We start from the raw sequence: 55,304 nt of genomic DNA, 5'->3' as shown, positions 1-55,304 counted from the left end.
CCGTCGACATCGCCGCCACGATGCAGGCCAAGTGGAACCTGCAACTGCGCGGCGGCGTGGTGGTGGCCAATCCGATTCCGGAGCAATACGCGATGCCGCGCGACAAGATCGACGCCGCCATCGAGCAGGCGCTGGGCGAGGCCGAGGCACAAGGCGTGGCCGGCAAGGAATCCACGCCCTTCCTGCTGGCTCGCGTCTGCGAGCTGACCGGCGGCAACAGCCTGGCCGCCAACATCCAGCTGGTGCTGAACAACGCCCGCCTGGCCTCGGCGATCGCGGCGCGCTACTGCGAGCTGAACGCAGGCTGAGAACTGTTAAATCGCCGGCTTGACGGCGACGCGGATTGGGGCTGTAATCCCCTGCCCCAATCCTTGCCGCCGCCATGAACTCCATTCTCTCCGACACGACGCTAGACGACTGGCGCGTCCGCCTGATCGGCCTGCTGCAACAACAGCCGGGCGACGACGACGGCGCCCACGATCTCAACCATTTCCATCGCGTCTGGGCCTGCGCCCGGCAGTTGCTGGACGCCCATCCCGACGCCGACGCATTGACCGTGCTGGCCGCCTGTTATCTGCACGACCTGGTCAACCTGCCGAAAAACCATCCGGAACGCCATCTGGCCTCGCGCCAGGCCGCCGCCCGCGCCCGCGCGCTGCTTGCCGCCGGCGATTTTCCGGCGGAACGGCTAGACGGCGTGGCCCACGCCATCGAGGCGCACAGTTTCAGCGCGGCCATCCCGCCACAGAGCCTGGAAGCCCGCATCGTGCAGGACGCCGACCGCATGGACGCGCTGGGCGCCGTCGGCCTGGCGCGGCTGTTCTACACCGCCGGGCGCATGGACTCGGCGCTGGCTCATCCGCAAGATCCGTTGGGCGAGGCCCGCGAGCTGGACGACCGCCGCTGGGCGCTGGACCACATCGAGGTCAAGCTCGCCAAATTGCCGGCCATGATGCAAACCGAGGCCGGCCGAAAGATGGCGGAGCAACGGCTGCAGTGGCTGCGGGACTTCCGCCGGCAATTCTGCCAGGAATGGCGAACCGCCTAGCCCCGGATGACATCGAACTCGGTAAGCCTTTGATAGTCAAATCAAAACAATTCTAATTGTGAAACTATCAACACAATGACAAAACCATTGGCATGGCGCAAAATAGCCGCACCCCACCCCCGAGTTCGAGCATGATTCTGAAGCTGCAACGCAATACCCAAGGCCGCGATTGGGCGGTCGGCGACATTCACGGCTGCTTCCGCCAATTGTCGCGTTTGCTGAAAATGGCCGCCTTCAATCCCGAGTGCGACCGACTGTTGTCGGTCGGCGACATGATAGACCGCGGCGCCGACAGCGCGGCGGTGCTGGAGTGGCTGGCGCAACCGTGGTTCTACGCGGTGCGCGGCAATCACGAACAATTGGCGATCGATTCGATACTGGGCGACAAGCAAGCCGAAATCCGCCACGTCAACAACGGCGGCTCCTGGTTGCTGACCCTGCCCGCGCCTCAGCGACAAGCCTGCCTGGCCGCTTTTCAGCGCCTGCCCTACGCGATAGAAGTCAGCGACGCGGACGGCGGCAAGATCGGCGTGGTGCACGCGGATTGCCCCGGCAACGACTGGGACGCGCTGGCCGCCGGCCTCGCCAACGGCACGCTGCCGGAAAGCGGCCGCAACGTTGCGCTGTGGTCGCGGGAACGCGCGCGCCACGGACGCGGCGGCGTTGTGCGCGGCGTGGACCTGCTGCTGGTGGGCCATACCCCGCAAACCAGCGCCACCCGCTTCGACAATGTGTTGAACCTGGACACCGGCGCCGTCTACGGCGGCAAACTGACCCTGTTCTGCCTGAACGACTTCGTCGAACTGTCGCTGCCCAGCGAAGACGACGCCCTGCTCGGTTTCCACCTGCACGATTAGCGCGACGGTGGCGCGCCGCGGCCGGGATGGCTAGAATGCGGCGCTCTGACTTTTTCCCAGGAGCCCAAGATGGCGAGCAAGAAAGCCGCGACCAAGCCCCAGGCGCAGCAACGCCAGCAACAGGATAAGCGCTGGAACGCCGCGGAGCAGGCCTGCCGCGAAATCATGAGCTTGCTGGAGGCTTTGCAGCCCAGCCTGGCCGCTCAGCAAACCTCGGAGCAGTACGCGCAGATGGCGGCCGTGTACTACAAGAAAATCCGCAACGGCCGGGTGCTGTCGCCCGGCGATTTCAATCTGGCCGCCGACGTGGCCGCCAGCGCCCGCCGCGCCTTACAGGCGCTGTCCCCCGCGCTGGACTTCGCCGGCCACCCTCAAAGCGCGGACTGCCAGCGCATGCTGACGCTGGCCGACGCCGTGCTGGCGGCGATGAGCGAACTCAAGGCCGCCGGCCGACGCCAGCCCTGAGCCGGTTCAAGACCGCGGCGCTCCAGCGCGGCAGACTTGGAACAGGTTCTCAGACGTCGTCGGCCACCGGCTGCTCCGTCTGCTGCAAACGCCACATCTCGGCGTAGCGGCCGCCGCGCTCCAACAGCTCGCGGTGGCTGCCCTGCTCCAGCACGCGCCCGGCCTCCATCACCAGGATCTGGTCGGCGTCGACGATGGTGGACAGCCGGTGGGCGATGATCAGCGTGGTGCGGTTGGCTGAGATCTCCGCCAGTTCGCGCTGGATCGCCTTCTCGGTGCGCGAATCCAGCGCGCTGGTGGCCTCGTCGAAGATCAGGATGGGCGGATTCTTCAGAATGGTGCGCGCAATCGCCACCCGCTGTTTTTCCCCGCCGGACAGCTTGAGGCCGCGCTCGCCCACCATCGTGTCGTAACCGTCCGGCAGACTGCTGACGAAATCATGGATGTGCGCGGACTTGGCCGCTTCCATCACTTCCTCGCGGCTGGCGCCGGGCCGGCCGTAGGCGATGTTGTAATACACCGTGTCGTTGAACAGCACCGTGTCCTGCGGCACGATGCCGATATGGGCGCGCAGGCTGTCCTGGCTCAGCTCGCGGATATCGCGGCCGTTGACCAGGATGCGGCCCTCGCCGACGTCGTAATAGCGAAACAGCAGCCGCGACAGTGTGGATTTGCCCGCGCCGCTGGCGCCGACCACCGCCAGCGTCTTGCCTGCCGGGATGTCGAAGCTGACCTCGTTCAGAATCCGCCGCTTGCTCTCGTAAGCGAAGCCCACCTGTTCAAAGCGCACCGCGGCCGCCGGCGCGGCCAGCACCGCCGCTCCCGACGCGTCCGCCACCTCCTCGTTGGCACCCAGCAGCGCGAACATGCGCTCGATGTCGGCCAGCGAATGCTTGATCTCGCGGTAGACGAAGCCGAGGAAGTTCAAGGGCGCGTACAACTGGGTGATGAAAGTAGCCACCAGCACCACGTCGCCCACCGTCATCCGCCCGGCCACCACCTCGCGCGCGGACAAGACCATGATCAGGGTGACGCCGCTGGCGATGATCAGGCCCTGGCCGGCGTTGAGCATGGACAGCGACACCTGGTTCTTGATCGCCGACGCTTCCCAGGCCGCCAGATTCTTGTCGTAGCGCGCCGCCTCGTAGCCTTCGTTGTTGAAATATTTGACCGTCTCGTAATTGAGCAGCGCGTCTATCGCCTTGGCGTTGGCCTTGGAGTCCAGATCGTTCATGCTGCGGCGGTAGACGGTGCGCCACTCGGTCACCACCAGGGTGAAGGCGATGTAGACGGCGATGGTGCCGAAGGTCACCAGCGCGAACGGCCAGGCGTAGCGGTGCAGCAGAATGGCGGTGACCATGCCGATTTCCAGCAAGGTGGGCAGGATGTTGAACACGGTGAAGTTCAGCAAAAAGCCTATGCCCTTGGTGCCGCGCTCGATGTCGCGGCTCATGCCCCCGGTCTGACGCTCCAGGTGAAAGCGCAGCGACAGCCGCAGCAGATGCTGGAACACGCCGCCGGCCACGCTGCGCACCGCGCCCTGTATCACCCGCGCGAACACCGCGTCGCGCAGCTCGCCCAGCACGCTGGACAGCAGGCGGGCGCAGCCGTAGCCGGCCAGCGCCAGCACCGGCAAGGCCAACAGGGTGGCCGGCACCGAGAGTTGATCGACGATGTCTTTCAGGTACAAGGGCGTGCTGACCGCGGCCACCTTGGCCAAAATCATACAGGACAGCGCCAGCAGCACCCGCCACTTGAACACCCATAAATAGGGCACAAGCGTCTTGAGGGTGGCGATATCGTTGCGGCGGTCCGGAGCCGGGCCGGAATGGGTAAAACGCATATTTGGGATTGCCTGTTGCGTCAAGCTGTTCCAAAGTGAGAGTTGAGTTGTCTTGCGAACATCATCAACGCTCGCCAGGGGGCGCGGACATGTGGATATTATTGCTGGAAGCGGCGATTGCCGGCGGATTGGCCACCTTCATCGTGTGGTGGACCTGGCCCAGGGAAAAATAGCGCCGCCGGCTTTGCGAAGTCTCAGAGCCTGTTCAAAGTCCAGCGAGCGGGGGCGAGACAAGGCGTTGCGGCCGAAAATGCGCAATGGCCAAGCGGCGCATGGGCATTCCTAAGCCGGTTTCAACGCCGTATCGCCAGGGCTCGGCGGACTTTGAACGGGTTCTCAATGCAGCACGCGCGGCGCCACCAGATTCATCTCGGGGATTTCCGCCTCGAAACGCTTGCCGTCGTCGGCCAGAAACTGATAGCTGCCCTTCATTGAGCCGTAAGGCGTTTTCAGATGGGTGGCGCTGGAATAGTCGAAAGACTGGCCCGGCTCGATGCGCGGCTGCTCGCCCACCACCCCCATGCCGCGCACTTCCTGAACCTGCTCGTTGGCGTCGGCGATGATCCAGTGGCGGCTGACCAGCTGCGCCGGCTCGCTGCCGGTATTGGTGATGCGGATGCGATAGCCGAACACATAAATATCGTTGGCCATATTGGATTGTTCTTCGATGTAATGCGGTTCGGCTTCCACTTCGACACGGTAGGTTTTTTCCGCCATGTTCAGCGCTCCTTTTGTTGTTTGTGCTTCATTTTATCCCGCCGGAACGCTTTTGGCGCGGTAGAATGTGGCCATCCCGTGTTCATCCTTGCCCAAAGCAACGCCCTATGCGCACTTTCCGTATTGCTCCCAGCATTCTTTCCGCCGATTTTTCCTGTCTTGGCCAAGAGGTTCGCGACGTGATCTCCGCCGGCGCCGACATCATCCATTTCGACGTGATGGACAATCACTACGTGCCCAACCTGACCATAGGGCCTATGGTGTGCGAAGCCATCCGCCCGCACTGCGAGGGCACGCCCATCGACGTGCATCTGATGGTGAAACCGGTGGACAGCCTGGCCGCCGCCTTCGCCAAGGCCGGCGCGAACATCATCACCTTCCATCCGGAAGCCTCCGAGCACGTCGACCGCACGCTGGGCCTGATCAAGGACGCCGGCTGCAAGGCCGGCCTGGTGTTCAACCCGGCCACCTCTTTGTCCTATCTGGACCATGTGATGGACAAGATAGACATGGTGCTGATCATGTCGGTGAACCCGGGCTTCGGCGGCCAGAAGTTCATCCCGCACGCGCTGGACAAGGTGCGCGAGGCGCGCCGCCGCATCGATGAATACACCGCCAGGCACGGCGGCGAAATCTGGCTGGAAGTGGACGGCGGCATCAAGACCGACAATATCCGCGCGGTGGCCAAAGCCGGCGCCGACACCTTCGTCGCCGGTTCCGCCATCTACGGCCAGGCCGATTACAAGACCGTGATCGACGAGATGCGCGCCGAGCTGGCCCAACTCCGCTGAAACCGGCCCTCACCCCAGGAGCACAGAATATGCACGCCTTCATCGTGACCGGCGCCTCCCGCGGCCTTGGCCTGGCGCTGACCGAAGCCCTGCTCGCCGACGGCTACCGCGTCGCCGGCCTGGCGCGCGGCGCCGTGAACGCGCTGGCCGCGCTGACGCGCCGTTACCCGGAACGCCTGAGCGCCATAGACGCCGACCTCTCCGACGCCGCCGCGGTGGCGCCGGCCATCGCCGCCGCGCTGGAACAGCTGAAGCCGGCCGACTGCGCCAGCCTCAACCTGATCAACAACGCCGGCGTGGTGACGCCCATCGCCCAGGCCGGCCATTACCCGGCCGAAGACCTGGTCCGCGCGCTGGCGATCAATCTGGCGGCGCCGATGCTGGCCACGGACGCGCTGCTGCGCGCCAGCGCCGGCCTCAAAGCCCGCCGCCGCATCCTGAACATTTCCTCAGGCGCCGCCGCCAAACCCTACCCGGGCTGGAGCGTGTACTGCACCACCAAGGCCGGGCTGGACCACTTCAGCCGCAGCGTGGCCGCGGAACAGGCCGGCCAGGACAACGCCGCGCACATCGTCGCGCTCTACCCCGGCGTGGTGGACACCGACATGCAGGCCAGCATCCGCGGCAGCGACGCCGAGCAGTTCCCGCAGAAAGCCCGTTTCGACGCGCTGAAGGCGGACGGCGAACTGAGCACCCCGGCCGCCGCCGCGCGCCGCATCGTCGACCATCTGCTGTCGCCGGCTTTTGGCCTGCAAACCGTGGTGGACATCCGCAACCTGGGCTGAGAACCTGTTTACGATCTGCTGCGCGTCGGCGGGATGGATAGAAATGGGCGTTGAAACCGAGCTCAAAATGCTCATGTACCACCTGTACATTCCGCTTTTTCGCTCGTTTTCGCCTTGTTTCGCCTTAGCTCGCGAGATCGTAAACACGTTCTGAGAAGCGGTTCAAAACCTGCCGCGCGTAGCGAGGCGCGACACGTCAAGCCCGCCTTAAACTAAACCAAACCGGCGGCGGCCAAGGCCGCCGCGCTGAAACGCTTATGAACCTGAAACACATCAAAGCCGTCGCCTTCGATCTGGACGGCACCCTGGTCGACTCCATCCCGGATCTGGCCGCCGCCGCCAACGCCATGCGCGAACATCTGGACCTGCCGCCGCTGCCGGCGCTGCGCATTCAAGAACACGTCGGCGACGGCATCGCCAGCCTGGTGCACCGCGCGCTGACTAATGAGCGCGACGGCCAGGCCGATCCGGCGCTGTGGGAGCGCGGCTACGTCTTCTTCATCCAGCACTACCGCGAACACCTGAGCGACAACACCACCATCTATCCGGGCGTGACCGACGGCCTGGGCCTGCTGCGCGCGCTGCAGCTGCCGCTGGCGGTGATCACCAATAAATCCGAACGGCTGGCGCTGCCGCTGCTGGAACAACTGGGGCTGCGCGATTGCTTCAGCCTGGTCATCGGCGGCGACACCCTGGCGGAAAAGAAACCGTCGGCGCTGCCCTTGCAGCACGTTTGCCAGGTTTTGGGCATACAACCTGAACAGATGGCCATGGTCGGCGACTCCGCCAACGACGTGCTGGCCGCCCGCAATGCCGGCTGCGCCGCCGTGGCCGTCAGCTACGGCTATGCCGACGCCGCCGCGCTGAGCGCCGATCTCACGGTGTCCAATATTGCCGAACTATACGATTTGATGAAGAATAGCTGATCAGCTGATAACTTCTTTTACGGATGACGACTTCATGACGAAGCAAGGATACCGGCTTGGATGCCGATGGCGCCGCTCAATGCCTGTTTGACAAGCTGCATTCGACCTCACCACGACCACAAGAGCGCAGGACCCGCCATGACCCATGAAGAATTCAACCGCCTGGCCGCCGCCGGCTACAACCGCATTCCGGTCAGCCTGGAATTGTTCGCCGATCTCGACACTCCGATGTCGGTCTACCTGAAGCTGGCCAACCAGCCCTATTCCTATCTTTTGGAGTCCGTCGTCGGCGGCGAGCGCTTTGGCCGCTACTCCTTCATCGGCCTGCCGTCCACCACCCGCTTGCGGGTCAACGGCCAGCAGGTGCAGGTGGAATACGGCGACAAGGTGATCGAGCGTCACAGCGGCGATCCGCTGGCCTTCATCGAAGCCTTCCAACAGCGCTTCCGCACCCCGCCGCAACCCGGCCTGCCGCGCTTCGCCGGCGGCCTGGTCGGCTATTTCGGCTACGACACCATACGCCACATCGAAAAGCGGCTGTCCGAAACCAGCAAGCCCGACACCATAGGCACGCCGGACATGCTGCTGATGGTGTCCGAGGAATTGGCCGTGGTGGACAATCTGTCCGGCAAGCTTTATCTGATCGTCTACGCCGATCCGGAAGTGCCCAACGCGCTGCTCAAAGCCGAGGCGCGGCTGGCGCAACTGCGCGCCCGCCTGCGCGAGCCGCTGGAAGCGCCCTTGTCCTTGCCGGCCCAAGGCACGCAATCGGCGTCGGAATACGGCGAACAGGCGTTCAAGGACGCGGTGTCCGCCTGCAAGCGCTACATCCACGACGGCGACATCATGCAGGTGGTGCTGTCGCAGCGCATGCAGATGCCGTTCGCGGAGTCCCCGCTCAGCCTCTACCGCGCGCTGCGCAGCCTGAACCCGTCGCCCTATATGTTCCTCTATCACTTCGACGACTTCCACGTGGTGGGCGCCTCGCCGGAAATCCTGGTGCGCCGCGAACAGGACACCGTCACCGTGCGCCCCATCGCCGGCACCCGCCCGCGCGGCCAGACCCGCGAGCAGGACGAGGCGCTGGCGGCCGAATTGCTGGCCGACCCCAAGGAAATCGCCGAACACGTGATGCTGATGGACCTGGGCCGCAACGACGTGGGCCGCGTCGCCGCCACCGGCAGCGTTCGCGTCACCGACAATATGGCGATCGAGCGCTATTCCCATGTGATGCACATCGTGTCCAGCGTGGAAGGCAAGGTCGGCCCCGAGGTGTCGAACATCGACGTGCTCAAGGCCACTTTTCCGGCCGGCACCCTGTCCGGCGCGCCCAAGGTGCGGGCGATGGAGATCATCGACCAGTTCGAACCCAGCAAGCGCGGCATCTACGGCGGCGCGGTCGGCTATCTGGGCTTCAACGGCGATATGGACCTGTGCATCGCCATCCGCACCGCGGTGTTGAAGAACCGCATGCTCTATGTGCAGGCCGGCGCCGGCATCGTCGCCGACTCCTCGCCGGACATGGAATGGCAGGAAACCCAGAACAAGGCGCGCGCCGTTCTGCGCGCCGCGGCGCTGGCCCAGCAAGGACTGGATGCCTGATCCGAACAAACGGCCCGCCTTGGCGGGCCGTTCTCTATGGTGCAAAACACCGCGTCTCCAAACTCGACTTCAGGAGAAAAACGCTGAGCCAACCCATCGCCTTGCGCCCGGCCGTCCGCGGCGACCTCGCCTTCCTACTGGCGCTGCGCCGCGCCAGCATGGGCCCCCATCTGCAAACGGCGGGCCGCCCCTGTGATGAAGATGCACTCCTGAGCCGAGTCCACGATGGTTTCGAACACGCCTCCATCATCCTCGAAGGCGAACGGGACATCGGTCTGCTCAAAGTCGCGCGCCGGCTCCCCGCTTGGCGGTTGATCCAGTTGCAACTGCTGCCGGACTGCCATGGCCGCGGCCTGGGCGGCAAGCTGATCCGCAGTCTGCAACGCGAGGCCGAACACGCCGGGGCCGCCTTGGAACTCAGCGTGCTGGAGCGTAATCCGGCGCGACGGCTCTACCTGCGCCTAGGCTTTGTCGATATCCAATACGCCGACGGCGAATTCCTGATGCGCTGGACCGCCTGACAGACCTCAGGCCGCCGGCCACAGCACCGGAAACCAATCCTCGCGCAGGCGCTGGCCCGGCCTCATGCCGTGCTCCGGATACGGCGGCGAGGTGCGTCCCGGACGCTCGGCGTAACGCGCGTCGTCGCCCAGCCAGCGCAAGGACAGCGCCCGCCGCCGTCCGCCGCCGGGATTGCCGCGCGCGCCGTGCACGGTGCGGAAATCGAACAGCACCGCGTCGCCCGGCTCCAAGGCCCACTCCAGCACCCGCATGCCCGGCTCGCTGTCCGGATCCGGCGCGTCGCGGTAGCGGCGCGCGTCGCCCTCGTAGAAGCCGGAATCGTCTTTCCAGCGCACCGGCCGCACCCATTCCTCCCAGCGATGCGAACCGGCGACCAGCCGCAAAGTGGCTTCGCGCACCGGGTCCACCGGAATCCAGAAACTGGCGGTCTGTTCGCCGTCGACGAAGTAATACGGGATGTCCTGATGCCAGGGCGTGGGCTTGTGAGTGCCGGGCTCCTTGACCAGCACATGCTCGTGGAAGAATTGCGCGCGGGTCGAGCGCATCAGGGTAGCCGCAGCCGCCGCGGCCGGCGACTCCGTCACCACCGCCTCGAACTCGGGAATACGCCGCCAGTTGCAATAATCCTCGAAGAAGGAGCCCGGCTCGCCGGCGGCGACCACATTGCCAGCATAGGGGCCGGGCGCATGCAGATTACGCTCGATGCCGGCGGCGATGACATCCACCCAATCGCGGAACAGGCCGCGCAGGCAGACGGCGCCGTCGCGCTGAAAGGCGGCGATGTCGGCAATGGACATTTCGGGACAGGCTGACATGGGCTTCTCCTCCTCTTGTATAAATACGCACCGCCACTGCGGGCGACTGCCCTCACTATCAGCGCAAGTCCATGCCAAAATAAAATAATATGTTTTGATCATTCTCCTCGGAAAAAGCGATGAAGCTGACCTTGCGTCAATTGCGCTACGCGCTGGCCGTGGCCCGTCATGGCGGCATCAGCGCCGCGGCCGAACGGCTGAACGTCTCCCAGCCGGCGGTATCCGCCGCCGTCGGAGAGCTGGAAGGCATCCTGGGACAGGCCTTGTTCGTGCGCACCCGCGGCTCCGGCATGGCGACGACGCCGTTTGGCCGGCAAGCGCTGGCGCAGGCGCGACGGACCGTGGAAGCCGCGATGGCGCTGGAGGGGCTCGCCGACGGCGCGGACGCCTTGGCCGGGGAATTGGCCTTGGCTTGCTTCGAGGATCTGGCGCCCTACTGTCTGCCGCCCTTGCTGCGCGCGCTGCGCGAGCGGCATCCGTCCTTGCGCGTGGAACCGCGGGAGTGCGGCTTCGACCTGATCGGCCCGCAATTGCTGCAAGGCGGGCTGGACGTCGCCATCAGCTACGATCTGGCGCTGCCGCCCGCGCTGGCGCTGACCGAACTGCGCACGCTGGCGCCCCACGCGCTGCTGGCGGCCGATCATCCGCTGGCGCGAAGCGAGCAAGTGTACTTGAGGGAATTATGCGAATGGCCGCTTTTGCTGACCGAGCAGGCGCACAGCGGCCCGCATTTTCTGGACTTGCTGCGCATGCACGGCCTGCGGCCGGCCCGGCTGGAGTCGGTCCGCAGCCTTGAGCTGCAACGCGGCATGGTGGCTCACGGCCTGGGCGTGGCCATCGCCTACACCCGGCCCAGCGGCGACCACAGCTATGACGGCCGGCCGCTGGCGCTGCGGCCCATCGCCGATCCGCTGCCGGCGCAACGCATCGTGCTGGCCTGCCTGCGGGAGCGCGCGGAGACGCCGGCCGTCGCCGCCTTGCGCGAACGGGCGCTGGCCTGGTTCGCGGCCAGACCGGAGTTTGGCGTCGGCGCGCCAGACGAAGGCGGCTGAGATTTGCGCCGCCTCATCACGACGCGGACCGCGGTTCAGCCGGCCTGGGCTTGCAGATACTGCCCTATCTTGGCCGCGCTGATCTTCTGCATGCCGCACAGCTGGCCGTGCTCACATAGATGCGCGCCATAGCGGCTGCTCAGTTCGCCCTGCAAATGCGATAGCAAATGCGCGGCCATTTCCGCGTCGGCCAGCGCGCGGTGGGCGCGGCCGGTGTCCGGCAGGCTCAGCCAGCGCGCCAAAGTGCCCAGCTTGTGGTCCGGCGCCTGCGGCAGCACCCGGCGCGACAGCAGCAGGGTGCAGGCGAAGTCCTGACTGCGCGACAGGCCCAGCTGGGCCAGCTCGTAATCCCAGAACTTGCGGTCGAAGCTGGCGTTGTGAGCGGCCAGCGGCGTGTCGCCGACGAAGCGCGCCGCTTCGGCCATCGCCACCGCCGGCGGCGGCGCGTCGCGCAGCATCGCGTTGCTGATGCCGGTCAGCCGCTCAATCATCGGCGGAATCCACACCCCGGCGTTGATCAGGCTTTGGTAACGGCCGACGATGCGGCCGTCCTCCAGCAGCGCCACGCCGATTTCGGTGGCGCGACAGTCGCGTCCCGGGGACGCGCCGTTGGTTTCGAAATCGATGACGGCGATGCGTCGACTCATTTCAGCGCCGCCCGCGCCGCCTCTTCCGGGCTCAGGCCGTCGTAGTACTGGTCGGTGTACCACTCCGCCTGTTCCTCGATATGCTCCTGCGCCTCCGCCACCGTGGCGCCGGCCGCCACCAGATGGGTTTCCACCTCGGCGCACCATTCCAGCAACGCGCGGGTTTCCTCGTCCAACTCGTCTTGTTTTTGTTTCTTGGCCATGGCCGAATCCTCACATCGCTTTCGCGTGTCGAAAAACCGTGCATTCTACCCGCGCCGGCCGTGACGGCCAAACCGGATCAGACCCGCATATGGCGGATGGACTCGCTCAGTTCGCCAAAATGGCCGCGCAGCTGCAGCAATTCGTCCTGCACCTGCTCCACCGAACGGCTGGTGGTCCCGGCATGCTGGGTCACCGCGTCGACGTTGACCAGGATTTGCGCGCCGGCCTCTTTTTGATTGTCCAGCAGCCGGGAAATATTGCGGATGCGCTCCTCCGCCACCCCGGCCTGGCGGCCGATCTGGTCCACCATGCCGCCCAGCTGCTTCACCAGCTCCACGCCCTGCTCCACCTGGCCTACGCCGTTTTCCATGCCGCTGACCACTTGCTCCGAGGTGGCTTGCAGCTGGGAAATGACGTTGACGATGTCCGCCGTCGCCTGCGAAGTGCGCTCCGCCAGCGCGCGCACCTCGTCGGCCACCACGGCGAAACCGCGGCCGGATTCGCCGGCGCGCGCGGCTTCGATGGCGGCGTTCAAGGCCAGGAGATTGGTTTGCTCGGCAATGCCGCGGATCGAATCCACCATGCCGCCTATCTTGCGGATGTCGCCCTCCAGCAATTGCACGCTGTTGGCGCTGTGATGAATGGTCTGGGCCAGGTTGCCGATATTGCCCACGGTCTGCTGCACCGCCTTGCTGCCCTCGCTCGAGCATTGACCCACTTCGCCGGCGATCCGCAAAGTGCTGTCGGCGTGCTCGGCCACGCTGGCCAGGTGGTCGGCCAATTGCTGGATGGCGCCGGCCATGGACTGCGCCGAATCGGTTTGCAGCCGGCTGGCCTGCTCCACGCTCTGGGTGAGCTGGGAAATCTCGTCGACGGAGTCTCCCAGCGCGCCGGAAGTCTGGCCCACCTTGCCGACAATGCCTTGCAAGGTGTCCATCAAGGTGTTGAATTCGCCGATGGCGGCGCCCAGCTCGTCGCGCCGCCCCGCCTGCGCGCGGATGGACAGATCGCCGCTGCGCTCTATGCGTTGCGCCGCGTCCTTGAAACGCTCGATCGGCGGCAGCACCGAACGCGCCACCCACCAGCACAGCAAGGCCATCAGCAAGGCCGCGGCCAGCGCCGCGACGATGATGAGCACGGCGGCCACGCCCACCTGCGCCACCGTGCTGTCGTTCTGCCGCCGCGAACCGTTGTCGATGGCGTCGGCCAGTTTTTCCATCTTGTCTTCCAGCAGCGCGAAGTCCTGCTGGAAATCCTTCAGCTTGGCCGTCGCCTGTTCCGGCTGGTCGAAGCCGACCGCGACGATGGCGGCGGCGGCGGCGGTGTAGCGCTCCACCACCGGCAGGATCTGCTGCAGCAAGGCGCGGGCGTCGGGATCGTTGATCTTGTCCTGGTTTTCCTTCATTGCCCCGAGAAAGCGCTTGCGGTGCTCGTCCACGTCCTTGCGGATTTCCGTCAGCGCGGCGCGATCTCCGTTCTTCTGCGCCAGCATCAGCGCCAGAACGTCGCCGTGCACCGCGTCGTGCATCATGTCGGCGTCCATCTGCCGGCGCACCGCGCCCTGGCTGTCCAACAATTCATTGATGCTGCGCGCCAGGTGCGCCGTGCTTTGGTAGCCGACCGCGCCGATCAGCAGGCAGGACACCACTATGCCGAAAGCCAGCAGCTGCAGCTGCGCCCTAATCGTCAAGCCTTTCATCGCGGCCCCTTTGCCTCAATATTAATGCCCACAGCATTAACACTAATACATTCCCGCGATTCCGCCGAAGCAATTAGGCCGGCTATAGATCCACTTTGCCGCGCAGGGACTTGACCTCGCCGCGCCGCGTCTTGCCGGCCAGCCGCCGCTGCTTGGAGCCGTAAGTGGGTTTGGTGGCGCGGCGCGCCTTGGGGATGTGGCTGGCGGCGTCGACCCAGGCCTGCAGGCGCTGCAGCGCGTCGGCGCGGTTCAATTCCTGAGTGCGGTGCTGCTGCGCCTTGATCACCAGCACCCCGTCCTTGTTCAAGCGTTGGTCCGGCTGGGCCAGCAGCCGCTCGCGCAGCCATTCCGGCAAGGAGGAGGCGCGCACGTCGAAGCGCAGGTGCACCGCCGACGACACTTTGTTGACGTTTTGCCCGCCCGCGCCTTGCGCGCGCATCGCGCTGAATTCCACTTCGCGCTCGCTGATCGGATACCGCGGCTTGTCCATGATGCAGACCAACAATCAAAAGAGATAATTGTAGCGCACCCGCCGCATCCCATGGCATGGGGCGGCGTTTTATTTCAGAGTGAAATTGTATGAATATCAATAGACTGCTATTGTCGTGCGCTTGCCTGGCCGATACCCTGCCAGACGCTCCTTGCCCATAGAACACGATGTCATTTTTCCTCGACCCACGGACAACGCTGGCTTGCACCGCCGGCTACAGCCTGGTCATCTCCCTGGTCACCTTCCTGTTCTGGCGACGCAGCCAGCGCCAGCCCGCCGTATTGGCGCTCGCCATCGGCGGCCTGCTGGACGCGGCGGCCGGCCTGCTCTACCTGGCGCCGCTGGATCTGGACCCCGCCTTGATCTCCATCGGCGCCAAGCTGTTGATCCAGCTGGCCGCCTTGCAGGTGCTGATCAGTATCGAGCGTTTTTACAATCATTCCAGCCAATACAGCCTGCCCTTGGGACTGGCCTTGATCTTCATTCCGCTGCTGCTGTTCTCCCACGACGGACTGGCGCATTCGGCGCTGGCCCGCCACGCCATCTTCTCGCTGGGCGGCTGCCTGCTGTGGGGGCTGATTGCCTGGCGGCTGTGGCAGGCGGAACAAGACAGCCCGCGCGCCGGCAAATCCCTGGCCTCGGCGCTGGCGGTGCTGACCCTGCTGCTGGAGCTGACGCAGTTGGCGCTGGCCCTGTCTTCCGGACTGCCGGAAATGGAAGTGGCCAGCCAAAGACAGAACCTCTTGCTGCTGATGACGCAGTGGTCCGGCTACGGCGTGGTGGTGTGCCAGCTCTACCTGGTGTACGAACGGGCGATGGATCAGTTGTTGCAGCAATCGCGCAGCGACAGCCTGACCCGCTTGCTGAACCGGCGCAGCTTCGACGAGGAGGCGGTAACGGCCTTCCGCCTGGCTCAGCGCGAGCGGCGCGCCTTGTCGCTGATCGTGCTGGATCTGGACCACTTCAAAAGCATCAACGACCGCCACGGCCACCTGGCCGGCGACCAGGCGCTGACCGCGCTGGCGGACTGTCTGCGCCGGCAGGCGCGGCAGACCGATCTGATCGGCCGCCACGGCGGCGAGGAGTTTTGCATTCTGCTGCCGGACACCGGCCGCGAGCAGGCGGCGCAGGTGGCGGAGCGCTTGCGCGCCGCCATCGCCCGCATCGAACTGCCGCTGCCGGACGCCGGCGCGCGGCTGCGTTTCACCGCCAGCCTGGGCGTGGCCTGTCTGAACAGCAGCCACGCCTCGCTGGAAAGCCTGTTCTGCGAGGCCGACGCCATGCTCTACCAGGCCAAGCATCACGGTCGCGACAAGGTGATGCTGTCGGCGCTGCCCGCCGCCGGTTGACTCAAGAGCGAGCGGACTGCGCCAGGCCCTCGCACACCGGCTTTTGCGGATCGCCGGCCGGCAACTTGGCGCACACCTCATCCAGCTGCCCGGCCAGCCGCGCCAGCGCCGCCGCCTGCTGTTGCTGCCGGCCCCAGGCTTTAAGCCGGTTCACCGCTTTTTCCAGCGAGCGCCGGTTGCGCTCGTAGAAGGCGCTGGGCGTGCCGCCCGCCTCCTTGAAAATGGCGCTGGCGGTGCTCTCTATCCGTTTCTCGTCTCCCGGCGCCAGTTCAATCGCCCCGCTCAGATAGCTGACGCCCCATTGCAGCCGCGTGGCCGGGCCGTTGGCCGCTTCGTAAGCCTGCCGGTACCAGTCCAGCGCCGCGGCCTTGTCGCCGCGCTGCTTGGCGTTGGAGGCCAGGATCAGCATGTGGTAGTACGGCGCGTGGGAGCGGCTCAGTTCCGCCTTCAGCAGCGCGTCGGATTCGTCCAGCCAGCCGGCTTGCGTCAGCAGGTCGGCGCCGGCGGTGATCACCGCCTGGCGTTCGTAAGGATTGCCGGTGGCCTTGTCCGCGGCCGCCACCCGCTGTTTGACTTCCTCGCGCAAGGATCGCGGCAGCTCGCCCTTGGGCTGGTTCAGGCGCGCCAGCGCCAGCCGCGACGACAAGGCCCCCAGGCGGTCCGCGGTGGACAAGCCTGCGTCCGCGGCCAGTTTTTCCAGCGCGACGTTCCACTGCGCCGCCAAGACCTGACGCTCCGCCCCGTCCGCGCTCAGCGCCTTGACGATGTCGGCGGCGCTATTGATCAGGATGTCGGCGTTGGCGCGCGGCTGCGCCAAGGCGGCGCGCGCGACGGCTAGCCCCGCTGCGCGGTCCGGCGCCGGAGCATCCTCGCCGGCAGCCGCGGCCAGCGCTTTCAGCTTCAGCCGCAGCGCGGTGGCCGCCGGCTGCGCCGGCGCCTTGTCCGCCAAACCCGCCAGCGTCGCCGCCACCTGTTTCTCCGGCACGATCTGCGCCTGATCGGTGTCCCAGGAATAATCCGCCAGCAATTGCCAATCGCCGTCCGCCAGCTTGTCCCCGGCCAAGGCCGCCTGCAGCAGCGCTTTCACCGGCCGCGCCGCCACCAGCCCCAGCTCCAGCGTGCGCAGATAGCGCTCCGGGTCCACCTCGCCCGGCAGGCGGGTGATCTCGGCGCCGTCCGGCCGGAACAGAATCATGGTCGGGTAGCCGCGCACTTTGAACTCGCTGCCCAGTTTTTGCGCGTCCGGGCTGTCCCCGTCCAGGTAGACCGGCACGAACTGGCGGGTGCGGGCGATGAAGTCCTGGCGGTTGAAAATGGTGGCCTTGACCTGATTGCACGGCGGGCACCATACCGCGCCCCAGTACAGGAACAGCGGCTTGTTTTCCGACTTGGCCTTGGCGAAGGCCGCCGGCACATCGCCCTGCAGCCAGGCGATGCCGGGCGGCAAGGCGTGGCCGTCAACCGGCGCGGAGGCCGCCTGCGCCGGCAAGGCCAGGCTGGCGGCGACAAAAGCCAGCGAGATCAAGGTAAGCTTCATCGCAGAATTCTCTTAGAGTTGGTTTGTCGAACCATGCTAACGCAATTATTCGAACGTAATAAAGTGCAATCCCTTCTGTGCTTAGCGATAAAAAATCCATTGTCGCGCGCGCGCCGCGCGACACCGCCACCGCAAGGACACCGCGCATGACCGCCCTACCCGCCTACTGGCTTGGCCCCTTATTGCTGGAAGACGGCTTCGAACGCGACGCCGCCGGCCAGATCGTCGCCACCGCCACCCGCCGCGCCCATTTGCTGATCGCCGACGGCCGCATCGCCGAACTGCGCTTCGACGCCGTCCCGGAAGACGGGCGGCCGCGCCGGGACGCGCGCGGCTGGCTGGCGCTGCCGGCCTTCGCCGACATGCACATCCACCTGGACAAAGGCCATTACGGCGGGCCTTGGCGCGCCGCCACCCCCTTCGTCAGCGTGGCGGAGCGCATCCGCGAGGAACAAGGTTTCCTGCTGGATTTCCTGCCGGACACCCGGCGCCGCGCCGAAGCGCTGCTGGATCTGATCGCCGCCGACGGCGTCGCCTTCGCCCGCGTGCATTGCAATGTGGACCCGGTGGCCGGTCTCGCCACCATGGAGCAAGTGCGTCTGGCGCTGGACAGCCGCAAGCATTGGCTGGATTACGAGCTGGTCGCCTTCCCTCAGCACGGCCTGCTCTCCGGCGGCACCCTCAAGCTGATGGACCAGGCGCTGGCCTCCGGTTTCAATGTGGTGGGCGGGCTGGACCCGGCCAGCGTGGACGGCGACATCGAACGCTCGCTCCACGCCACGCTGGAGCTGGCGGTCAAGCACGGCGCGCCGGTGGACCTGCATCTGCACGAGCGCGGCGAGCTGGGCGCCTATACGCTGGAACGACTGGCGCGGCTGAGCGAATCAGCCGGCCTGGCCGGCCTGGTCAGCGTCAGCCACGCTTACTGTCTGGGGGAACTGGAACCGGCCCGGCTGGACCAGGTGTGCGCGGCGCTGGCCGCCAGCGGCATCGCCATCGTGTCGGCGGCGCCCATCGACGTGCCGATGCCGCCGCCGCGCGTCCTGGCCGCGCACGGCATTCCGCTCAGCCTGGGCAACGACAATATCAACGACCACTGGACGCCCTACAACAGCGGCAGCATCGTCGAGCGCGCCAGCCGTCTGGGCGAGCGCCACGGCTGGAACGATGAATACTCGCTGAGCCGCGCCTTGCGCCACATCAGCCGCGGCCTGACGCCGCTGGACGACGCCGGCCGCCGCGTGTGGCCGCAAGTCGGCGACGCCGCCGATCTGACCCTGGTGGACGCCTGTTGCTCCGCCGAGCTGATCGCCCGCCGCAAGCCGGTGCGCGGCGTGCTGCGCGGCGGCCGGCCGGGCTGGTGGGCCGAGGGCTAGGCCCAATCAAGCTTCGCCGCCTGAAAAACTCTTACAGCAACTCCAGCGCCATCGCCGTCGCCTCGCCGCCGCCTATGCACAGGCTGGCCACGCCGCGCTTGCCGCCGCGCTGACGCAGCGCCGACAGCAAGGTGATGATGATGCGCGCGCCGGAGGCGCCGATGGGGTGGCCCAGCGCGCAAGCGCCGCCGTGGACGTTGACCTTGTCGTGCGGCAGGCCCAAGTCCTGCATCGCCGCCATGGTCACCACGGCGAAAGCTTCGTTGATCTCGTAGAGATCGACGTCGCCGGCGCTCCAGCCCGCCTGGGCCAGCAGCTTGCGGATCGCCTCCACCGGCGCGGTGGTGAACCAGCCCGGCTCCTGGGCATGGGTGGCGTGGCCGACGATGCGGGCCAGCGGGCGCAGGCCGCGGCGCGCCGCCTCCTCCGCCGTCATCAACACCAGCGCGGCGGCGCCGTCGGAAATGGAGCTGGCGTTGGCCGGCGTCACCGTGCCGTCCTTCTTGAACGCCGGTTTCAGCGTCGGAATCTTGTCGACATTGGCCTTCAAGGGCTGCTCGTCGGTGTCCACCACCTGCTCGCCGCCGCGGCCGCTGACCGTCACCGGCGCGATCTCGTCGCGGAACAGGCCGTCGCGGATGGCTGCCTGGGCGCGGTTCAGCGAGGCGATGGCGAAGGCGTCCTGGGCCTCGCGGCTGAAGCCGTACTTCTCCGCGCACCATTCGGCGAACACCCCCATCAGCTTGCCCTTGTCGTAAGCGTCCTCCAGGCCGTCCAGGAACATATGGTCCTTGATTTCGCCATGGCCCAGGCGCAGGCCGGCCCGCGCCTTGGTCATCAGATAGGGCGCGTTGCTCATGCTCTCCATGCCGCCGGCCACCATCACCCGCGCGCTGCCGGCGCGCAAGAGATCATGGGCCAGCATCGCCGCCTTCATGCCGGAGCCGCACATCTTGTTGACCGTGGTGCAGTTCACCGCCAGCGGCAGGCCCGCGCCCAGCGCCGCCTGACGCGCCGGCGCCTGGCCCTGGCCGGCCGGCAGCACGCAGCCGATGATGGCTTCGTCGATGTCCGCCGCCGGCACGCCGGCGCGCTCCACCGCGGCCTGGATCGCCGTCGCGCCCAGCTCCGCCGCCGTCTTGGCCGCCAAAGCGCCCTGGAAGCCGCCCATGGCGGTGCGCGCCATGCCCACGATCACGATGTCTTGCTGTTGCATTGCTCACTCCTCAAGTCGATTGCCGGGCATCCGCGCCGCGCTTGTCCAGCGTTTTCTCGCACTGATGCCGCAATTGGGAAATTTCGCTCAATACCACCTTGATGTCTTCCATCTGCTCCAGCAGCTGCTGTTCCTTGCGTTGCAGGATGCGGATGAATTCATGCAGCTGCGGCGCGTCGTCGCTGGCCGCGTCGTAGAGCGCGAACAGCTCGCGGATTTCCTGCAGGGACAGGCCGATGCGCTTGCCGCGCAGAATCAGCATCAGCCGCACCCGGTCGCGCCGGCTGTAGATGCGGCGCTGCCCCGCCCGCAGCGGCTCCAGCAATTGCTGGTCTTCGTAAAAGCGGATGGTGCGCGTGGTCACGTCGAACTCCTGCGCCAATTCGGTAATGCTGTAGGTCTGCTCCGCCATCTTCCTCTCCCGCCTCCCCGGCGCCGCCGGACCATTCGCGCAACATTCGCCGTTGCGCTTGTCATTGTTTATTGACGTTAACGTAAACGTCAAGCTATCTTGAATACAGCATAGAGCAAATAGTCGAGGAAACAACATGCAAGCCAAAATCGCAGTAGTGGGCGCCGGCACCATGGGCAACGGCATCGCCCAGGTCTTCGCCAGCCACGGTTACGACGTGCGCCTGGCCGACGTCAGCCAGGCCGCGCTGGACAAGGGCCTGGCCGCCGTCGCCTCCAGCCTGGCGCGCCTGGTGAAAAAGGACCAGCTAGCCGAGGCCGACGTCCCCGCCATTCTCGCCCGCATCCAGACCACCATCCACCTGGCTGATCTGGCCGACCGCGACCTGGTAGTGGAAGCCGCCACCGAGAACGCCGCGGTCAAGGAAAGCATCTTCCGCGAACTGGCCGCCGTGGTGCGCCCGGACGCGGTGCTGGCGTCCAACACCTCGTCGATTTCACTGACCCGCATCGCCAGCTGGGTCAGCCAGCCGGAGCGCGTGGTGGGCATGCATTTCATGAACCCGGTGCCGGTGATGCAGCTGGTGGAAATCATCCGCGCGCTGCAAACCGGCGACGCCGCCTACCGGCTGGTCTACGAATTGAGCCAGGCGCTGGGCAAGACCCCGGTCACGGTCAAGGACGCCGCCGGCTTCGTTTCCAACCGGGTGCTGATGCCGATGATCAACGAGGCCGCCTTCACGCTGCACGAAAACCTGGCCAGCGCCGAGGACATCGACACCGTGATGAAGCTGGGCATGAACCACCCCATCGGCCCGCTGGCCTTGGCGGACCTGATCGGCCTGGACACCTGCCTGTCCATCATGGACATCCTCTACACCGAATTCCGCGACAGCAAATACCGCGCCTGCCCGCTGCTGGCCCAACTGGTGCAGGCCGGCCACCTGGGCCGCAAGAGCGGCAAGGGCTTTTACAGCTACGCCTGAGCCGGCGCCGCCGGCAACGGGCTTTATTCAAGATCAGACGGAGGCAGCACCATGACCCAGGCAGTCCCCACCATCAAATTGCTGATCGGCGGCGAATTCGTCGAATCCCGCAGCGCCGAATGGCGTGACATCGTCAACCCGGCCACTCAGGAAGTGCTGGCGCGGGTGCCGATGGCCACCCAGGACGAAGTCGACGCCGCCGTCAGCGCCGCCAAGACCGCCTTCGCCGGCTGGAAGAAAACCGCCATCGGCGCGCGCGCTCGCATCTTCCTGAAATACCAGCAGCTGATCCGCGAGCACATGAAGGAGCTGGCGGCGCTGCTGACCGCCGAGCAAGGCAAGACCCTGGCCGACGCAGAGGGCGACATCTTCCGCGGCCTGGAAGTGGTGGAGCACGCGTCCGCCATCGGCAATCTGCAACTGGGCGAATACGCGGAGAACGTCGCCGGCGGCGTCGACACCTATACCGTGCTGCAGCCGCTGGGCGTCTGCGCCGGCATCACCCCGTTCAACTTCCCGGCGATGATTCCGCTGTGGATGTTCCCGATGGCCATCGCCACCGGCAACACCTTTGTGCTCAAACCGTCGGAACAAGACCCGATGGTGACCATGCGCCTGGTGGAGCTGGCGCTGGAAGCCGGCATCCCGCCCGGCGTGCTCAATGTGGTGCACGGCGGCGAACAGGTGGTCAACGCGCTGTGCGACCACCGCGACATCAAGGCGGTGTCCTTCGTCGGCTCCACTAAGGTAGGCACCCATGTGCACCAGCGCGCCAGCCTCAACGGCAAGCGCACCCAGTGCATGATGGGCGCCAAGAACCACGCCATCGTGCTGCCGGACGCCAATAAGGAACAGGCGCTGAACCAGTTGACCGGAGCCGCTTTCGGCGCCGCCGGCCAGCGCTGCATGGCGCTGTCGGTGGCGGTGCTGGTGGGCGAGGCCCAGCAGTGGATTCCGGAGCTGGTGGCCAAGGCGCGCGGCCTGAGCGTGGGCGCCGGCAAGGACAACCCGGACCTGGGCCCACTGATCTCCTGCGCCGCCCGCGAACGCGTGGCCGGCCTGATCGCCCGCGGCGTGGAAGAAGGCGCGCGCCTGGAGCTGGACGGCCGCGACATCCAGGTGGCCGGCTACGAGCGCGGCAACTTCGTCGGCCCCACCATCTTCTCCGGCGTCAAACCGGAAATGAGCGTCTACCACCAGGAAGTCTTCGGCCCGGTGCTGTGTCTGATGGCGGCGGATTCGCTGGACGACGCCATCGCCATCGTCAACGCCAACCCCAACGGCAACGGCACCGCGGTGTTCACCCAGAGCGGCGCGGCGGCGCGCAAATTCCAGGAAGAGATCGACGTCGGCCAGGTGGGCATCAACGTGCCCATCCCGGTGCCGGTGCCGCTGTTCAGCTTCACCGGCTCGCGCGGCTCCAAGCTGGGCGACCTCGGTCCTTACGGCAAACAGGTCGTGCTGTTCTACACCCAGACCAAGACCGTCACCAGCCGCTGGTTCGACGACGCCGCCAGCGGCGGCAAGGTCAACACCACCATTTCGCTGCGCTGACCGGGAGCCCGCCATGGATTTCGCACTGACCGAAGAACAAATCGCCTTTCAGGACAGCGCCCGCGACTTCGCCGCCAGCGAGCTCGCGCCGCGCGCCGCGGAATGGGACGAAGAGGAAACCTTCCCGCTGGAGGTGATCCGCCGCAGCGGCGAGATGGGCTTTCTCGGCCTGTACACGCCGGAAGCCTACGGCGGCCTGGGCCTGTCGCGGCAGGACTCCGCCATCGTCTTTGAAGAACTGGCCGCCGGCTGCACCTCCACCGCCGCCTATCTGACCATCCACAATATGGTCAGCTGGATGATAGCCAGCTTCGGCAGCCCGGAACTGGCCGAGCGCTGGGTGCCGCGCATGGTCAGCGGCGAGCTGCTGGGCAGCTACTGCCTGACCGAGCCCGGCGCCGGCTCCGACGCCGCCTCGCTGAAGACCCGCGCCGAGCGCAAGGGCGAGCACTACGTGCTCAACGGTTCCAAGATGTTCATCTCCGGCGCCGGCAGCACCCAGGTGCTGGTGGTGATGGCGCGCACCGGCGGCCCCGGCCCCAAGGGCGTGTCCGCCTTCGTGGTGCCGGCGGACGCGCCCGGCGTGCAATACGGCAAGAAAGAGAAAAAAATGGGCTGGAACAGCCAGCCCACCCGCGCCATCACCTTCGACAATGTGGAAATCCCGGCCGCCAACCGGCTGGGCGAGGAAGGCCAGGGCTTCACCTTCGCGATGAAGGGCCTGGACGGCGGCCGCATCAATATCGCCACCTGCGCGGTGGGCACCGCCCAGGCCGCGCTGGCCGCCGCCCAGCGCTATGTGCAGGAACGCCAGCAATTCGGCCAGCCGCTGGCCGAGCTGCAAAGCGTGCAGTTCCGGCTGGCGGACATGCTGACCGAGCTGGTGGCCGCGCGGCAGATGGTGCGGCTGGCGGCGTGGAAACTGGACCAGGCCAGCCCGGACGCAGGCGCTTATTGCGCCATGGCAAAGCGGCTGGCCACCGATTTGAGTTTCAATGTGGCCAACAACGCGCTGCAACTGTTCGGCGGCTACGGCTATCTGAAGGACTTCCCGCTGGAACGCCATGTGCGCGACCTGCGCGTGCACCAGATTCTGGAAGGCACCAATGAAGTGATGCGGATGATCGTGGCGCGCAAGCTGTTGCAGGACGGCGCGCTGGAAACCCTGCGCTGAGCGAAGCCGGGAATATCCCTGATGCTGCGTTGCGCCGGCTCGCCGCGGGGTTTTCCTGCCTCTCTCATCCACACCGAATCCATAAAGGCATACGCTATGAACCACTACGCCCACCTGAACGTGGAAAAACGCGGCCACACCGCCGTGATCACCATAGACAATCCGCCGGCCAACACCTGGAACCGCGACAGCCTGAGCGCACTGAAGCGGCTGGTGGCGGACCTGAACGCCGACCGCGACATCTACGCGCTGGTGATCACCGGCCAGGGCGAGAAGTTCTTCTCCGCCGGCGCCGACCTCAAGCTGTTCGCCGACGGCGACAAAAAGGTGGCCACCGAGATGACCATGCTGTTCGGCGAGGCCTTCGAGGCCTTGTCCGCCTTCCGCGGCGTCAGCATCGCCGCCGTCAACGGCTATGCGATGGGCGGCGGCCTGGAGTGCGCGCTGGCCTGCGACATCCGCATCGCCGAAGAACAGGCGCAAATGGCGCTGCCGGAAGCCGGCGTCGGCCTGCTGCCCTGCGCCGGCGGCACCCAGAACCTGCCCTGGCTGGTGGGCGAAGGCTGGGCCAAACGCATGATTCTGTGCGGCGAGCGCATCGACGCGCGCACCGCCGAGCGCATCGGCCTGGTGGAAGAAGTGGTGGCCAAGGGCCAGGCGCTGGACGCCGCGCTCAAGCTGGCGGAACAAGCCGCGCACCAGTCGCCGTCCTCGGTGGCGGTGTGCAAGCAACTGGTGCAGCGCGCGCGGCTGCAGCCGCCGGCGCACAATCTGATCCACGAGCGCGAAGGCTTCATCAAGCTGTTCGACACCCAGGACCAGGGCGAAGGCACCCGCGCCTTCCTGGAAAAGCGCGCGCCGCAATGGAAGAACGCCTGACCCTCACCCAAGGACGAATCCGCCATGTCCAACCTGGTACTGTTTGAAGAACTGCCGGTCCGCGGCGGCCAGCGCATCGCCATCGCCACGCTGAACGCGGAAAAATCGCTGAACGCGCTGACGCTGGACATGATACGGCTGCTGGACGCGCGCTTGAGCGCCTGGGAGAACGACGACGCCGTGGTGGCCGTGCTGCTGCGCGGCTCCGGCGACAAGGCCTTCTGCGCCGGCGGCGACGTGCGCTCGCTGCGCGCCGCGCTGCTGGAAGACGGCGAGGCCTATCCCAACCCGCACGCCGTCGCCTTCTTCAGCGAGGAATACCGGCTCGACTACCGCATCCACCGCTACCGCAAGCCGCTGATCGTATGGGGCGGCGGCATCGTCATGGGCGGCGGCCTGGGCCTGATGGCCGGCGCCAGCCACCGCGTGGCCACCCCGGCCACCCGCATCGCGATGCCGGAAATCACCATAGGCCTGTACCCGGACGTGGCCGGCAGCTGGTTCCTGCAACGGATGCCGGCCAAGCTCGGCCTGTTCCTGGGCCTGACCGGCGCGCCGCTCAACGCCGGCGACGCCTTGCTGTGCAATCTGGCCGACCATGTGCTGCCGGCCGACGGCCAGACCCCGCTGCTGACCGCGCTGCGCGATCTGGCCTGGGAGCAGCCGGCGGAACGCCACCACGGCCTGGTCAGCGCCCTGCTCAACGAGATGGAGCGCGACGTGGCGCTGCCGGAGGCCAACGCCGGCCGCAATCTGCTGGCGGTGCATCAGTTGATGAACCGCGGCAGCCTGGAAGCGGTGGCCGCCGCGCTGCGCGACACCGCCTTTGAAGACCCGTGGCTGGCCGGCGCCGCCAAGAGCTTCGCTCACGGCTGCCCGACGTCCGCCGCCGTCTGCTGGGAAATCTTCCAGCGCGCCAAACACCTGTCCCTGGCCGAGGTCCTGCGCATGGAGCTGGCGCTGTCGGTCAACTTCTGCGCCAAGCCGGACTTCCGCGAAGGCGTGCGCGCGCTGCTGGTGGACAAGGACCGCGCGCCGCAATGGCATTGCCGCGAGCTGGGCGATATTCCGCCGGGCTGGGTGGACAGTCATTTCGATTCGCCGTGGACGGAGGCCGACCACCCGCTGGCCGCGCTCCAATAACAATCGAGGAGAGAGAAGATGCAAACCATCGCCTTCATCGGCTTGGGCAATATGGGCGGCCCCATGGCCGCCAACCTGCTGAAGCAGGGTTATAAGTTGAACGTGTTCGACCTGTCCGCCGACGCGCTGGCCAAGCTGGTCGCCGCCGGCGCGCGCGCGGCCGCCAGCGCCGCCGACGCCGTCCGCGGCGCCGACGCGGTGATTTCCATGCTGCCGGCCGGCCGCCACGTGGAAGGCTTGTACCTGGGCGAGTCCGGCCTGTTCGCGCAACTGCCGGCCGGCGCCCTGGTCATCGATTGCAGCACCATAGACGCCGCCACCGCGCGCAAGGTGGCCGCCGCGGCCGACGCCGCCGGCCTCAAGATGCTGGACGCGCCGGTGTCCGGCGGCACCGCCGGCGCCGCCGCCGGCACCTTGACCTTCATCGTCGGCGGCGCCGCCGCCGAGCTGGAACGGGCGCGGCCTCTGCTGCAAGCCATGGGCAAGAACATTTTCCACGCCGGCGCCGCCGGCGCCGGCCAGACCGCCAAGATCTGCAACAATATGCTGCTGGGCATCCTGATGGCCGGCACCGCGGAGGCGCTGGCGCTGGGCGTGAAGAACGGGCTGGACCCCAAGGTGCTGTCCGACATCATCAGCCAGAGCTCCGGCCGCAACTGGGCCACCGAGCTGTACAACCCCTGGCCCGGCGTGATGGAGAACGCGCCGGCCAGCCGCGGCTACAGCGGCGGCTTCATGACCGAACTGATGCTGAAAGACCTGGGCCTGGCCGAGGAAACCGCGCTGCACAGCCACGCGGCCAATCCGCTGGGATCGCTGGCCCGCAATCTGTATGAGGAACACGCGCAGGCCGGCTTCGGCAAACTGGACTTCTCCAGCATCCTCAAGCACTTCCACCCGCTGGATTGAGTCAGAACGTGTTTACGATCTCGCGAGCTAAGGTGAGACAAGGCGTTGCGGCTGAGAAAGCGGAATGGTCAAGCGGTACATGAGCATTTCGAAGCGGTACTCACCGTGTGACGTCCCACGACGCGCAGCAGATCGTAAACAGGTTTTGAGGAAAACCTGGCCCAAGCCCGTAATGGATCAGTGCTTGGCCAGGCCGAAGAAACGCCGGATCTTGTCCACCAATTCCGCCCGCTGCGGCGAGCCGTGGCCCTCCTGCCAATCCTGCGGCAGCTTGCGGGTGCGCTCGGCCAGGCGTTCCGCCAGAATCGACGAGATCGCCTCGGCCAACTCCTTGCGCGAACTCAGAATGGACTGGAAGGACTCCTTGTCCAGCCGCAGGCACTCCACATTGGAACGCGCGATCACGGTGCCGCTGCGCGCCTCGCCGGTCATCAAGCCCATTTCGCCGAAGAAGTTGCCGCCCTCCAGCACGTCCACCAGTTTGCGGCTGCCGTCCGGCAGGTTCACCCACACCTCCACCTCGCCGCTGAGCATGATGTAGAGCCAATGCGCGACCGCGCCCTGATGCATGATGATGTCGCCGGTGACGAAGGGCGTGAACTTGAGCTGATCGGCCAACACCACCATTTCCTCGTCGTTGAGGCTGGTCAGCAGCTCCACCTTGCGCAGCGCCTGCACCCTCTCCTCCAGGTGCTTCTTCATCCGCGCTTCCATATACTTTTCATTGTCCTTGATGGTCAGCACATTGTAGTGCGGCGAGGACATTTTCAGATTATGGCGGCGCAAGGCGGCGTCGATATGGGTGCGCACCACGGAATCGGTCAGATCGTCGGCGGCGAGATCCGTCAGCCAGTAACGCACCGCGTACTTGCTGTAGCCGTTCTCGAAGCCCATCAAAATACAGTTGGGCTCCGGCGACAAGGCCACGCCGGGCAGTTGCGCCTCGCGCAAGGAGCGCTCCACCACGGTGATGATCTGATTGGGCAGCGTGTCCCAGTTGATGTTGAACCACACCCAGCGCCGCCATTGCAGCGGGCCGCCCTGGTGCTTGCCCAGGATGGCGAACTGCCCCTTCATCAGCTGGCTGTTGGGAATCACCACGGTTTCCCAGTTGCGGGTTTCCACCAGGGTGGCGCGCCAATTGATTTCCACCACCCGGCCGGACAGCTCGCCGGACTTGATCCAGTCCCCCACCTCCACCGAATTATCCAGTTGCAGCGACAGACCGGCCAGGATATTGCCCAGCGTGTCCTGCATGGAAAACGCCAGCACGCCGGTGATCACCGCCGAGGTGGTGACGATGTGGCTCAGGTCCAGGCCGGCCAGGCGCAAGAGCACCAAGCCCCAGCCCACGCAGCCCAGCACCAGCAGGATGTCTTCCAGAATGCGCGGCGGATGCAGGCGCAGCAAGGGCAGGAACAAGCGCATCAACATCATCGCCCACAGCCGGATCAGCGCCAGGCCCAGCACGATGATGGCCACCTGTTTGATCCACTCCGCCACCGCCTGATCGCCCTGCGGGCCCAGATTGATCACCACCAGCGCAACGGCGGCGGCCAGCAGCGAACGCAGCGTCGACTTGCGGGCTTCCGGCCGCAGCAGATAGAGCAAGGCGGCGCAGGCGGCCGTCAGCGCCACGAACAGCGTCAGACTGTCGTGCCACGCCTGAGGGATCAGCTTTTCCAGCCAGCTAACCGTCGGGGCCGTATCCATGCCGCCTCCGCGATGAAATCTTTGATGGGAAACCGCCGATGGCGGCGCCACTACGGCAGGGAAGAGGGGGAAACAACAGGCCGGCCGCTTTTCATTGATAGTCCATCGCGGCGGATAAAAAAAATCCCTCCCGTGTAGGGAGGGCTGCAAGGTATCGGGGAAGTGTAATCGCCGGAGCTGGGGAGCCGCCGGAATCACAGCGCCCTGCTATACCAGTGCAGCGCGCAATTGAATGCTACACATTCCCATAGCATTTAGATATGAGTACATTTACTTAGCAAGCATGTCTCGCAGTACAGGTTCCACATCGTCCGGCGTGGTCAGCCTACGGATGCGCTCGAACAAGACGCCGGCCTCGGGCCAGGTGCGCTTGAGCTGCCCCAGCCATTGCTTGGTGCGCGCCACCGGGTAGCGTCCGTCCTCGGACTGGACGCGGCACTGCAGAAACAGGTCCAGCACCCAGGGCTGCATCTCGCTCCAGGGCATGGCTTCGGCGCCGTCCCCGCGCTTGATGCGCAGCGCCAGGTCCGGGCAGGCCACCAGGCCGCGGCCTATCATCACCGTGTCGCAGCCGCTTTGCTCGCGGATGGCGCGGTAATCGTCCAGCGTCCACACCTCGCCGTTGGCCACCACCGGCACCGCCACACTCTCGCGGATGCGGGCGATCCAGTCCCAATGCGCCGGCGGCCGGTAGCCCTCCACCTTGGTGCGGCCGTGCACCGCCAGTTCCTGCGCGCCGCCGGCTTCCAGCGCCCGCGCGCATTCCAAGGCCCGGCTTTTGTCTTCATAGCCCAGCCGCATTTTGGCGGTGACCGGTATTTCGGCCGGCACCGCCGCGCGCACCGCCTGGACGATCTGGAACAGCAGCTCGGGATCGTTGAGCAGGACGGCGCCGCCGCGATGGCGGTTGACAGTGGGCGCCGGACAGCCGAAATTCAGGTCTATGCCCGGTGCGCCCAGGCTGGCGGCCTTGGCGGCGTTCTCGGCCAGACAGGCCGGGTCCGAACCCAGCAACTGCACCCGCACCGTGACGCCGGCGCGGGTCTTGCCGCCGCGCGCCAGCTCCGGGGCCAGCCGCATGAAAGTGCGGGTGGGCAGGAGCGCCGAGGTGACGCGGACGAACTCGGTCACGCACAGATCAATGCCGCCCACCCGGGTCAGCACATCGCGCATCGCCTCGTCCACCAGGCCCTCCATCGGGGCAAGAACCAATTTCATTGCAAACATCGCCGGAAAAAAGGCGAATATTGTACCGCAAAGCGGGGAAAGGCATTCAATGCAAATCGCCATCCGCCAGGCCGGCGCGGAATCCGTCCGCTGCTGGCTGCCCTTGTTTCTGGCCTACCTCGATTTCTATCAGGTCGCGCAGCCGGCGGAAGCCTGCGCCGCCTTCCTGGAACAGCGGCTGAGCACGGGCGAAGCGGTGGTCTTCCTGGCGGAAGACGCCGCCGGCGTCCAAGGCTTCGCCCTGCTCTATCCCGGCTTCTCCTCGCTCGCCCTGCGCCCGCACTGGCTACTGCACGACTTGTTCGTATCGCCGGCCTGCCGCGGCGGCGGCGTCGGCCGCGTATTGCTGGAGCGTTGCCAGGCCCATGTCGCCGCGCTGGGCGGCGGCCTCACGCTGCAAACCGCGCACGGCAATCTGAACGCGCAGCGGCTGTACGAACAATCAGGATTTAAACTGGATAGCGAATTCCGGGTCTATGAATGGAGCCCCGGATAAGCCGGGCGCGCCGGAGCTCGCCTTGACGCGCCGCCAAGCGCTGCGGCATCCTTCGCCCCCTTGATGACATTGCCCAATGGAGCCGACATGAAACAGCATCGCGTCATCTTCGACACGGACCCTGGCCTCGACGACGCGGTCGCCATCCTGTTCCTGCTGGGCGCAAGCGCCGACATCGAGCTGCTCGGCCTGACCACGGTGGCCGGCAACGTGGGCGTGGAACTGACCACCCGCAACGCCCGCATCGTCTGCGAATGGGCCGGCCGCGGCGACGTGCCGGTCTACGCCGGCGCCGACCGACCGCTGGTCCAGCCCTACCAGGGCGCCGAACACGTGCACGGCGCCAGCGGCCTGGACGGCGCGCCGCTGCACGAGCCCGCCATGCCGGTGCGCGCCGAACACGCGGTGGACTTCATCGTGGATACCCTGCGCCGCGAACCGGCCGGCAGCGTCACCCTGTGCCCGGTGGGCCCGCTGAGCAATATCGCGCTGGCCTTGCGCCGCGCGCCGGACATCGCCGCGCGCATCGGCCGCATCGTGCTGATGGGCGGCGGCTATTTCGCCGGCGGCAATATGACTCCGGCGGCGGAGTTCAACATCCACACCGACCCGCACGCGGCCGACATCGTGCTGCGCTGCGGCGCGCCCATCGTGATCTTGCCGCTGGACGTCACCCACCAGGCCACGACCACGCCGGCGCGCGTGGAATGGCTGCGCGGCCTGCCCAACCGCTGCGGCCCACTGGCGGCCGCGCTGCTGACTTCGCTGGAGCGCTACGATGTGCAAAAGCTGGGCCAGGACGGCGCGCCGGTGCACGACCCCTGCGTGATCGCCTATCTGCTGCGCCCCGAGCTGTTCCGCGGCCGCGAAGTCAACGTGGTGGTGGAACTGGCCGGCCACTACACCACCGGCGCCACCGTGGTGGACTGGCACGGCGAATCTGGCCGCGCGCCCAACGCGCTCTACCTGACCGAGGTGGACGCCGACGGCCTGTTCCAGCTGATGGCCGACGCCCTCTCCCATCTGCCGTAAACCCAAGGAGGCCCCATGAAAATCGCTCCCGGCATTTATCGCCATTACAAAGGCCCGCTCTATGAAGTGCTGGGCACCGCCACCCACTCCGAAACCGGCGAACTGCTGGTGATGTACCGCGCGCTCTACGGCGAGTTCGGCCTGTGGGCGCGCCCGGCCGGCATGTTCGAGGAAAGCGTCGCGCACGAGGGCCAGACCCTGCCGCGCTTCGCCCTGGTCAAGGCCTTCTGAGCGCCGCGATGCGCATTTTCCGCACCGATCAGTTCCCGCTGCCGCTGCCGCCCGGACACCGTTTCCCGGCGCAGAAGTACGCCTTGCTGGCGCAGGCGGTGGCCGGCTTCGCCGCCGAGGCAATGGACGCCGCGCCGGCGGCCAGCCGCTACGAGCTGGCGCTGGCCCACGACGACGCCTACCTGGACAAGGTGTTCAACGGCGCGCTCAGCGCCGCCGAGCAGCGCGAGATCGGCCTGCCCTGGAGCCCGCAGCTGCTGGAACGCAGCCGCCGCTCGGTGGGCGCCACCATCGCCGCCGCCCGCTGGGCGCTGACGCGCGGCTGCGGCGTCAACCTGGCCGGCGGCACCCACCACGCCGGCCGCGCGATGGGCAGCGGGTTTTGCGTGTTCAACGATATCGCCGTGGCCGCGCGGCTGATGCTGGACGAAGGCCTGGCCCGCCGCGCGCTGGTGCTGGACCTGGACGTGCACCAGGGCGACGGCACCGCCGCCATCACCCGCGGCGACGCGCGCATCTTCACCTTCTCCATGCACGGCGCCGGCAATTTCCCCTTCCGCCGCGAAGCTGGCGATCTGGACATCGAACTGCCGGACGGAACCGGCGACCAGACCTATCTCGCCGCCCTGGCCGAACACCTGCCGCGCCTGTTCGCCGCCGATCCGGACCTGGTCTTCTACCTGGCCGGCGCCGATCCCTACGCCGGCGACCGCCTGGGCAAGCTGGCGCTGAGCCGGGACGGCCTGGCCGCGCGCGACCGCATGGTGCTGAAAGCCTGTCGCCAGTCCAAGGCCGCCGTCGCCGTGGTCATGGGCGGCGGCTACGCGGTGCCCATAGAAGACACCGTGGCGATCCAGACCGAAACCGTGCGCCTGGCCTGGCAAATCTTCGGCGCCGAGGGACAGATCGCCCGCCCCGGCGCGACTCATACACACCCACCCCGTCAATGGAGTCCGACATGAAAACCGCAACCTTCGCCGGCGGCTGCTTCTGGTGCATAGAAAGCGCCTACAACCGCCTGGCCGGCGTCCACAGCGCCGTATCCGGCTATACCGGCGGCCCCGGCGCCCACCCCAGTTACAAGGAAGTCTGCGCCGGCCGCAGCGGTCACGTGGAAGCCGTGCAAATCCGCTACGATCCCGCCCAGATAGACTACGACACCCTGCTGCGCGCCTTCTTCGCCCTGCACGACCCCACCACCCTCAACCGCCAGGGCAACGACGTTGGCCCGCAATACGCGTCGGTGCTGTTCTATCACGACGAGGAACAACGCCAGGCGGCGGAGCGCATGATGGCGGAGCGGGCCGGCGATTACCCGGCCCCCATCGTCACCCGGCTGGAGGCCGCCGCGCCCTTTTATCCGGCCGAAGACTATCACCAGCAATACTTTGATCAACATGGCCACGAACCCTATTGTCAAATGGTGGTTGCGCCAAAATTGGCCAAGTTTCAGCAATATTTTTCTGTTTACTTGAAGAAATAAGCCACACCCTGCCAGGGGCGAGCCCAGCTCCCGGCTTGGTTCGCGCGCCCCGGGCATCGCCGCTATAATCCGGCTCAGTAGCGGCGATGCCCAGATTGGCTGCGCGCCGGACGAACCCAATCTCCCCATGGCAGACAAGCACAGCATCATCACTGCATTCCGCACCGCCCTCACCCGTCACCTGGACCTGTTGCGCACCGCCTCCCCGCGCGGACGCCTGGCCTGCGCCGTGTTGTGGCTGCTCACCTTCGCCCTCTTGCTGGGCCAATCGGTGGCGCTGGACCTCAACCAGCAGCATCAGGAGCACCAGCAGGTGCACGGCCTGATTCTCTCCAGCCTGCAAACCCGGCTGCAGGAAAGCGAGATGCTGCAACAAAGCGTGGTCGACATCGTCGATCAGGAAAACAGCCTGCGCGAACAACGCATCCGCCTCTTGGTGGAATCGCTGGCGCGCGAACAGCCGCAGCTCTACTTCATCGGCTACCAGCCGCTGGTCAGCCACGCCTACCGCCGCGAATTCGAGCGCATGCGCAGCCAGCTGCAAGGCCAGCCCTACCGCATCCGCGACTACCAGCACCAGCAGGACAACGCCTGGGACCAGCAGCAAGCCTGGCGGCTGGCGGCCAAACGGCCGCGCTACCTGCCGCTGAGCATGGCCGAACCCGGCCTCGCCTCGGACGACTGGCGCGAAATGGGCCTGGACCTGCTGGCCGACAGCGTGCTGGCGCCCACCGTCCACCGCGCGATGGGCCAGGGCGAAGCGGTGTCCCCGGTGCTGCGCCTCAACAACGGCAAACAGGGCCTGGCCTTCTTCTCCGCCGTCTACAACACCGAAGCGCCGTCCCCGGTGCCGCTGGTGCGCAGCGAACAGACCGCCGGCATGGTGGTGCAAGTGCTGTCCCTGGACAGACTGGTCAGCCTGACCCCCAATATGGCGACGCGCTACAGCGTGGCGCTGCAACGCAAAGACAGCGCGCCCAGCGGCTACGACCCGCTGATCTACCGCCACCAACAGCAGGACCGGCCCGGCTGGCTGGCGCAATGGCTGCTGCCGGCGCTGGAAATCCGCAAAAGCCTGGACACCCCCTATCTGCCCTACGAACTGACGGTGCGCCGCCAGCTCAGCTTCGACCGCACCGCGCCGCTGGAGCTCTTGCTCAGCGCCCTCTTCTCCATGGTGCCGGCCTACCTGCTGCTGATCATCCTGGCGCTGCTGGCGCAAAACCGCCAGGCGCAGGAACAGGCGCAAGACCGGCTGCACCGCGAGCGCGAATACGCGATGGTGGCGCTCAGCGGCATCAGCGACGCGGTGATCAGCATCGACATCGACCTGAGCATCCGCTACCTCAACCCGGCGGCGGAAACCCTGCTCGGCCTGAAGGCGCTCGACGCCGCGCAACGCAAGCTGCACCAAGTGGTGAGGCTCAACTACGAATTTGCGCGCCAGGTGGAAGAAGACCCGGTGCACAAGGCCATCCAGCGCCGCGAAACCGTGCTGCTGGCGCAAAACTGCTACCTGATACGCAGCGACGGCGAAAAACTGCTGATCGAAGGCTCGGTGTCCCCGCTGCCCGGCCGCGACGGCCGGCTGATGGGCGCGGTGCTGACCTTCCGCGACACCGCCCCCATCCGCCGCCGCATGCTGGCGGCGCTGGAAGCCAGCGAAACCCGGCTGCGCCAGCACGAAATGGAGCTGGCCCGCGTCGCCCGCATCAACACCATGGGCGAAATGGCCTCCGGCATCGCCCACGAGATCAACCAGCCGTTGTCCGCCATCATGAGTTACTGCCAGGCCGGGCTCAGCCTGCTGGAAGACGAAGAACCGGACATGGCCATGCTGCGCCGCGCGCTGGACTCCTCCGTCACCCAAGCCAGCCGCGCCGGCCAGATCATCCAGCGCCTGCGCGAGTTCGTGATCAAGAAAACCCAGCAATTCAACCCCATAGACCTGAACCAGGTGGTGGGCAATGCGCTCAACCTGCTGGAATACGAACTGAAAACCCACGATATTCATATTGAGCAGAATATTTGCCACGACCTGCCATTGGTCTACGCTGACAACATACAACTGGAACAAGTGGTGCTGAACCTGATGCGCAACGCGCTGGACGCCATGGAAACCGTCGCCCCCTGGGGGCGGCTCAGCATCGCCACCAGCCTGAACGGCCGCTGGATCCGGCTGAGCATAGGCGACAACGGCGCCGGCATCGCGCCGGAATTGCTGGACCGCATCTTCGCGCCCTTCTTCAGCACCAAGGCCAGCGGCATGGGATTGGGCCTGGCCATCTGCCAGACCGCCATAGAAGCGTTCGGCGGCAAGCTGAGCGCGCGCAATAAATCAACCGGCGGCGCGGAATTCATCATTGAACTGCCGCAACGGGACGCGCCGCCGTCAACGGGGTAACCGGCAGGAGTCAAAAACACAATGCAAAACACCACGCCAACCGTCTACATCGTCGACGACGACCCAGCCGTGCTGGACTCGCTGGCCATGCTGATCGCCGCGCAAGGCATGCGCACCGTCACCTTTCCCAACGCGATGGAGTTTCTCGCCCACTACGGCGGCAACGACATCGCCTGCCTAGTGCTGGACATCCGCATGCCGCAAATCACCGGCCTGGCGCTGCAAGAACAGCTGATCGACAAAAACGTGACCCTGCCCATCGTCTTCATCACCGGCCACGGCGACATCGAACAATGCCGCCGCGCCTTCCAGACCGGCGCCATCGACTTTCTGACCAAGCCCATAGACCAGGCGCGGCTGATCGAAAGCCTGCGCAAAGGCATACGGCTGAGCATTCTGCAACACCGCAAGGAAGAGGAAACCCAGGAAGTGATGGGCCTGCTCGCCCGCATCAGCGGCCGCGAGCGCGAAGTGCTGGAACTGGTGGCGGACGGCATGTCCAGCAAGGAAATCGCCCGGGTGCTGGACCTGTCCCCGCGCACCATAGAAGTACATAGGGCCAACCTGTTCAACAAACTCGGTGTAGACTCTCTGGCGGACCTGGTGCGCTTCTACCTGAAAGCGCTGGAAGCCACCGGCAAGAAACCCAACGACGACAGTTTTTTGAACGATACGCCCACCCCTTACTGAAACAACGCCATGGAACGACTGTTCAAACACGTCTGCCTGGTGGCGCGGCACAGCAAGCCCGCCATCGTCGAATCCCTGCGCCAGCTGGCCGACCACCTGTCCGCCTCCGGCGCCACCGTGCTGATCGACAAGGACAGCGCCACCCAGCAGGAAGCCGGCCCGCACGCGCTGATAGACCGCAACGATATGGGCAAGCTGGCCGACATCGTCATCGTGCTGGGCGGCGACGGCACCATGCTGTCCATCGCCCGGCTGCTGGCCCCCTACCGCGTGCCGCTGATCGGCATCAACCAGGGCCGGCTGGGCTTCATGACCGACATCCCGCTGCACGAGATGCTGGACTCCGTGGACGCCATCCTGCGCGGCGACTTCGTGCCGGAAGACCGCATCCTGCTGCAGGCCGCGGTGATACGCGAAGACGCCGAAGTGGCCAACGCGCTGGCCTTCAACGACGTGGTGTTCAGCCGCGGCGCGATGGGCTCGATGATAGAGTTCGAAGTCTTCATCGATAACCAGTTCGTCTACAGCCAGCGTTCGGACGGCCTGATCGTCTCCACCCCCACCGGCTCCACCGCCTACTCGCTGGCCTCCGGCGGCCCCATCCTGCATCCCACGCTGCAGGCCATCGCCCTGGTGCCCATCTGCCCGCAATCGCTGAGCAACCGCCCAATCGCGGTCAACGACTCCTGCGAAGTGGAATTCATGCTCACCCGCGGCCTGGACGCGCGCGTGCACTTCGACGGCCAATCCCATTGCGACCTGATGGAAATGGACCGCGTGCTGATCCGCCGCTACCGCAACCCGCTGCGCATCCTGCACCCGGTGGGTTACAACTACTACGACATGCTGCGCCACAAGCTCCACTGGGGCGAGCGCCTGCTCTGACACCTGACGCGAACACCCCATGCTCCTATCGCTGACCGTTAAAGACTTCGTCATCGTCGACAGCATCTCGCTGGACTTCCAAGCCGGCTTCACCGTGCTCACCGGCGAAACCGGCGCCGGCAAATCCATTCTGCTGGACGCCCTGAGCCTGCTGCTGGGCGACCGCGCCGAAGGCGCGCAAGTGCGCGAAGGCGCGGAGCGCGCCGAGATCACTGCCGAATTCGACACCCGCGGCCGCCCTGAAATCGACGCCTGGCTGGACGAAAACGGCCTCAACGGCGACGACGACGTGCTCCTGCTGCGCCGGCTGCTGGACAAATCCGGCCGCTCGCGCAGCTTCGTCAACGGCCAGGCCGCCACCCTCAGCCAGCTCAAGCAGCTGGGCGAATTCCTGGTCGACATCCACGGCCAGCACGCCCACCAATCGCTGATGAAGGCGGACGCCCAGCGCCAGCTGCTGGACGCCTACGCCGGCTCCGTCGCGCTGGCCCGTGACGTGAACAAGGCCTGGCAAGACTGGCAGACCGCCCGCCGCGCCCGCGCCGACGCCGAACGGCTGTCGCGCGAATCCGAAGTCGAGCGCGAACGGCTGAACTGGCAGATCAACGAACTGAGCGAGCTCAAGCTGCAGCCGGACGAATGGAGCGCGCTGAACCAGAGCCACTCCCGGCTGGCCAACGCCGCCGAACTGGCGCAAAGCGCCCAGCTGGCGGTGGACACCCTGTCCGAGATGGACAATAGCTGCCTGACCATGCTGTCCCAGGTGCAAACCCGGCTCAGCAAGCTGGCCAATCTGGACCCGCGGCTGGCGGACACCCTGTCGCTGCTCGATTCCGTGGACGCTGAGTTGCGCGAAGTGGTCTACAGCCTGCGCGACTACGCCAGCGACATCGACGAAAACCCCGGCCAGCTGGCCGAAGTGGAAGGCCGGCTGGAAGCGCTGATGAGCACCGCGCGCAAATACAGGGCGCAGCCGCAAGACCTGCAGGAAAAACTGGACGACTGGCAGCAACAGCTGCAAGCGCTGGAAGCCTCCGCCGACATCGAAGCGCTGGCGCTGGCCGAAGCCTCCACGCTGGCGCGCTACCGCGCGCAGGCCGAGGCGCTGTCCGGCAAGCGCCGCCAGGCCGCCAGCGAGCTGTCCGCCCGCATCGGCGCGGAAATGCAGCACCTGGCGATGAGCGGCGCGCGCTTCGCCATCGAACTGGCCGCCCTGTCCGAACCCGGCGCCCACGGCCTGGAGTCCATCGAATACCTGGTGGCCGCCAACGCCGGCACCAGCCTGCGCCCGCTGGCCAAAGTGGCCTCCGGCGGCGAACTGTCCCGCATCAGCCTGGCCATGCAAGTGGTGATCAGCCAGGTGGCCAGCGTGCCCACGCTGATCTTCGACGAAGTGGACGTCGGCATCGGCGGCCGCGTCGCCGAAGTCATCGGCCACATGCTGCGCCAGCTGGGCCAGCGCTACCAGGTGCTGTGCATCACCCACCTGCCCCAAGTGGCCTCCTGCGGCAGCCATCACTGGCAAGTCAGCAAGAGCGAGCACAAGGGCCGGGTCAAGAGCCGCATCGAGCCGCTGAACAGCGAACAACGGGTGCTGGAAATCGCCCGCATGCTGGGCGGCGTGGAGCTGACCCAGACCACGCGCGAGCACGCGGCGGAAATGCTGGCGTCAAATACGCCGGCCCTCTAGTCAAAGCGCCTAAGACCCGCTAGAATTGCGCCCTCTTACCGATTCGGGAAGCGTGGCAGAGTGGTTTAATGCAACGGTCTTGAAAACCGTCGTGGGTGCGAGCCCACCGTGAGTTCGAATCTCACCGCTTCCGCCAAATTCAAACCGCCTTGATCCGCACAAATCAGCGTTAAACTTAGACGCGGAGCGGATGTAAGGCGGTTTCATTTTTTGTTGTCTTGCTGGATAGGGCTGATTTACACGGCTTAGCGTGTCCCAAGTCTGCCCCAAATTTTTGGCAGATCAAGCCGTCCCTCATCAACTGGTGGCAAATCCGGAATAGTCACCGCGCAGCACGATGCCGTTCGGCTGCTTGATGTACTTCCCATAGTGCCCTCCTGACCATCTCCGCCGTCGTGTGCCCCAGCAAAATGGCCGCCAACAGTTCAGGCTCTCCATCCATCAGCAGCCGCGACGCGAACGTATGCAGCGTCTGGTTTTGATTCCAATGCCACACGCCACTGTCCTGCAATATTTTTGTCCAATGATCAAGCGTCGCCCACCCCCTACTCCAGCACCAGAGAATGTTGGACTTCACTTAACTACCACCAGAAATTCACCTGCAGTTTCAATAGTCCTTAATATGATTAGTGACCATGCTGTGTTATGCAATATTTAGGCAATCCACTTTATATTGCCTCATTTACAGAGACCGCTTGCATTGCGAGTAAATTTTTTCATGGCACATGAATCTACAACATTGGTTTAGATCATCAAAATTAGAAACCGCCTTAATCACAAGGCAACCTTTTACATTTTAATTTATCTAGGCGTTATCACCACTCACTTACCTATCATCCCCTTATAGCAAGCCAACATCACCCCGCAGGAAATCCTCTACGGCCTGCCGGGGACACATTGACCGCCATGAGTTATTCAACCTGCAGGCATCCTCATCAATTCCATTGCCCAGTTCCTACTGCAAAATTATCTTACAGCTGCGCCACCCCCCCCCCACCCTCTGAAAAACCGCACCGCCCGGGAGCCTGCCTTGGGCATCATCAGCTGCACTGCCATGAAGGATAGGCCTGGGATCTGACGCTGCCATAGATATTCCTCCGCGGGTCGAAATTTGAAAGTCTCGTCCGGTAGCTGATGCAATGATCCTTCATCCACCACAACTAGCCCAACCTCATGTCGCACAAAGAATACGAGAAGCCAAATAAGTGAGACAAGCCTTGCTGTGTGGCCAACATTGGTATCTACACGCGCATCCCAACTTCACAAGTAGCACAAGGAGGAGGGGCAACGTCGACTAGGGATTTGCTAATAGCTCTTGAGCCGCGCCATTACCCATCACTCTGAAAATCAATGAATATGAATTGCTTTACATTAACATCATCTTCTCCATTAAAAACAGACCACCAATAGAATCCATACTCATAACAACACTGCCTGCACGCCACGGAAGCATAAATAAAAAACAATTTACAACCCACTGCAAAAAGTCTTATTTACCGTCCAAAACCAAACAATGCACAATGCATTGCAATCACAAAAAATGAATGAGGCCACCAATGTCCGCTGGAAGGAAAATAGTTAAAGAAGCATTAGTTTCATATGGATTCCCACAAGCAATTATCGACAGTACAGACTCCTACCCATCCATATCAATGCATTTGGAAGATATGCCTGACGTTTTACTATCACATGACGATGACAGGCTATGGATATGGAGCCCGTTGCCATTCGAAATTAGTAAAATTGATAGTTCAGCAGCCATCACGATTATCAACACATTAACAGATGAACTTAAAGGAGCAGATGGATCTGGAACTTTTCTGCTACGCACAGACATTGGGCTTGAGCTAAAGGCCTCCATCTTAGAAAAAAATATCACTTCAAGTGATGATTTGATGTCAATCATTCTTGATTTCATCAAAAAGCTGCAAAAAATAATGTCATCCATCAATTAAGCAATACGGAGCAACACATGCAAAACACATCCATACAAGCCAATCAACCTCTCTTTTCATACAACAACAAAAGTGAGTCAACCACTCCATTAAAAATAATAATGGGGATAAATGGATCAAACAATAGTCAACCCACATCCAACCAGCATGAGCGTGTAACATTATATCTGGGCATACCGGCAAAAGATAAGATAGTCGAGACAGACCTCCTATCTGCTTTTGGAGGATATCTTCACCGCATTGGCGAAAAAGACCTCGCCCAATATCCTTTAGTTTTTAGCAGCAGAGAAGGATTTGATCAGTTTTGCAAAATCAGAGAGCAAATACCCAATATTTCAGACACTCCACCCCCCAGAGGTAGTAATGACGAGAATGTTGGCAGAGCTTTTGTCTATGCGTTGCACCACGTCCCAGTTTACTGTGCCGATGATTTTGACTTCAAGTCCAATCAAAAAATATATATTACTGGACATGGGACTAGCGGATCAGACCAATTGCAGATTGATGGCAAGATGTTCAGCATGAATGAAGTGGCTCAAAATCTTCACAAGATTGGAGTAAGCAAAGACATTCGGGATATACGTCTGACAAGTTGTGACTCTGCCGATGCAAAATCAGTCAACAACTTAAAAGAGAGTGACTTAAACAAATATTCATCAAGTTACAATGAAAAGGTTACGTTGCTTGGCTTTACACTGTCTGAAAAAAACACGATGGCGCCTGCGCAACATTTAGCGTACGCCCTTCACGAAAACGGATTCAACCATGCAACAGTAACGGGGTACCATGGAAAAGGAATATACACCAGCAAAAACAATTACCCTGAACATTTCTTAAGAAACCCTAACCTGCCAACGGATAGTGAATTTAAACACGACAACACCGTTAGGCGCAGCGAAGTAAAAGAAAAGTTCACAAGTGATATAGATTGAATCTCGTTTACGTAAATCCATATGGCAAGACATAAGCAGCCTCCGCCTCGTGCGCAGCTCAAAAGCCCGGACGCATCGTCCGGGCTTTTCTCATTCCCGCCCTCTCACCGGCGGCAATCTATTTGACGGTTTCTGTCCGCGCCGCCGCCAGCAGCAGGCGCAGCCGCTCATACGCGCATTCCACGCCATACCTCGCCTCCAGCAGGCTCCACAAAACCTCCGGGGACAGTTCTACGATGAATGGCGTTTGACGCGGCGGTTGACGGGACATCTCCCGGCGCAGCGCCTCGGGCAATTGTTTGAAATGGGATTGGGCGGCACGAATATGCCTGAGGGCGCGACGCGCCTCGCGGAGGGTGTTGATCTTGGCCATGGCGGCCTCCTAGTAGCATTTTTGATTTCGCCCCTTTTGAGAGGGCGGCCGGGTGCTCAAAACCGCTACTAGTCGGCGGGCGTATTCCCCTTGCGGGTATTGTATTAGCCGCACACCCGGCCATGGACGCGCATTGTCCCACAAGTGGGAGTTTGCCAAAACCATGGACGCAAAAAAACCGCGAATCTTACGGGTGCGGTAGCCGCTAGTAGTATAGGTGTTTTGAGCACCGGGAATGACCATAGCCCGTTGGCGCGAAGCATGTCAACGGCACATGGTCCGCCGTCGACTACACTCAAGTAGCATCGCCGTATTGGAGAATCCCATGTCCACGCCGCCGCGCCATCTCAGCGTCAGTATTGCCTGCCCTTTCGCCCGCGCCTACGCCTTGCTGGCGCTGCCGGAAAACTTCCCGCGCTGGGCGTCCGGCCTGGCCGGGGCCTTGCGCCGCGACGGCGACGGCTGGCTGGCGGACACGCCGCAGGGCGTGATGCCCTTGCGCTTTTCGCCGGCCAACGACTACGGCGTGCTGGATCACTGGGTGTCGCCGCCAGGGCAGGCGGAGGTCTACGTCCCCTTGCGCCTGCTGGCGCGCGACGAGGGTTGCGAGCTGCTGTTGACCCTGTTTCGCCAAGCAGGCGTCGACGACGCGCAATTCGAGGCCGACGCCGACTGGGTGGCGCGCGACCTGGCCGCGGCCAAAGCCTGGCTGGAGCGGGATGAATCCGCGGGGCTCAGTGCGCCGCCCGCGGCGACTCCGCGGTGAAGCAGTGCAGCACATGGCGGCCGATGCTGCCGGCCAACTCCTCATCGGCCAGGAACACCGCGCCCAGCCCTTCTCCGCGCAATAGTTCGGCTTCCTCCCCGTTGCGCGCGCGCAGCGCGATGCGCAGCTCCGGGTTCAAGGTGCGCGCCACCTCCACCATCTGTCGCAGATTGAGCGCGTCCGCCGTGGTCACCGCCAACACCGAGGCGTTGACGATATGGGCCTGGATCAACACGGCCGCCTCGGCGGCGTCGCCGGTCACCGCCGCCCGGCCCTGATTGCGCAGCGTTTCCACCAGCTCGCGATTATGGTCCACCACCACAAAGGGCACCCGATTGCGCTCCAGCTCCGCCGCCACGCCGCGGCCGATGCGGCCATAGCCCACCAGCACCACCTGGCCTTCCAGATATTTGCGTTCGGTGCTCATCGGCAGCTCGGCGTAGGGGTCCGCCCTGCGCTCCAGGCTGCGCGCCCATTCCGAGCGCGCCAGCAGCCAGCCGCGCAAGGGCTCCAGCAAGGCGAACAACAGCGGATTGAGGCCAATGGAGATCAGGGCGCTGGCCAGCACCAGGCTCATGCCCTGCGCCGACAGCAGGCCCAAGGACACGCCCAGCCCGGCCAGGATGAAGGAGAATTCCCCGATCTGCGCCAGGCTGGCGGCAATGGTCAGCGCCGTGCTCAGGGGATAGCGGTACAGAATGACCAGGGCCAGCGCCGCCAGGGTTTTGCCCAGCATGATGACGGCCACCGCGCTCAGCACCATCAGCGGCTGTTCCAGCAGAATCGCCGGATCGAACAGCATGCCCACGGACACGAAGAACAATACGGAGAAGGCGTCGCGCAGCGGCAGCGATTCGCGGGCGGCACGGTGGCTGAATTCGGACTCCCGCATCATCATGCCGGCGAAGAAAGCGCCCAGCGCAAAGGAGACGTTGAACAGATGGGCGGCGCCGAAGGCGATGCCGATGGCCGCCGCCGTCACGGCCAGCGTGAACAGCTCGCGCGATCCGGTCTTGGCCACCCGCCACAGCAGCCACGGCAAGGCGCGCCGGCCGGCGATCAGCATCAGGGCGATGAAGGCGGCCACTTGCAGCAAGGTCAGCATGATGGTCTGCCACAACGGCGCGGCGTTGGCGGCGGCGGGCGCGCCGCTCAACAACGCCGCCATCGGCGGCATCAGCACCAGCACCAGCACGCAGGCCAGGTCCTCCACCACCAGCCAGCCCACGGCGATGCGGCCGTTGATGGTGTCCAGGATGCCGCGCACTTCCAGCGCCTTGAGCAGCACCACAGTGCTGGCGCAGGACAGCGACAGGCCGAAGATCAGGCCGCTGGACCAGCTCCAGCCCCAGCACCAGGCGATGAACAGCGCCAGCCCGGTGGCGGCGCTCATTTGCACGATGGCGCCCGGCACGGCGATGCGCCGGACCGACAGCAGGTCCTTCATCGAAAAGTGCAAGCCGACGCCGAACATCAGCAGCATCACGCCGATTTCGGACAGCTGCGCGGCGATCTTCATATCGGCGACGAAGCCCGGCGTGGCCGGGCCGATGACGATGCCGGCCAGCAGATAGCCGACCAGGGCCGGGATGCGCATCCGCTCGCAGAGCAGGCCCAGAATCAGAGACAGGCCGAGGCCCGCCGCAATGGTGGAAATCAAGGACACATCATGGACCATGGCGGCCGCCTCCCTAGTGTGGATTTTTTATTTAGGCGCACAGGATGCTGCGCAGTTTGTTTTCAGACTAGAGGGGCATGAAAAGTGAAAGTTCCGCTGTAAAAATCACGTGGACAAGCGGGCGCGCCGCTCCGGGAAGCCGCCCGCGGCTAGCGTTTGGCGGCTTTGATCGAATACATCAGCTCGTCGCCCTCCGCCAGCAGCGCCTCGATGGAGAAGTGGCGTTCCGCGTCCAGCTCCACGATGCCGTCGGAAAACGCCAGCCGATAAGGCTGGCCGGCGCCGGCGTTGTAAGCCTCCAGGTGACGCGCGAACTTGGCCATCGCCGCCTGCGCCCGCTCATGTTCGACATCGGACAGCAAGACCACGAACTCGTCCCCGCCCAGCCGCGCCAGCAGGTCCGCGGAGCGGAAGGAGGCGCGCATCTGTTCGGCGAAAGCCGCCAGCGCATGGTCCCCGGCGGCGTGGCCGAAGCTGTCGTTGATCGCCTTGAACTTGTCCAGGTCCATGAAGGCCAGGCTGACCGGCAGGTTTTGCCGCGCGCAGAAATTGAGGCTGTACTGCGCCAGCAGCCGGAAGCCGCGCCGGTTGGAGAGGCCGGTCAGCTCATCGGTGGTGGCGGCCTGGAAGGCGATCAGCTCCGCCTCCACCATGCGCGCCAGATCGTGCAGCGCCTGCGCGTCGTCGTGATCGAACTCGCGCGGCTGGACATCGATCACGCACAGGGTGCCCACCTTGGCGCCGTTGGCCGCGTGCAGCGGGCAGCCGGCGTAGAAGCGAATATACGGCGCGTCCGTCACCAGCGGGTTGTCGGCGAAGCGCTCGTCCGCCAGCGCGTCCGGGATGTAGAAGATGTCGTCGCCCAGTATGGCGTGGCCGCAAAAGGAAATATCGCGTCCGGTTTCCGCCGCCGACAGGCCGACGCAGGATTTGAACCACTGACGGTTCTCGTCCACCAGGCTGACCAGGGCGATGGGCACCCGAAACAAACGCTTGGCCATGCGGGTCAGGCGGTCGAAACGTTCCTCCGCCGCCGTGTCCAGCACGCCCAGCGCGCGCAGGGTCGCCAAACGCTGCGGTTCGTCGGCCGGGCTGTCCGGTGTCTTCATCTCCGCCTCCTGCTGTGTGTCCGCCGCCGATGCGGCCCCATGCCATGATAATAGCATTTCATGACGCAAACAAAACACCGGGCCGCGCGCCGACGCGCCGGTCAGCGTGGACGCCAGCCGCTTTCCCGCAAAGCCGCCAGCAAGCGCTCGGCCTTGAGGCCATGCGCCGCGTGGCCGTGGTGGCCGCTCAGATCGCCCGCCGCCAGCAAGGCGTTGACGATGGCTTCTTCCACCGCTTCCGCCGCCGCCTCGAACAAGGGCGAGAGATGGTCCGCGTTCACCATCTCCACCGCGCAGGTCAAAGCGCCCTTGCCGGCGTAATCGGTCATCGGCAGGCCTTGGTTGCCGGTGGCGAAGGCCACGAAGATGTCGCCGCTGGAATCCTCGGTGCCGCCGCCGGTGCGGGCGATGCCGATGCCGGCGCGCTGCGCCAGCCGCCGGCATTGATCCGGCAGCAAGGGCGCGTCGGTGGCCAGCACCGCCACGATGGAGCCCATGCCCGGCTGCGGCAGCCGTCCGGCGTCAAACGGCGAGGGAATCTCCGCGCAGCTCAGATGACGGCCCACCGGGTAGCCCTCCACCAGCAAGGAGCCGCGCTTGCCGTGATTGGCCTGCACCAGCGCCCCCACCGTCCAGCCGCCCGCCTCCGCCGGCAGCCGTCGCGAAGCGGTGCCGATGCCGCCCTTGAACTCATGGCAGATCATGCCGCTGCCGCCGCCCACGCTGCCCTCGGCCGGCAGGCCGCCGCTGGCCGCCGCTTGCGCGGCGCGCGCGTGTTCCGCCTTCACGTGGAAGCCGTTGATGTCGTTGAGCAGGCCGTCGAAGGTTTCCAGCACCACCGGCATGGTCCAATACAGCTGCGGCTCGCCGGCCACCGCCTCGCGCTCGCCGGCGATCAAGGCGTCCCGCACCACGCCCACGCTATGGGTATTGGTCAGCGCGATCGGCGTGCTCAGCACGCCGGCCTCGCGCAGCCACTCCAGGCCGCTGGCGTCGCCGTTGCCGTTCAACACATGCACGCCGGCAAAGCACGGCATGCGCCGCGCCAGACCCGGCCGCGGTTCGATCACCGTGACCCCGGTGCGCGCGCGGCGGCCGTCGTCGAAATCCGCCCAGGCGGCGGCGTGCCCCACCCTCACGCCGGGCACGTCCGTAATCGCGTTCAGGGGGCCGGGCTGGCCCTGGCCGATGCGAATGCCCAATGCTCTGGCTCGTTTCAACATACTCACCTCTCTTTCTGTTCTTCAACGATCAATACGGCGGCGGGCTGCTTACGGCCCGCCAGCAAAAGCCCGGTCAGCGCGATGCCGCCGATAATCCACCAGTCCCGCGCGGGCGCGTCTCGCAGCACCGCCCATAATAGGGAGAGGCTGCCCGCCGCCGCCAACAAGGGCGGCCACGGCCAGCCGGGCATGCGGTAAGGATGCGGATGCCGGCCCAGGCGGCTGCGCAGGGCCGCCAGCGCCAGCAATAGATAGTTCAGCATCAGGATGATCACGGTGAAGGACGCCAGATCGCCCAGACTGGAATGAAAGGTCAGCAAGGCGGACGGGACGGCCAGCGCCAGCGTGGCCACCCAGGGCGTGCCGAAGCGCGGATGGATGCGTTGCAGCGCCCGGCTCGCCGGCGCCGGCCACAAACCGTCCCGACCGCTGGAGTACAAGAAGCGGCCGCTTTGCACCACGATGGCGATGATGGCGTTGAACACCGATAGAAAGATGCCGCCGCTGATCACCCGCGCCAGCCCCTGGCTGCTCAAATGACTGAGCACGTAGTTGATCGGATCGGCCTGCCGGCTCATTTCCGCCAGCGAGGGCGCGCCCAGGATCAGGGCGGTCACCGGTATCAGTTCCACCAGCACCACGATGGACAGCGCCGCCAGCACCGCCTTCGCCACCGGCCGGCCGCTTTCGCGCATGTCCTCGGCAAAGTACACCGCCCCGCCGAAGCCGTTGTAGGCGAACACCGCCGTCCCCACCATGGCGATGATCGCCGCGGCGGGCACCGCGGCGAGGCCGCCGTCCGCCGCTGCCCTCACCGGCTGCCACAGCACCGTCGCCGGTTGCTGCGCTTCGCTGAAGCCCAGCCAGGCGATCAAGGCCAGCGCGGCCAGTTCCAGCAGCAGGAAGGAGCCGGTCAGCCAGGCGTTCAGCTTGATGTCCAGCACCGCGATGCCGAAACACAGCACGATCATGGTCAGCGCCACTTCAGCGCCGTCCAGCCGGGTGCCCAGCGCGGAGTTCAGATAGGGCGCGGCCCCGGTGGCCAGCACCGCCGGGATGAATAGCAGCAGGCATAGAATCAGCAGATACATTTGCAGGCTGAGCGCGCGGCCGAACACCCGCTCGATGATCACGTACTCGCCGCCGGCGTTGGGGTGGGCCGCGCCCAGCTCGGCGTAGCACAGCGCGAACGCGACGGCCAGCGCCGCCGCCAGCGCGAAGGCCAGAAAAGCCCCGCTGCCGGCGCCTTGCAGCGCAAACGGCGCGATCACGAAAATGGAACTGGCCGGCGTCACGCCGGACACGGTTATCAACACGACGTCCGTCACGCTCAATGAACGGCGCAATCCGGGGCGGCTTGCGGCTTGGCTCATAGTGTTCTCCTCTTATCGCTATGGTCTTGTAGTCAGACTTGCGGGAGACAGTGTATTTTGACGCGGGAGGGCGCCCAATCACCGTGATGGGTTACCCCGAGCGGGGATTGCCGGATGGAAGCTTTGTTGAAGGAACTGCCGCTGCACCATCATCTGGCGCAGCTGATGGCGCACATCGGTCTGCCCGGGTTTTGGCGTCAGCTGGTCTTGCTGTTGCACGGCAGCGTGCCGCTGGACAATGCGCTGGCCGCCTGTTTCCACGCGAACGCGCCGCCGCAGATTCTGGAAGAATGCGATTTTCAGCACTTGGCCGCGCCGTCGCCGATGGCGCTTTACTGCCAGGGCCTGTATCTGCTGGACCCCTTCTATCAATACGCGCAGCGGCCTTTTCCCGACGGCCTCCACCACTTGCCCGACATCGCGCCGGACCACTTTCGCCAAAGCGAGTATTTTCAGCGTTATATGAGCGGCGAGGTGGGCGTGGACGAGGTCCAGCTGCTGCTGCGCCTGGCTCCGGACCAGGTGTTGACCTTGTCGCTGGGCAAGGCCAGCGCATTCGAGCCGGCCGACATCGGCAAGCTGCGCGTGATGCAGCCCTGGCTGCTGTCCGCGATGCGGCGTCACTGGCAGCTGAGCTCCGCGCCCACGCCGCCATCGCAGCGCCTGGCTGATCAACTGACGCAGACGCTGAGTCATTTTGGCCACGGCAGGCTGTCCGAGCGCGAGGCCGAGGTGGCGCGGCTGACGCTGTGCGGCCTGTCCAGCAAGGCCATCGCCCAACAGCTGGCCATTTCGCCGGAAACGGTCAAGGTTCACCGCCGCAATCTGTATCTGAAGCTCGGCGTGGCCAGCCACGCCGAGCTGTTCAATTGCTATATCGAGCAACTGCGAGGCAGCGAAGCCTAGGTCAGACTCACTTCCCCAGCCACTTGGCCAACAGGCCGGCGAATTCGCCGTTTTGCAGGCTCTGGCTCAGCCATTGATCCACCCAGGCTTTCCAGCGCCAGTCGTTGGGCAGCAGATAGGCTTTTTGCGAAAAGTCGAACGGCTTCTCCGGGTGCACCGCGCACAGCTCCGGATGCAGCTTCTGCTGATAACGGGTTTCCACCGCGTCCGTCACCATCAGATCGGCCTTGCCGTCTATGATCTGCCGGAAAATGGTGACGTTGTCCGGATGCACGGTCAGCGCGGCCGCCGGCAAGCGGGCGCGCGCGAACTTTTCATTGGTGCCGCCCGGATTGACGATCAGCTTGACCCGGGGCTGGTTGATCTGGGCGATGGTCTGAAAACGCTGGACGTTTTCACAGCGGGTGATCGGCGTCTTGCCGTCGTTCAGATAGGGCTGCGAATACAGCGCCCGCTTCTGCCGCTCCAGATTGATCGACACCCCGCTCATCGCGATGTCGAACTTGCCGGCCTCGTGGTCGCGCATCAGCGTCGGCCAGCTGGTGGCCACCAGTTCCAGCTTGACGCCCAGCGCCCGCGCCAGGCTCTCGGCCATCTCGATGTCCAGGCCGCGATAGGCGCCGCTGGCCGCGTCCCGCTCGCTGAACGGACGGTAATTGCCGGTGGTGCCCACTCGCACGCTGCCGCGTTGCAGGATATCGTCCAGGCGGTCCGCCAGCGCCGGCTGGCCGGCGATCAGGCCGGCCAAGAGCAGGCCGCCCAGTTTCTGTGATTTCTTCATCATGCTTGCTTTCTTCTTCTGTTGTTTGCGCAGCGGACGCTGCCAGCGCCCTGCTCGCAAGACTCGTTCGACGCGGCCTCAATAGGCCAGCGGGAAGGCGAAGACGTCTCGCTGATACGTCTCCACCACCACGCTGAACGGCGCGTTGTCGCTGCCGCGGTAGAGCACGGCGCGGTGTTGCAACACTTCCGGCGCGATATCCAGGCCGCCGGCGGCGACGCCCTGGGCCGCGGGCTTCATCTCCCAGCCCGCCGGCAACGGCGACCACAGCAATTTGACTTCCTCGGTTTGCCGGCGGAAGTTCAGCGCCGCCACCGCGCGGCCAAACGGCACGTCGCTGCCGTCCAGTTGGCGGTTCATCTCCGCGCTCAGCTTGGACGGCAAATACCAGTTGTCGGCCTCGGACAACACATGCTCGCCGCAAGCCAGCCGCACCCGGCGGTAGGCGATGCGCTCGTCCGGCCGCGCCTGCAACTGGGCGCGCACTTCCGGGCTGGCTTCCTTGTGATCCGCCGGATTGCGCAAGGCGCGAATCTGCGCCGGAGACGCCATCCGGTGATCCGCGCACCATTGCTGCAAGGTGCGGGTGGCGCTGCTATTGCTCAGCAAGGTGGCGTTCAAGGTCTGCAGCAGGGCCAGCGCCTTGACGCGGGTGTCTCGGCCGTCCTGCCAACCGGGATAGGACCAGGCCTCCGCCAAGGCCGGACCGGCGGCCAGCCATAGACAGCCGGCGGCCAAAAGCGTTTTCTTATGCATGGGGATTCCTAAGGAAATCAAGGAGCGGAAAATAATAAAGCAAAAGCTTTAACTTTGATAGCAAGTAGTCGCTGAACAATCCATCATCATTTGTGCGCCGCGCCGCCGGCGTCGCGGTGCGCGCCCAGCGCCCGCAGCTGGGTGAGAAAGGCCGGCGACTCGCGTTGCCGCTCCAGTTCCGCCCAGATTCTGCCCGGCAGGCTGGGTTCGCGGTGCGCCAATTGGCGCGACAACATCAGGAAATAGGGCTTTTCTTCCAAGGGCAGCCGGCAGCGCTCTATCGTCTCCGTCAGCTCGGGATGCTCGCGCAGGATCTGCTCCGCCCGCGGCGTCTGCAAGGCCGCTCCGCTCAAGCGCCGCAGGCGCAGCTTTTGCAGAATGGCCAGCGGATCGCGGTTGCTGTCGTCTATCTCCACCTGCTGCTTGCGCAAAAAGAGGCCGATGGAGAAATCGGTCTGCATGCCTATCGGCGCCATGCCGCTGGACAGGCGCGCGCCGTCCCAATCCACCGTGGTGCCCTTGAGCCGATACAAGGAATAACTGGCGCTGTGCAGCCGTTGGCCGGCGTCCGGTCCGCCGTCCGGCAGCATGGGGTACAGCCCCCATTGCGAACGCTCCGGCACGAAGCTGGCGGCGAAAGCGCCGTCCATCTTGCCTTGGCGCAGCATATTGATGCAGCGCCGCCACGGCATCGGATGCAAATACAGCTCCAGCTTCAAGGCGCTCTGCACATGCTTGATCAGCTGAATGTCCAGCCCGCCGCCGCGGCCGTCCAGCCAGGGATAGGAAGCCTGATCCTCATAGCAGAACGACAAGGGCTCCGCCGCCGCGCCCAGCGGCCACGCCAGCGCCAACACCGCCGCCGCGCGGCTCAATGCCCGCCTCTTCATTGCCTTATCCATGGAGGAACGATGGTTCCGTTATCGCTCATGCCGCGGCCGCATGCCAAGCCGGCTATTTCCGGACCAGCGCCTGTTCCCGCTCCAGCATGTCGAAGATGCCGGGGCGCGCCGGCTCGCCGTCGTAGTACGGCGCGCTTTCCAGCCGCCCCACCTGCTTCAGATGGCGGACCAGCACCTTGCCGCTGTCCGGATAGACGCAGACCTCGTGCGGGTCGTTGACGCCGATGCCGAGGTAGACCAGGTCCTGATCGAAGGGGTTGGCGATTTGATGCGCGACGCCGGTGCCGGCCGGACAGGAAATGCAGTCGCCGGGCCCGATTTCCTGCAGGCTGTCGCCCAGACGCAGCACGCCGCGCCCGGACAGCACATAGAAAATCTCGTCCTCGCGGGCGTGGGAATGAAAGGGGCAGCCCGCATGCCCCGGCGGCAGACGGGTCAGATTGGCGCCCAGCCGGCCGGGCAAGGCGTCCAGCGCCGGCGTCAGCGGATGATAGCTGCCGCCCCACCCTTCGCCCTCCCGGTAGTCCACGGCTTCCACTTGGTCGATATTGACCACATGCGACGGCTTGCTCATCTTGCGCTCCTTAAAACCGCTGACAAAACCCCTGATCCTGCATTGCGCTTCCTGATCGTACGGCTTGCACTGCCTGCGTCGGCGCGCCTTGGTTCAGGTTTTGGTCCGCGGCTCTTGAATGGTCCGCGGCCGGGAAATGTCAGCATCATCCTGCAAATGCGTGCCGTCCGACAAGCGTCAATCCAGGCCGCGCAGCAAATCCGTCATGGTCCGTATGGTTTCGGCGCAGCTTTCCCGTCTGTCGTACTCGTCCTGACCCGCCGCGCCCATGCTGATCCCGATCTGGCGGTAGCGCATCGCGCTGGCCACCTTGACCCGGGCCGAGGCGTGGAATTCTCGGCAGCCGGTGGCGCGCGCGAGTTCGGCCAGATTGTCCGGCCGCACGCCGCCGCCCGGCATCAGGATCAGCCGCTCGCCCGCCTGGCGGCTCAGCCGGCGGATCAGGGCCGCGCCCGCCAGCGCGTTCGGCGCCTGGCCGGAGCTCAGCAAGCGCCGGCAGCCGCTGGCGATGATCTGTTCCAGCGCTCGCTCGGGATCCCGCGCCATGTCGAAGGCGCGATGGAAGGTGGTCGTCATCGGCCCGGCCAGCTGGACCAGTTCTCGGCTGCGCGCCACGTCCACCTCGCCGTCCGCGGTCAGCAGGCCCAACACCACGCCGTCCGCCCCCAGTTCGCGGCAGGCCAGCACGTCGCGGCGCATCACGTCGAACTCCTCGTCCGAATACAGAAAATCGCCACCGCGCGGACGCACGATCACATGCAGGCCAATGTCCAGCCTCTGCCTCGCCAGCGCAATCATGCCAGGCGACGGCGTGAGCCCGCCGGTTTCCAGGCTGGCGCACAATTCCACCCGGGCCGCGCCGCCCTGCGCGGCGGCCAGGCAAGACGCCAGCGAGCCGGCGCACACTTCCAACTGTCTATCTTGCGACAAAATATCCCCCTTGCTGGGCTGAACGCACCAGGGATTTTGACCCGTTTCGCCGGCCGCGTTAAGCTGCGCGCTCGAGATGACGCAAACGTAAGTCGATATGCTCTATTTTGAAGATTTGAAAGCCGGACAGCTGTTCCACAGCCCCACCCATGTATTGAGCGAGGACGAGTTGATCGGCTTCGCCCGGCAGTATGATCCGCAATACTTCCACACTGATCCGCAGCGCGCGGCGGACAGCCTGTTCGGCGGCCTGGCCGCCAGCGGCTGGCAGACCAGCAGCCTGAGCATGCGGCTGGTGACCCAGACCGAGCTGGGCAAGATGGCCAACGGCTTGATCGGCATGCAGATCGACAAGATGCGTTGGCCCCAGCCCACCCGCGCCGGCGACGCCTTGCGCGTCACCGTGGAGGTGCTGGACAAGCGCCGCTCCAACAGCCAGCCCGGCTTCGGCGTGGTGAAGGTGCGCTGGACCACCGTCAATCAGCGCGACGAGGTGGCGATGCAGCTGGAGTGCTCGATCTGGGCGCAATGCCGCGCCCAGCCGCAAGCAGAAGAAGCGCCGCACCCGGCGGCGCAGCACGCCTGAGCCGCGCCGCCCGGATCAGCGGCGAACCTGGATCAGTTCCGCCCCGCGCAAGGCCTGCAGAGTGTTGCCGCCGGCGTAGCTGATCGAGGACTGCAGGTCTTCCTGCAGTTCGCGCAGCAGCTTGCCGATGCTGCCCTTGTACTCAACAAGAATCTTCTTGCCTTCCACGTTGACGTAGGCGCCCTTGTTGAACTGAGAGGCGCTGCCGAAGTATTCCTTGTAGTGCTTGCCGTTGATCTCGACGATCTCGCCGGCGGATTCGTCATAGCCGGCGAACAGCGAGCCCGCCATGACCATGCTGGCGCCGCAGGCCAGCGCCTTGGCGATATCGCCGTGCTCGACGATGCCGCCGTCGGCGATCACCGGCACGGACACCGCGGCCACGCAGTCCTGCACCGTGGAAATCATCGGGCGGTGGAAACCGGTCTTGTTCTTGGTGATGCAGACGCGGCCGCCGGCGATGCCGGCCTTGATCGCGTCGCAGCCCCAGCTTTCCAGATCGCGCGCGGCTTCGCCGGTGGCGATGTTGCCGCCGATCAGAAAGGTCTCGGGGAAGGTCTGCTTGATGTGCTTGATCATGCGCTCCGCCTTCACGCACCAGGCATTGGCGATGTCCAGCGTCATGTATTCAGGAGTGAGGCCGGCCTGCTTGAGCGCGGCCAGCTGTTCCAGCGTGTCGTCGTTGACGCCGACGCTGATGGAGGCGAACAGGCCCTTGTCCTGCATGGCGCGGGTAAAGGCCACCGCGTCCACATTGAAGCGGTGCATGGTGTAGAACCAGTTCCGAGCGGCGAAGAGCTCGCTGGTTTCGGCGCAGACCACCGACTTCATGTTCGACGCGTAAACCGGCATGTCGAAACGGCGCGGGCCGAATTGCACCGAGGTGTCGCACTCCTTGCGGCTGTCCACCACGGTTTTTTTCGGCACCAGGTAAACGTCGCCGTAATTGAGTTCTGTCTTGATCATGCGTGTGCTCCCAAAGCGGAAAAGAGTCAAAAAACAAGGGGCCCCAAACATAAACGGGAGCTCGACGGCTCCCGTTTACAGTGTCCCCTGCGACGCTCTCGTTTGGCTCGCACGCACTTACCGGCACACCTTACGCCGCAGGTTTCTTCACGTCAAGCGATTTTATTTCAGATCAAGACAAAACATTTCATTTGTCGCACCAGCTGCCGTCCTCCTCGCCCAGCCAGTTGAGCAGAGGCTGCCAGGCCTCGCGGTCGCGCTGCGCGCGCGACGCCGGCAGGTCGAACAGGGACAAGCCGCTGGACGCCGCCTGCACGTAAAGCTGAGTGTCGCGCAGCCAGGTCAGCACCGGCACCTGATGCTCCGCCAGGAATTTCTCCAGTTCGCGCGCGGAGCGGGTGCGCGGGTCCACCCGCATGCCCACCACCGCCATGAAGGCCTTGTTCTTGCGGATGGCCTTCTCTTCCAGCAGCTGTTCGAAAAAAGCCTCGCTCGCCCACATGTCGAACGGCGACGGCTGGATGGGCACCAGGATGCGCTCCACCCGGGACACCAGGGCCGCCAGCTTTTTGCCGTGCAGGCCCGCGGCGCTGTCCAGCACCACCACCTCCGTGCCCTTGGGCGGCCGCGCCGCTTCTCCGGCCTT

At 65.1% G+C, this 55,304-nt stretch carries 56 protein-coding genes and 1 tRNA gene (2 of these 57 cut by a window edge); 33 read left to right on the top strand and 24 right to left on the bottom strand.

Annotation, left to right across the window (positions count from 1 at the left end; genetic code table 11):
• From QUG03_RS07260 to QUG03_RS07245, 4 genes are all read left to right on the top strand, one after another.
• Positions 1–308, top strand: partial view of a pseudouridine-5'-phosphate glycosidase gene (locus QUG03_RS07260; RefSeq protein ID WP_107799220.1) — the final stretch only. Its footprint begins 619 nt before the window's first position; the window shows 308 of its 927 coding nt (coding positions 620–927); its start codon lies off the left edge, out of view; the stop codon is at positions 306–308.
• Between the two features lie 74 nt (positions 309–382).
• Complete coding sequence (locus tag QUG03_RS07255) at positions 383–1,048, top strand: HD domain-containing protein (protein ID WP_500819733.1); 666 nt, start codon at positions 383–385, stop codon at positions 1,046–1,048.
• Positions 1,049–1,179: 131 nt separating this feature from the next.
• On the top strand, positions 1,180–1,905 hold the full coding sequence (locus tag QUG03_RS07250; RefSeq protein ID WP_158274272.1) for a metallophosphoesterase: 726 nt from the start codon (positions 1,180–1,182) through the stop codon (positions 1,903–1,905).
• A gap of 69 nt (positions 1,906–1,974) precedes the next feature.
• Entirely contained in the window at positions 1,975–2,370 is a 396-nt protein-coding gene (locus tag QUG03_RS07245) for a hypothetical protein (RefSeq protein ID WP_253314633.1), read from the top strand.
• 49 nt (positions 2,371–2,419) lie between these two features.
• Here QUG03_RS07245 and QUG03_RS07240 read toward each other — a convergent pair whose 3' ends face one another.
• Both QUG03_RS07240 and apaG read right to left on the bottom strand, forming a co-directional pair.
• Complete coding sequence (locus tag QUG03_RS07240) at positions 2,420–4,213, bottom strand: ABCB family ABC transporter ATP-binding protein/permease (protein WP_500819732.1); 1,794 nt, start codon at positions 4,211–4,213, stop codon at positions 2,420–2,422.
• Between the two features lie 336 nt (positions 4,214–4,549).
• Positions 4,550–4,930: a Co2+/Mg2+ efflux facilitator ApaG/CorD gene (gene apaG / locus QUG03_RS07235; RefSeq protein WP_019101389.1), complete on the bottom strand. Its 381-nt coding sequence runs from the start codon at positions 4,928–4,930 to the stop codon at positions 4,550–4,552.
• Positions 4,931–5,037: 107 nt separating this feature from the next.
• Here apaG and rpe point away from each other — a divergent pair, with 107 nt between their 5' ends.
• From rpe to QUG03_RS07210, 5 genes are all read left to right on the top strand, one after another.
• Positions 5,038–5,721, top strand: coding sequence for a ribulose-phosphate 3-epimerase (gene rpe, locus QUG03_RS07230; RefSeq protein ID WP_500819731.1), 684 nt, complete (start codon positions 5,038–5,040; stop codon positions 5,719–5,721).
• 29 nt (positions 5,722–5,750) lie between these two features.
• The gene (locus QUG03_RS07225) at positions 5,751–6,506 is read left to right on the top strand and encodes an SDR family oxidoreductase (protein WP_500819730.1); all 756 of its coding nucleotides are present in this window, start codon (positions 5,751–5,753) and stop codon (positions 6,504–6,506) included.
• A 257-nt stretch (positions 6,507–6,763) separates the two neighbouring features.
• Positions 6,764–7,432 (top strand): phosphoglycolate phosphatase, encoded by a 669-nt coding sequence (locus QUG03_RS07220; RefSeq protein WP_500819729.1) that lies wholly within the window; start codon positions 6,764–6,766, stop codon positions 7,430–7,432.
• Positions 7,433–7,570: 138 nt separating this feature from the next.
• Positions 7,571–9,034 carry an anthranilate synthase component I gene (gene trpE, locus QUG03_RS07215; protein ID WP_107799228.1) on the top strand — a complete coding sequence of 488 codons (1,464 nt, stop codon included), beginning with the start codon at positions 7,571–7,573 and terminating at the stop codon, positions 9,032–9,034.
• 101 nt (positions 9,035–9,135) lie between these two features.
• Entirely contained in the window at positions 9,136–9,555 is a 420-nt protein-coding gene (locus QUG03_RS07210; protein ID WP_107799229.1) for a GNAT family N-acetyltransferase, read from the top strand.
• Between the two features lie 6 nt (positions 9,556–9,561).
• On the opposite strand, the gene QUG03_RS07205 is transcribed toward QUG03_RS07210, so the two are convergent.
• Positions 9,562–10,371 carry a phytanoyl-CoA dioxygenase family protein gene (locus QUG03_RS07205; RefSeq protein WP_253314637.1) on the bottom strand — a complete coding sequence of 270 codons (810 nt, stop codon included), beginning with the start codon at positions 10,369–10,371 and terminating at the stop codon, positions 9,562–9,564.
• Positions 10,372–10,490: 119 nt separating this feature from the next.
• On the opposite strand from QUG03_RS07205, the gene QUG03_RS07200 reads away from it, so the two are divergent.
• Positions 10,491–11,423, top strand: coding sequence for a LysR family transcriptional regulator (locus tag QUG03_RS07200; RefSeq protein ID WP_500819728.1), 933 nt, complete (start codon positions 10,491–10,493; stop codon positions 11,421–11,423).
• A gap of 35 nt (positions 11,424–11,458) precedes the next feature.
• Here the strand turns inward: QUG03_RS07200 and QUG03_RS07195 are convergent, their stop codons facing one another.
• The 4 genes from QUG03_RS07195 to arfB form a co-directional block, all read right to left on the bottom strand.
• Positions 11,459–12,070, bottom strand: a complete 612-nt coding sequence (locus tag QUG03_RS07195; RefSeq protein ID WP_107799232.1) for a 3'-5' exonuclease — start codon at positions 12,068–12,070, stop codon at positions 11,459–11,461.
• Positions 12,067–12,273 (bottom strand): hypothetical protein, encoded by a 207-nt coding sequence (locus QUG03_RS07190; RefSeq protein ID WP_019101381.1) that lies wholly within the window; start codon positions 12,271–12,273, stop codon positions 12,067–12,069. The genes QUG03_RS07195 and QUG03_RS07190 overlap by 4 nt, the downstream gene beginning before the upstream one ends.
• Positions 12,274–12,350: 77 nt before the next feature.
• A complete protein-coding gene (locus QUG03_RS07185) occupies positions 12,351–13,973 on the bottom strand; it encodes a methyl-accepting chemotaxis protein (RefSeq protein ID WP_107799233.1) in 1,623 nt (540 codons plus the stop codon).
• Between the two features lie 82 nt (positions 13,974–14,055).
• Complete coding sequence (gene arfB, locus QUG03_RS07180; protein ID WP_081544746.1) at positions 14,056–14,463, bottom strand: alternative ribosome rescue aminoacyl-tRNA hydrolase ArfB; 408 nt, start codon at positions 14,461–14,463, stop codon at positions 14,056–14,058.
• Positions 14,464–14,630: 167 nt separating this feature from the next.
• On the opposite strand from arfB, the gene QUG03_RS07175 reads away from it, so the two are divergent.
• A complete protein-coding gene (locus tag QUG03_RS07175) occupies positions 14,631–15,812 on the top strand; it encodes a GGDEF domain-containing protein (protein WP_500819727.1) in 1,182 nt (393 codons plus the stop codon).
• Between the two features lies 1 nt (position 15,813).
• Here QUG03_RS07175 and QUG03_RS07170 read toward each other — a convergent pair whose 3' ends face one another.
• Positions 15,814–17,349: a thioredoxin family protein gene (locus QUG03_RS07170; RefSeq protein ID WP_500819726.1), complete on the bottom strand. Its 1,536-nt coding sequence runs from the start codon at positions 17,347–17,349 to the stop codon at positions 15,814–15,816.
• Positions 17,350–17,495: 146 nt separating this feature from the next.
• Between QUG03_RS07170 and QUG03_RS07165 the strand changes: the two genes are divergently transcribed.
• Positions 17,496–18,725, top strand: coding sequence for an amidohydrolase family protein (locus QUG03_RS07165; protein WP_500819725.1), 1,230 nt, complete (start codon positions 17,496–17,498; stop codon positions 18,723–18,725).
• 31 nt (positions 18,726–18,756) lie between these two features.
• On the opposite strand, the gene QUG03_RS07160 is transcribed toward QUG03_RS07165, so the two are convergent.
• Together QUG03_RS07160 and QUG03_RS07155 are read right to left on the bottom strand one after the other, a co-directional pair.
• A complete protein-coding gene (locus QUG03_RS07160) occupies positions 18,757–19,941 on the bottom strand; it encodes an acetyl-CoA C-acyltransferase (RefSeq protein WP_500819724.1) in 1,185 nt (394 codons plus the stop codon).
• 10 nt (positions 19,942–19,951) lie between these two features.
• Positions 19,952–20,353 carry a MerR family transcriptional regulator gene (locus tag QUG03_RS07155; protein ID WP_019101375.1) on the bottom strand — a complete coding sequence of 134 codons (402 nt, stop codon included), beginning with the start codon at positions 20,351–20,353 and terminating at the stop codon, positions 19,952–19,954.
• A gap of 136 nt (positions 20,354–20,489) precedes the next feature.
• Between QUG03_RS07155 and QUG03_RS07150 the strand changes: the two genes are divergently transcribed.
• From QUG03_RS07150 to mmsB, 6 genes are all read left to right on the top strand, one after another.
• Positions 20,490–21,338 carry a 3-hydroxybutyryl-CoA dehydrogenase gene (locus QUG03_RS07150; RefSeq protein ID WP_500819723.1) on the top strand — a complete coding sequence of 283 codons (849 nt, stop codon included), beginning with the start codon at positions 20,490–20,492 and terminating at the stop codon, positions 21,336–21,338.
• A gap of 51 nt (positions 21,339–21,389) precedes the next feature.
• Complete coding sequence (locus QUG03_RS07145; RefSeq protein WP_500819722.1) at positions 21,390–22,892, top strand: CoA-acylating methylmalonate-semialdehyde dehydrogenase; 1,503 nt, start codon at positions 21,390–21,392, stop codon at positions 22,890–22,892.
• A gap of 13 nt (positions 22,893–22,905) precedes the next feature.
• A complete protein-coding gene (locus tag QUG03_RS07140; RefSeq protein ID WP_500819721.1) occupies positions 22,906–24,066 on the top strand; it encodes an acyl-CoA dehydrogenase family protein in 1,161 nt (386 codons plus the stop codon).
• Between the two features lie 96 nt (positions 24,067–24,162).
• The gene (locus tag QUG03_RS07135; protein WP_500819720.1) at positions 24,163–24,945 is read left to right on the top strand and encodes an enoyl-CoA hydratase; all 783 of its coding nucleotides are present in this window, start codon (positions 24,163–24,165) and stop codon (positions 24,943–24,945) included.
• A 24-nt stretch (positions 24,946–24,969) separates the two neighbouring features.
• A complete protein-coding gene (locus tag QUG03_RS07130; RefSeq protein ID WP_500819719.1) occupies positions 24,970–26,088 on the top strand; it encodes an enoyl-CoA hydratase/isomerase family protein in 1,119 nt (372 codons plus the stop codon).
• A gap of 18 nt (positions 26,089–26,106) precedes the next feature.
• A complete protein-coding gene (gene mmsB / locus QUG03_RS07125) occupies positions 26,107–26,997 on the top strand; it encodes a 3-hydroxyisobutyrate dehydrogenase (protein ID WP_227108164.1) in 891 nt (296 codons plus the stop codon).
• 177 nt (positions 26,998–27,174) lie between these two features.
• Here mmsB and QUG03_RS07120 read toward each other — a convergent pair whose 3' ends face one another.
• Both QUG03_RS07120 and QUG03_RS07115 read right to left on the bottom strand, forming a co-directional pair.
• Entirely contained in the window at positions 27,175–28,710 is a 1,536-nt protein-coding gene (locus tag QUG03_RS07120; protein ID WP_107799244.1) for a mechanosensitive ion channel family protein, read from the bottom strand.
• A gap of 270 nt (positions 28,711–28,980) precedes the next feature.
• On the bottom strand, positions 28,981–29,928 hold the full coding sequence (locus tag QUG03_RS07115; protein WP_500819718.1) for a tRNA dihydrouridine synthase: 948 nt from the start codon (positions 29,926–29,928) through the stop codon (positions 28,981–28,983).
• 58 nt (positions 29,929–29,986) lie between these two features.
• On the opposite strand from QUG03_RS07115, the gene QUG03_RS07110 reads away from it, so the two are divergent.
• From QUG03_RS07110 to QUG03_RS07055, 12 genes are all read left to right on the top strand, one after another.
• On the top strand, positions 29,987–30,433 hold the full coding sequence (locus tag QUG03_RS07110) for a GNAT family N-acetyltransferase (protein ID WP_488877149.1): 447 nt from the start codon (positions 29,987–29,989) through the stop codon (positions 30,431–30,433).
• Positions 30,434–30,520: 87 nt separating this feature from the next.
• Positions 30,521–31,465, top strand: a complete 945-nt coding sequence (locus tag QUG03_RS07105) for a nucleoside hydrolase (protein ID WP_107799247.1) — start codon at positions 30,521–30,523, stop codon at positions 31,463–31,465.
• Positions 31,466–31,480: 15 nt separating this feature from the next.
• Positions 31,481–31,696 carry a DUF1653 domain-containing protein gene (locus QUG03_RS07100; protein WP_043593565.1) on the top strand — a complete coding sequence of 72 codons (216 nt, stop codon included), beginning with the start codon at positions 31,481–31,483 and terminating at the stop codon, positions 31,694–31,696.
• Between the two features lie 8 nt (positions 31,697–31,704).
• Positions 31,705–32,658 (top strand): histone deacetylase family protein, encoded by a 954-nt coding sequence (locus tag QUG03_RS07095; RefSeq protein WP_500819717.1) that lies wholly within the window; start codon positions 31,705–31,707, stop codon positions 32,656–32,658.
• Complete coding sequence (gene msrA, locus QUG03_RS07090; RefSeq protein WP_107799249.1) at positions 32,655–33,179, top strand: peptide-methionine (S)-S-oxide reductase MsrA; 525 nt, start codon at positions 32,655–32,657, stop codon at positions 33,177–33,179. Before QUG03_RS07095 ends, msrA begins: the two co-directional genes overlap by 4 nt.
• 127 nt (positions 33,180–33,306) lie before the next feature.
• Entirely contained in the window at positions 33,307–35,583 is a 2,277-nt protein-coding gene (locus QUG03_RS07085) for an ATP-binding protein (protein ID WP_227108154.1), read from the top strand.
• 21 nt (positions 35,584–35,604) lie between these two features.
• A complete protein-coding gene (locus QUG03_RS07080) occupies positions 35,605–36,273 on the top strand; it encodes a response regulator transcription factor (RefSeq protein ID WP_019103053.1) in 669 nt (222 codons plus the stop codon).
• A 9-nt stretch (positions 36,274–36,282) separates the two neighbouring features.
• The gene (locus QUG03_RS07075; protein ID WP_107799251.1) at positions 36,283–37,158 is read left to right on the top strand and encodes an NAD kinase; all 876 of its coding nucleotides are present in this window, start codon (positions 36,283–36,285) and stop codon (positions 37,156–37,158) included.
• Positions 37,159–37,177: 19 nt separating this feature from the next.
• Positions 37,178–38,848 (top strand): DNA repair protein RecN, encoded by a 1,671-nt coding sequence (gene recN / locus QUG03_RS07070; protein WP_500819716.1) that lies wholly within the window; start codon positions 37,178–37,180, stop codon positions 38,846–38,848.
• A 46-nt stretch (positions 38,849–38,894) separates the two neighbouring features.
• A tRNA-Ser gene (locus tag QUG03_RS07065) sits at positions 38,895–38,984 on the top strand.
• A gap of 1,420 nt (positions 38,985–40,404) precedes the next feature.
• Positions 40,405–40,803 carry an InvB/SpaK family type III secretion system chaperone gene (locus QUG03_RS07060; protein WP_500819715.1) on the top strand — a complete coding sequence of 133 codons (399 nt, stop codon included), beginning with the start codon at positions 40,405–40,407 and terminating at the stop codon, positions 40,801–40,803.
• Between the two features lie 17 nt (positions 40,804–40,820).
• The gene (locus QUG03_RS07055) at positions 40,821–41,735 is read left to right on the top strand and encodes a hypothetical protein (RefSeq protein WP_488877144.1); all 915 of its coding nucleotides are present in this window, start codon (positions 40,821–40,823) and stop codon (positions 41,733–41,735) included.
• A gap of 118 nt (positions 41,736–41,853) precedes the next feature.
• Here QUG03_RS07055 and QUG03_RS07050 read toward each other — a convergent pair whose 3' ends face one another.
• On the bottom strand, positions 41,854–42,108 hold the full coding sequence (locus QUG03_RS07050) for a hypothetical protein (protein ID WP_500819714.1): 255 nt from the start codon (positions 42,106–42,108) through the stop codon (positions 41,854–41,856).
• 325 nt (positions 42,109–42,433) lie between these two features.
• On the opposite strand from QUG03_RS07050, the gene QUG03_RS07045 reads away from it, so the two are divergent.
• A complete protein-coding gene (locus QUG03_RS07045; protein ID WP_500819713.1) occupies positions 42,434–42,874 on the top strand; it encodes a hypothetical protein in 441 nt (146 codons plus the stop codon).
• Here QUG03_RS07045 and QUG03_RS07040 read toward each other — a convergent pair.
• The 4 genes from QUG03_RS07040 to QUG03_RS07025 form a co-directional block, all read right to left on the bottom strand.
• Entirely contained in the window at positions 42,843–44,552 is a 1,710-nt protein-coding gene (locus QUG03_RS07040; RefSeq protein ID WP_107799275.1) for a cation:proton antiporter domain-containing protein, read from the bottom strand. The two genes, QUG03_RS07045 and QUG03_RS07040, sit on opposite strands and share 32 nt — an antisense overlap.
• A gap of 149 nt (positions 44,553–44,701) precedes the next feature.
• On the bottom strand, positions 44,702–45,661 hold the full coding sequence (locus QUG03_RS07035; RefSeq protein ID WP_107799276.1) for a GGDEF domain-containing protein: 960 nt from the start codon (positions 45,659–45,661) through the stop codon (positions 44,702–44,704).
• 101 nt (positions 45,662–45,762) lie between these two features.
• A complete protein-coding gene (locus tag QUG03_RS07030; RefSeq protein WP_500819712.1) occupies positions 45,763–46,884 on the bottom strand; it encodes a DmpA family aminopeptidase in 1,122 nt (373 codons plus the stop codon).
• 2 nt (positions 46,885–46,886) lie between these two features.
• Positions 46,887–48,257: an APC family permease gene (locus tag QUG03_RS07025; RefSeq protein WP_235088827.1), complete on the bottom strand. Its 1,371-nt coding sequence runs from the start codon at positions 48,255–48,257 to the stop codon at positions 46,887–46,889.
• Positions 48,258–48,371: 114 nt separating this feature from the next.
• Here QUG03_RS07025 and QUG03_RS07020 point away from each other — a divergent pair, with 114 nt between their 5' ends.
• Complete coding sequence (locus QUG03_RS07020) at positions 48,372–49,163, top strand: helix-turn-helix transcriptional regulator (RefSeq protein WP_474456438.1); 792 nt, start codon at positions 48,372–48,374, stop codon at positions 49,161–49,163.
• A gap of 7 nt (positions 49,164–49,170) precedes the next feature.
• Here the strand turns inward: QUG03_RS07020 and QUG03_RS07015 are convergent, their stop codons facing one another.
• The 5 genes from QUG03_RS07015 to QUG03_RS06995 form a co-directional block, all read right to left on the bottom strand.
• On the bottom strand, positions 49,171–49,947 hold the full coding sequence (locus tag QUG03_RS07015; protein ID WP_500819711.1) for a transporter substrate-binding domain-containing protein: 777 nt from the start codon (positions 49,945–49,947) through the stop codon (positions 49,171–49,173).
• 75 nt (positions 49,948–50,022) lie between these two features.
• Positions 50,023–50,700 (bottom strand): hypothetical protein, encoded by a 678-nt coding sequence (locus QUG03_RS07010; RefSeq protein WP_107799281.1) that lies wholly within the window; start codon positions 50,698–50,700, stop codon positions 50,023–50,025.
• Positions 50,701–50,786: 86 nt separating this feature from the next.
• On the bottom strand, positions 50,787–51,590 hold the full coding sequence (locus QUG03_RS07005) for a transporter substrate-binding domain-containing protein (RefSeq protein WP_488905955.1): 804 nt from the start codon (positions 51,588–51,590) through the stop codon (positions 50,787–50,789).
• Between the two features lie 64 nt (positions 51,591–51,654).
• Positions 51,655–52,176, bottom strand: a complete 522-nt coding sequence (locus QUG03_RS07000; protein ID WP_253314655.1) for a cupin domain-containing protein — start codon at positions 52,174–52,176, stop codon at positions 51,655–51,657.
• A gap of 177 nt (positions 52,177–52,353) precedes the next feature.
• Positions 52,354–53,106, bottom strand: coding sequence for a copper homeostasis protein CutC (locus QUG03_RS06995; protein ID WP_500819710.1), 753 nt, complete (start codon positions 53,104–53,106; stop codon positions 52,354–52,356).
• 97 nt (positions 53,107–53,203) lie between these two features.
• On the opposite strand from QUG03_RS06995, the gene QUG03_RS06990 reads away from it, so the two are divergent.
• Complete coding sequence (locus QUG03_RS06990) at positions 53,204–53,692, top strand: MaoC family dehydratase (RefSeq protein ID WP_227108138.1); 489 nt, start codon at positions 53,204–53,206, stop codon at positions 53,690–53,692.
• 15 nt (positions 53,693–53,707) lie between these two features.
• On the opposite strand, the gene QUG03_RS06985 is transcribed toward QUG03_RS06990, so the two are convergent.
• Positions 53,708–54,658 (bottom strand): GMP reductase, encoded by a 951-nt coding sequence (locus QUG03_RS06985; RefSeq protein WP_227108136.1) that lies wholly within the window; start codon positions 54,656–54,658, stop codon positions 53,708–53,710.
• Between the two features lie 187 nt (positions 54,659–54,845).
• A protein-coding gene (locus tag QUG03_RS06980) for a nucleotide-binding protein (RefSeq protein WP_474456434.1) crosses the window boundary here: on the bottom strand, positions 54,846–55,304 show its 3' portion. The gene runs 189 nt beyond the window's last position; 459 of the gene's 648 nt are visible here — the last part of the coding sequence; its start codon lies off the right edge, out of view — the gene reads right to left on this strand; it ends in the stop codon at positions 54,846–54,848.

This window comes from Chromobacterium sp. CCUG 30098 (genome assembly GCF_059916605.1).
Note: the sequence above shows the minus strand (reverse complement) of the source record. Positions and strands in the feature narration are given on the sequence as shown.

What these genes read in the sequence shown, in the direction of transcription:
- arfB (WP_081544746.1), bottom strand. Translation starts at nt 14,463, where the DNA reads ATGGACAAGCCGCGGTATCCGATCAGCGAGCGCGAAGTGGAATTCAGC.
- QUG03_RS07040 (WP_107799275.1), bottom strand. Translation starts at nt 44,552, where the DNA reads ATGGTCCATGATGTGTCCTTGATTTCCACCATTGCGGCGGGCCTCGGC.
- QUG03_RS07205 (WP_253314637.1), bottom strand. Translation starts at nt 10,371, where the DNA reads ATGTCAGCCTGTCCCGAAATGTCCATTGCCGACATCGCCGCCTTTCAG.
- QUG03_RS07135 (WP_500819720.1), top strand. Translation starts at nt 24,163, where the DNA reads ATGAACCACTACGCCCACCTGAACGTGGAAAAACGCGGCCACACCGCC.
- QUG03_RS07095 (WP_500819717.1), top strand. Translation starts at nt 31,705, where the DNA reads ATGCGCATTTTCCGCACCGATCAGTTCCCGCTGCCGCTGCCGCCCGGA.
- QUG03_RS07100 (WP_043593565.1), top strand. Translation starts at nt 31,481, where the DNA reads ATGAAAATCGCTCCCGGCATTTATCGCCATTACAAAGGCCCGCTCTAT.
- QUG03_RS07060 (WP_500819715.1), top strand. Translation starts at nt 40,405, where the DNA reads ATGTCCGCTGGAAGGAAAATAGTTAAAGAAGCATTAGTTTCATATGGA.
- QUG03_RS07050 (WP_500819714.1), bottom strand. Translation starts at nt 42,108, where the DNA reads ATGGCCAAGATCAACACCCTCCGCGAGGCGCGTCGCGCCCTCAGGCAT.
- QUG03_RS07160 (WP_500819724.1), bottom strand. Translation starts at nt 19,941, where the DNA reads ATGCAACAGCAAGACATCGTGATCGTGGGCATGGCGCGCACCGCCATG.
- QUG03_RS07035 (WP_107799276.1), bottom strand. Translation starts at nt 45,661, where the DNA reads ATGAAGACACCGGACAGCCCGGCCGACGAACCGCAGCGTTTGGCGACC.
- QUG03_RS07025 (WP_235088827.1), bottom strand. Translation starts at nt 48,257, where the DNA reads ATGAGCCAAGCCGCAAGCCGCCCCGGATTGCGCCGTTCATTGAGCGTG.
- QUG03_RS07185 (WP_107799233.1), bottom strand. Translation starts at nt 13,973, where the DNA reads ATGAAAGGCTTGACGATTAGGGCGCAGCTGCAGCTGCTGGCTTTCGGC.
- QUG03_RS07140 (WP_500819721.1), top strand. Translation starts at nt 22,906, where the DNA reads ATGGATTTCGCACTGACCGAAGAACAAATCGCCTTTCAGGACAGCGCC.
- msrA (WP_107799249.1), top strand. Translation starts at nt 32,655, where the DNA reads ATGAAAACCGCAACCTTCGCCGGCGGCTGCTTCTGGTGCATAGAAAGC.
- QUG03_RS07055 (WP_488877144.1), top strand. Translation starts at nt 40,821, where the DNA reads ATGCAAAACACATCCATACAAGCCAATCAACCTCTCTTTTCATACAAC.
- QUG03_RS07110 (WP_488877149.1), top strand. Translation starts at nt 29,987, where the DNA reads ATGCAAATCGCCATCCGCCAGGCCGGCGCGGAATCCGTCCGCTGCTGG.
- QUG03_RS07120 (WP_107799244.1), bottom strand. Translation starts at nt 28,710, where the DNA reads ATGGATACGGCCCCGACGGTTAGCTGGCTGGAAAAGCTGATCCCTCAG.
- trpE (WP_107799228.1), top strand. Translation starts at nt 7,571, where the DNA reads ATGACCCATGAAGAATTCAACCGCCTGGCCGCCGCCGGCTACAACCGC.
- QUG03_RS07165 (WP_500819725.1), top strand. Translation starts at nt 17,496, where the DNA reads ATGACCGCCCTACCCGCCTACTGGCTTGGCCCCTTATTGCTGGAAGAC.
- QUG03_RS07225 (WP_500819730.1), top strand. Translation starts at nt 5,751, where the DNA reads ATGCACGCCTTCATCGTGACCGGCGCCTCCCGCGGCCTTGGCCTGGCG.
- QUG03_RS07045 (WP_500819713.1), top strand. Translation starts at nt 42,434, where the DNA reads ATGTCCACGCCGCCGCGCCATCTCAGCGTCAGTATTGCCTGCCCTTTC.
- QUG03_RS07145 (WP_500819722.1), top strand. Translation starts at nt 21,390, where the DNA reads ATGACCCAGGCAGTCCCCACCATCAAATTGCTGATCGGCGGCGAATTC.
- QUG03_RS07250 (WP_158274272.1), top strand. Translation starts at nt 1,180, where the DNA reads ATGATTCTGAAGCTGCAACGCAATACCCAAGGCCGCGATTGGGCGGTC.
- QUG03_RS07075 (WP_107799251.1), top strand. Translation starts at nt 36,283, where the DNA reads ATGGAACGACTGTTCAAACACGTCTGCCTGGTGGCGCGGCACAGCAAG.
- QUG03_RS07255 (WP_500819733.1), top strand. Translation starts at nt 383, where the DNA reads ATGAACTCCATTCTCTCCGACACGACGCTAGACGACTGGCGCGTCCGC.
- QUG03_RS07170 (WP_500819726.1), bottom strand. Translation starts at nt 17,349, where the DNA reads ATGAAGCTTACCTTGATCTCGCTGGCTTTTGTCGCCGCCAGCCTGGCC.
- QUG03_RS07220 (WP_500819729.1), top strand. Translation starts at nt 6,764, where the DNA reads ATGAACCTGAAACACATCAAAGCCGTCGCCTTCGATCTGGACGGCACC.
- QUG03_RS07200 (WP_500819728.1), top strand. Translation starts at nt 10,491, where the DNA reads ATGAAGCTGACCTTGCGTCAATTGCGCTACGCGCTGGCCGTGGCCCGT.
- QUG03_RS07150 (WP_500819723.1), top strand. Translation starts at nt 20,490, where the DNA reads ATGCAAGCCAAAATCGCAGTAGTGGGCGCCGGCACCATGGGCAACGGC.
- QUG03_RS07010 (WP_107799281.1), bottom strand. Translation starts at nt 50,700, where the DNA reads ATGCATAAGAAAACGCTTTTGGCCGCCGGCTGTCTATGGCTGGCCGCC.
- QUG03_RS07240 (WP_500819732.1), bottom strand. Translation starts at nt 4,213, where the DNA reads ATGCGTTTTACCCATTCCGGCCCGGCTCCGGACCGCCGCAACGATATC.
- QUG03_RS06985 (WP_227108136.1), bottom strand. Translation starts at nt 54,658, where the DNA reads ATGATCAAGACAGAACTCAATTACGGCGACGTTTACCTGGTGCCGAAA.
- QUG03_RS07245 (WP_253314633.1), top strand. Translation starts at nt 1,975, where the DNA reads ATGGCGAGCAAGAAAGCCGCGACCAAGCCCCAGGCGCAGCAACGCCAG.
- apaG (WP_019101389.1), bottom strand. Translation starts at nt 4,930, where the DNA reads ATGGCGGAAAAAACCTACCGTGTCGAAGTGGAAGCCGAACCGCATTAC.
- QUG03_RS07030 (WP_500819712.1), bottom strand. Translation starts at nt 46,884, where the DNA reads ATGTTGAAACGAGCCAGAGCATTGGGCATTCGCATCGGCCAGGGCCAG.
- QUG03_RS07195 (WP_107799232.1), bottom strand. Translation starts at nt 12,070, where the DNA reads ATGAGTCGACGCATCGCCGTCATCGATTTCGAAACCAACGGCGCGTCC.
- QUG03_RS07155 (WP_019101375.1), bottom strand. Translation starts at nt 20,353, where the DNA reads ATGGCGGAGCAGACCTACAGCATTACCGAATTGGCGCAGGAGTTCGAC.
- QUG03_RS07190 (WP_019101381.1), bottom strand. Translation starts at nt 12,273, where the DNA reads ATGGCCAAGAAACAAAAACAAGACGAGTTGGACGAGGAAACCCGCGCG.
- QUG03_RS07115 (WP_500819718.1), bottom strand. Translation starts at nt 29,928, where the DNA reads ATGAAATTGGTTCTTGCCCCGATGGAGGGCCTGGTGGACGAGGCGATG.
- QUG03_RS07175 (WP_500819727.1), top strand. Translation starts at nt 14,631, where the DNA reads ATGTCATTTTTCCTCGACCCACGGACAACGCTGGCTTGCACCGCCGGC.
- mmsB (WP_227108164.1), top strand. Translation starts at nt 26,107, where the DNA reads ATGCAAACCATCGCCTTCATCGGCTTGGGCAATATGGGCGGCCCCATG.
- QUG03_RS07080 (WP_019103053.1), top strand. Translation starts at nt 35,605, where the DNA reads ATGCAAAACACCACGCCAACCGTCTACATCGTCGACGACGACCCAGCC.
- QUG03_RS07020 (WP_474456438.1), top strand. Translation starts at nt 48,372, where the DNA reads ATGGAAGCTTTGTTGAAGGAACTGCCGCTGCACCATCATCTGGCGCAG.
- QUG03_RS07000 (WP_253314655.1), bottom strand. Translation starts at nt 52,176, where the DNA reads ATGAGCAAGCCGTCGCATGTGGTCAATATCGACCAAGTGGAAGCCGTG.
- recN (WP_500819716.1), top strand. Translation starts at nt 37,178, where the DNA reads ATGCTCCTATCGCTGACCGTTAAAGACTTCGTCATCGTCGACAGCATC.
- rpe (WP_500819731.1), top strand. Translation starts at nt 5,038, where the DNA reads ATGCGCACTTTCCGTATTGCTCCCAGCATTCTTTCCGCCGATTTTTCC.
- QUG03_RS07085 (WP_227108154.1), top strand. Translation starts at nt 33,307, where the DNA reads ATGGCAGACAAGCACAGCATCATCACTGCATTCCGCACCGCCCTCACC.
- QUG03_RS07105 (WP_107799247.1), top strand. Translation starts at nt 30,521, where the DNA reads ATGAAACAGCATCGCGTCATCTTCGACACGGACCCTGGCCTCGACGAC.
- QUG03_RS07005 (WP_488905955.1), bottom strand. Translation starts at nt 51,590, where the DNA reads ATGAAGAGGCGGGCATTGAGCCGCGCGGCGGCGGTGTTGGCGCTGGCG.
- QUG03_RS07130 (WP_500819719.1), top strand. Translation starts at nt 24,970, where the DNA reads ATGTCCAACCTGGTACTGTTTGAAGAACTGCCGGTCCGCGGCGGCCAG.
- QUG03_RS06990 (WP_227108138.1), top strand. Translation starts at nt 53,204, where the DNA reads ATGCTCTATTTTGAAGATTTGAAAGCCGGACAGCTGTTCCACAGCCCC.
- QUG03_RS07015 (WP_500819711.1), bottom strand. Translation starts at nt 49,947, where the DNA reads ATGATGAAGAAATCACAGAAACTGGGCGGCCTGCTCTTGGCCGGCCTG.